Annotated in this window: 49 protein-coding genes; 23 read left to right on the top strand and 26 right to left on the bottom strand. The window is 71.5% G+C overall.

Translation table 11 applies throughout. From position 1 onward, the window contains the following. The 3 genes from V6V89_RS28095 to V6V89_RS28085 all read right to left on the bottom strand — a co-directional run. The coding region (locus V6V89_RS28095) for an AfsR/SARP family transcriptional regulator (protein ID WP_334622461.1) at window positions 1-731 on the bottom strand (731 nt) is incomplete at its 3' end. 19 nt (window positions 732-750) lie between these two features. Then, window positions 751-1,560 (bottom strand): class I SAM-dependent methyltransferase, encoded by an 810-nt coding sequence (locus V6V89_RS28090; RefSeq protein ID WP_334622460.1) that lies wholly within the window; start codon window positions 1,558-1,560, stop codon window positions 751-753. Between the two features lie 24 nt (window positions 1,561-1,584). Continuing rightward, on the bottom strand, window positions 1,585-3,720 hold the full coding sequence (locus tag V6V89_RS28085; RefSeq protein WP_334622459.1) for a molybdopterin oxidoreductase family protein: 2,136 nt from the start codon (window positions 3,718-3,720) through the stop codon (window positions 1,585-1,587). 73 nt (window positions 3,721-3,793) lie between these two features. Here V6V89_RS28085 and V6V89_RS28080 point away from each other — a divergent pair, with 73 nt between their 5' ends. Further along, window positions 3,794-4,468 carry a hypothetical protein gene (locus tag V6V89_RS28080; RefSeq protein WP_334622458.1) on the top strand — a complete coding sequence of 225 codons (675 nt, stop codon included), beginning with the start codon at window positions 3,794-3,796 and terminating at the stop codon, window positions 4,466-4,468. Here the strand turns inward: V6V89_RS28080 and V6V89_RS28075 are convergent. After that, window positions 4,435-4,854 (bottom strand): helix-turn-helix domain-containing protein, encoded by a 420-nt coding sequence (locus V6V89_RS28075; protein ID WP_442935230.1) that lies wholly within the window; start codon window positions 4,852-4,854, stop codon window positions 4,435-4,437. The two genes, V6V89_RS28080 and V6V89_RS28075, sit on opposite strands and share 34 nt — an antisense overlap. A 131-nt stretch (window positions 4,855-4,985) precedes the next feature. Here V6V89_RS28075 and V6V89_RS28070 point away from each other — a divergent pair, with 131 nt between their 5' ends. Both V6V89_RS28070 and V6V89_RS28065 read left to right on the top strand, forming a co-directional pair. Beyond that, the gene (locus tag V6V89_RS28070; RefSeq protein ID WP_334622457.1) at window positions 4,986-5,891 is read left to right on the top strand and encodes a threonine/serine dehydratase; all 906 of its coding nucleotides are present in this window, start codon (window positions 4,986-4,988) and stop codon (window positions 5,889-5,891) included. A gap of 100 nt (window positions 5,892-5,991) precedes the next feature. Then, the gene (locus V6V89_RS28065) at window positions 5,992-7,335 is read left to right on the top strand and encodes a glutamate-cysteine ligase family protein (protein WP_334622456.1); all 1,344 of its coding nucleotides are present in this window, start codon (window positions 5,992-5,994) and stop codon (window positions 7,333-7,335) included. On the opposite strand, the gene V6V89_RS28060 is transcribed toward V6V89_RS28065, so the two are convergent. Then, entirely contained in the window at window positions 7,328-8,896 is a 1,569-nt protein-coding gene (locus tag V6V89_RS28060) for a hypothetical protein (protein WP_334622454.1), read from the bottom strand. The two genes, V6V89_RS28065 and V6V89_RS28060, sit on opposite strands and share 8 nt — an antisense overlap. A gap of 22 nt (window positions 8,897-8,918) precedes the next feature. Beyond that, window positions 8,919-9,971 (bottom strand): ROK family transcriptional regulator, encoded by a 1,053-nt coding sequence (locus V6V89_RS28055; RefSeq protein ID WP_334622453.1) that lies wholly within the window; start codon window positions 9,969-9,971, stop codon window positions 8,919-8,921. A 104-nt stretch (window positions 9,972-10,075) separates the two neighbouring features. Between V6V89_RS28055 and V6V89_RS28050 the strand changes: the two genes are divergently transcribed. From V6V89_RS28050 to V6V89_RS28040, 3 genes are read left to right on the top strand one after another with little or no spacing between them, the layout of a single operon-like run. After that, the gene (locus V6V89_RS28050; protein ID WP_334622452.1) at window positions 10,076-11,329 is read left to right on the top strand and encodes a Gfo/Idh/MocA family protein; all 1,254 of its coding nucleotides are present in this window, start codon (window positions 10,076-10,078) and stop codon (window positions 11,327-11,329) included. Continuing rightward, a complete protein-coding gene (locus V6V89_RS28045) occupies window positions 11,326-12,897 on the top strand; it encodes an alkaline phosphatase D family protein (RefSeq protein ID WP_334622451.1) in 1,572 nt (523 codons plus the stop codon). Before V6V89_RS28050 ends, V6V89_RS28045 begins: the two co-directional genes overlap by 4 nt. A gap of 2 nt (window positions 12,898-12,899) precedes the next feature. After that, window positions 12,900-13,715: a polysaccharide lyase family protein gene (locus tag V6V89_RS28040; protein WP_334622450.1), complete on the top strand. Its 816-nt coding sequence runs from the start codon at window positions 12,900-12,902 to the stop codon at window positions 13,713-13,715. Window positions 13,716-13,723: 8 nt separating this feature from the next. Here V6V89_RS28040 and V6V89_RS28035 read toward each other — a convergent pair whose 3' ends face one another. Beyond that, a complete protein-coding gene (locus V6V89_RS28035; RefSeq protein WP_334622449.1) occupies window positions 13,724-14,368 on the bottom strand; it encodes a glycerophosphodiester phosphodiesterase in 645 nt (214 codons plus the stop codon). A gap of 85 nt (window positions 14,369-14,453) precedes the next feature. Here V6V89_RS28035 and V6V89_RS28030 point away from each other — a divergent pair, with 85 nt between their 5' ends. Beyond that, the gene (locus V6V89_RS28030) at window positions 14,454-14,984 is read left to right on the top strand and encodes a general stress protein (protein WP_334622448.1); all 531 of its coding nucleotides are present in this window, start codon (window positions 14,454-14,456) and stop codon (window positions 14,982-14,984) included. On the opposite strand, the gene V6V89_RS28025 is transcribed toward V6V89_RS28030, so the two are convergent. After that, entirely contained in the window at window positions 14,974-15,564 is a 591-nt protein-coding gene (locus V6V89_RS28025) for a DUF1684 domain-containing protein (RefSeq protein ID WP_334622447.1), read from the bottom strand. The two genes, V6V89_RS28030 and V6V89_RS28025, sit on opposite strands and share 11 nt — an antisense overlap. 219 nt (window positions 15,565-15,783) lie before the next feature. Here V6V89_RS28025 and V6V89_RS28020 point away from each other — a divergent pair, with 219 nt between their 5' ends. From V6V89_RS28020 to V6V89_RS28005, 4 genes are all read left to right on the top strand, one after another. Continuing rightward, window positions 15,784-16,644 (top strand): NAD(+)/NADH kinase, encoded by an 861-nt coding sequence (locus tag V6V89_RS28020; RefSeq protein WP_334622446.1) that lies wholly within the window; start codon window positions 15,784-15,786, stop codon window positions 16,642-16,644. Window positions 16,645-16,673: 29 nt separating this feature from the next. Beyond that, complete coding sequence (locus V6V89_RS28015; RefSeq protein WP_334622444.1) at window positions 16,674-17,141, top strand: MarR family winged helix-turn-helix transcriptional regulator; 468 nt, start codon at window positions 16,674-16,676, stop codon at window positions 17,139-17,141. 1 nt (window position 17,142) lies between these two features. Further along, a complete protein-coding gene (locus V6V89_RS28010; RefSeq protein ID WP_334622442.1) occupies window positions 17,143-18,096 on the top strand; it encodes a pirin family protein in 954 nt (317 codons plus the stop codon). A 191-nt stretch (window positions 18,097-18,287) separates the two neighbouring features. Then, window positions 18,288-19,871 (top strand): phospholipase D family protein, encoded by a 1,584-nt coding sequence (locus tag V6V89_RS28005; RefSeq protein WP_334622441.1) that lies wholly within the window; start codon window positions 18,288-18,290, stop codon window positions 19,869-19,871. Between the two features lie 99 nt (window positions 19,872-19,970). Here V6V89_RS28005 and V6V89_RS28000 read toward each other — a convergent pair whose 3' ends face one another. Together V6V89_RS28000 and sthA are read right to left on the bottom strand one after the other, a co-directional pair. Beyond that, on the bottom strand, window positions 19,971-21,062 hold the full coding sequence (locus V6V89_RS28000; RefSeq protein ID WP_334622440.1) for a protein-L-isoaspartate O-methyltransferase family protein: 1,092 nt from the start codon (window positions 21,060-21,062) through the stop codon (window positions 19,971-19,973). A gap of 684 nt (window positions 21,063-21,746) precedes the next feature. Then, the gene (gene sthA, locus V6V89_RS27995) at window positions 21,747-23,153 is read right to left on the bottom strand and encodes a Si-specific NAD(P)(+) transhydrogenase (RefSeq protein ID WP_334622439.1); all 1,407 of its coding nucleotides are present in this window, start codon (window positions 23,151-23,153) and stop codon (window positions 21,747-21,749) included. 6 nt (window positions 23,154-23,159) lie between these two features. Between sthA and V6V89_RS27990 the strand changes: the two genes are divergently transcribed. Then, window positions 23,160-24,221: an MBL fold metallo-hydrolase gene (locus V6V89_RS27990; protein WP_442935231.1), complete on the top strand. Its 1,062-nt coding sequence runs from the start codon at window positions 23,160-23,162 to the stop codon at window positions 24,219-24,221. Window position 24,222: 1 nt separating this feature from the next. On the opposite strand, the gene manD is transcribed toward V6V89_RS27990, so the two are convergent. The 7 genes from manD to V6V89_RS27955 form a co-directional block, all read right to left on the bottom strand. Next, window positions 24,223-25,431, bottom strand: coding sequence for a D-mannonate dehydratase ManD (manD, locus tag V6V89_RS27985; RefSeq protein ID WP_334622438.1), 1,209 nt, complete (start codon window positions 25,429-25,431; stop codon window positions 24,223-24,225). A 550-nt stretch (window positions 25,432-25,981) separates the two neighbouring features. Beyond that, complete coding sequence (gene alc, locus V6V89_RS27980) at window positions 25,982-27,040, bottom strand: allantoicase (RefSeq protein WP_334622437.1); 1,059 nt, start codon at window positions 27,038-27,040, stop codon at window positions 25,982-25,984. A 55-nt stretch (window positions 27,041-27,095) separates the two neighbouring features. Continuing rightward, window positions 27,096-28,370: an allantoinase AllB gene (gene allB, locus V6V89_RS27975; RefSeq protein ID WP_334622436.1), complete on the bottom strand. Its 1,275-nt coding sequence runs from the start codon at window positions 28,368-28,370 to the stop codon at window positions 27,096-27,098. Beyond that, window positions 28,367-29,530: a DUF6986 family protein gene (locus tag V6V89_RS27970; RefSeq protein WP_334622435.1), complete on the bottom strand. Its 1,164-nt coding sequence runs from the start codon at window positions 29,528-29,530 to the stop codon at window positions 28,367-28,369. Before V6V89_RS27970 ends, allB begins: the two co-directional genes overlap by 4 nt. Window positions 29,531-29,534: 4 nt before the next feature. Further along, window positions 29,535-31,061 carry a malate synthase A gene (gene aceB, locus V6V89_RS27965; RefSeq protein ID WP_334622434.1) on the bottom strand — a complete coding sequence of 509 codons (1,527 nt, stop codon included), beginning with the start codon at window positions 31,059-31,061 and terminating at the stop codon, window positions 29,535-29,537. A 15-nt stretch (window positions 31,062-31,076) separates the two neighbouring features. Beyond that, entirely contained in the window at window positions 31,077-32,612 is a 1,536-nt protein-coding gene (locus V6V89_RS27960) for a ferredoxin (RefSeq protein WP_334622433.1), read from the bottom strand. Then, complete coding sequence (locus tag V6V89_RS27955) at window positions 32,609-34,639, bottom strand: hypothetical protein (protein WP_334622432.1); 2,031 nt, start codon at window positions 34,637-34,639, stop codon at window positions 32,609-32,611. The genes V6V89_RS27960 and V6V89_RS27955 overlap by 4 nt, the downstream gene beginning before the upstream one ends. 414 nt (window positions 34,640-35,053) lie before the next feature. Between V6V89_RS27955 and V6V89_RS27950 the strand changes: the two genes are divergently transcribed. Further along, window positions 35,054-36,145: an LLM class flavin-dependent oxidoreductase gene (locus tag V6V89_RS27950; protein ID WP_334622431.1), complete on the top strand. Its 1,092-nt coding sequence runs from the start codon at window positions 35,054-35,056 to the stop codon at window positions 36,143-36,145. Beyond that, window positions 36,142-36,765: an FMN reductase gene (locus V6V89_RS27945; RefSeq protein WP_334622430.1), complete on the top strand. Its 624-nt coding sequence runs from the start codon at window positions 36,142-36,144 to the stop codon at window positions 36,763-36,765. Before V6V89_RS27950 ends, V6V89_RS27945 begins: the two co-directional genes overlap by 4 nt. Window positions 36,766-36,862: 97 nt before the next feature. Here V6V89_RS27945 and pucD read toward each other — a convergent pair whose 3' ends face one another. The 7 genes from pucD to uraD are packed head-to-tail and all read right to left on the bottom strand — an operon-like array spanning window position 36,863 to window position 43,369. Continuing rightward, window positions 36,863-39,073 (bottom strand): xanthine dehydrogenase subunit D, encoded by a 2,211-nt coding sequence (pucD, locus tag V6V89_RS27940; protein ID WP_334622429.1) that lies wholly within the window; start codon window positions 39,071-39,073, stop codon window positions 36,863-36,865. Then, window positions 39,070-40,407, bottom strand: coding sequence for an 8-oxoguanine deaminase (locus tag V6V89_RS27935; RefSeq protein WP_334622428.1), 1,338 nt, complete (start codon window positions 40,405-40,407; stop codon window positions 39,070-39,072). Before V6V89_RS27935 ends, pucD begins: the two co-directional genes overlap by 4 nt. After that, window positions 40,404-40,859: a (2Fe-2S)-binding protein gene (locus V6V89_RS27930; protein WP_334622427.1), complete on the bottom strand. Its 456-nt coding sequence runs from the start codon at window positions 40,857-40,859 to the stop codon at window positions 40,404-40,406. The genes V6V89_RS27935 and V6V89_RS27930 overlap by 4 nt, the downstream gene beginning before the upstream one ends. Beyond that, the gene (locus V6V89_RS27925; RefSeq protein WP_334622426.1) at window positions 40,856-41,701 is read right to left on the bottom strand and encodes an FAD binding domain-containing protein; all 846 of its coding nucleotides are present in this window, start codon (window positions 41,699-41,701) and stop codon (window positions 40,856-40,858) included. Before V6V89_RS27925 ends, V6V89_RS27930 begins: the two co-directional genes overlap by 4 nt. Next, window positions 41,701-42,555, bottom strand: a complete 855-nt coding sequence (pucL, locus tag V6V89_RS27920) for a factor-independent urate hydroxylase (RefSeq protein ID WP_334622425.1) — start codon at window positions 42,553-42,555, stop codon at window positions 41,701-41,703. Before pucL ends, V6V89_RS27925 begins: the two co-directional genes overlap by 1 nt. A gap of 2 nt (window positions 42,556-42,557) precedes the next feature. Then, window positions 42,558-42,884, bottom strand: coding sequence for a hydroxyisourate hydrolase (uraH, locus tag V6V89_RS27915; protein ID WP_334622424.1), 327 nt, complete (start codon window positions 42,882-42,884; stop codon window positions 42,558-42,560). Beyond that, window positions 42,881-43,369, bottom strand: coding sequence for a 2-oxo-4-hydroxy-4-carboxy-5-ureidoimidazoline decarboxylase (uraD, locus tag V6V89_RS27910; RefSeq protein WP_334622423.1), 489 nt, complete (start codon window positions 43,367-43,369; stop codon window positions 42,881-42,883). Before uraD ends, uraH begins: the two co-directional genes overlap by 4 nt. Before the next feature lie 115 nt (window positions 43,370-43,484). Here uraD and V6V89_RS27905 point away from each other — a divergent pair, with 115 nt between their 5' ends. The 3 genes from V6V89_RS27905 (at window position 43,485) to V6V89_RS27895 (ending at window position 47,084) form a co-directional block, all read left to right on the top strand. Beyond that, entirely contained in the window at window positions 43,485-45,011 is a 1,527-nt protein-coding gene (locus V6V89_RS27905) for a PucR family transcriptional regulator (protein ID WP_334622422.1), read from the top strand. Between the two features lie 395 nt (window positions 45,012-45,406). Next, window positions 45,407-45,982, top strand: a complete 576-nt coding sequence (locus tag V6V89_RS27900) for a nucleotidyltransferase family protein (protein WP_442935229.1) — start codon at window positions 45,407-45,409, stop codon at window positions 45,980-45,982. Then, window positions 45,975-47,084 (top strand): XdhC family protein, encoded by a 1,110-nt coding sequence (locus tag V6V89_RS27895; RefSeq protein ID WP_334622419.1) that lies wholly within the window; start codon window positions 45,975-45,977, stop codon window positions 47,082-47,084. The genes V6V89_RS27900 and V6V89_RS27895 overlap by 8 nt, the downstream gene beginning before the upstream one ends. A 7-nt stretch (window positions 47,085-47,091) precedes the next feature. On the opposite strand, the gene V6V89_RS27890 is transcribed toward V6V89_RS27895, so the two are convergent. Further along, window positions 47,092-47,472 (bottom strand): VOC family protein, encoded by a 381-nt coding sequence (locus V6V89_RS27890; RefSeq protein WP_334622418.1) that lies wholly within the window; start codon window positions 47,470-47,472, stop codon window positions 47,092-47,094. A gap of 122 nt (window positions 47,473-47,594) precedes the next feature. After that, on the bottom strand, window positions 47,595-47,888 hold the full coding sequence (locus tag V6V89_RS27885) for a hypothetical protein (protein ID WP_334622417.1): 294 nt from the start codon (window positions 47,886-47,888) through the stop codon (window positions 47,595-47,597). Window positions 47,889-48,027: 139 nt separating this feature from the next. Between V6V89_RS27885 and V6V89_RS27880 the strand changes: the two genes are divergently transcribed. The 6 genes from V6V89_RS27880 (at window position 48,028) to V6V89_RS27855 (ending at window position 56,505) form a co-directional block, all read left to right on the top strand. Continuing rightward, complete coding sequence (locus V6V89_RS27880) at window positions 48,028-48,909, top strand: fructosamine kinase family protein (protein WP_334622416.1); 882 nt, start codon at window positions 48,028-48,030, stop codon at window positions 48,907-48,909. Continuing rightward, entirely contained in the window at window positions 48,906-49,850 is a 945-nt protein-coding gene (locus V6V89_RS27875; protein ID WP_334622415.1) for a DNA polymerase domain-containing protein, read from the top strand. The genes V6V89_RS27880 and V6V89_RS27875 overlap by 4 nt, the downstream gene beginning before the upstream one ends. A 108-nt stretch (window positions 49,851-49,958) precedes the next feature. Beyond that, window positions 49,959-52,064 (top strand): glycogen debranching protein GlgX, encoded by a 2,106-nt coding sequence (glgX, locus tag V6V89_RS27870; RefSeq protein WP_334622414.1) that lies wholly within the window; start codon window positions 49,959-49,961, stop codon window positions 52,062-52,064. 1 nt (window position 52,065) lies between these two features. Then, a complete protein-coding gene (gene treY / locus V6V89_RS27865) occupies window positions 52,066-54,324 on the top strand; it encodes a malto-oligosyltrehalose synthase (RefSeq protein WP_334622413.1) in 2,259 nt (752 codons plus the stop codon). A 58-nt stretch (window positions 54,325-54,382) separates the two neighbouring features. Continuing rightward, window positions 54,383-55,804 carry a DUF3459 domain-containing protein gene (locus V6V89_RS27860; RefSeq protein WP_334622412.1) on the top strand — a complete coding sequence of 474 codons (1,422 nt, stop codon included), beginning with the start codon at window positions 54,383-54,385 and terminating at the stop codon, window positions 55,802-55,804. Between the two features lie 95 nt (window positions 55,805-55,899). Beyond that, a complete protein-coding gene (locus V6V89_RS27855; RefSeq protein ID WP_334622411.1) occupies window positions 55,900-56,505 on the top strand; it encodes an O-methyltransferase in 606 nt (201 codons plus the stop codon). Window positions 56,506-56,866 lie beyond the last annotated feature (361 nt).

The following is a 56,866-nucleotide window of genomic DNA, read 5'->3' as shown; positions in this document are numbered from 1 at the left end:
ATGGCCGCGCGGCCGGCTTCGAGCTGGCTGACCGCCGCGGCCCGCCCGCGCAGCGGCGCCCCCGCCGCCGAGCCGACACCGACGCGGGCCGCGTCGCGGACCGCCGGCGACGGCTTCGCGCCCAACTCCCGGCGGAACAGGTCTTCGCAGATCGCCACCTGCTGGAGCGCCGCCGCCTCGTCGCCGGCCGCCGCGAGGCAGCGCACGAGCAGCTCGTGGTTGCCCTCGTCGAGCGGCTGGCGGGCCACCGCGGCGGCGGCGTACCTGACGGCGTCCGCGGCCCGGCCGCCCGCGAGGAGCGCGACGGCCGCCTCCCGCAGCCGCGCCTCCACGGCCGCCGCGACCCGGTGGCGCGCCACAAGTAGCCACGACTCGAACTCCAGGCAGGCCGGCAGATGCACCCCCTCGAGCAGCTCACCCTCCGCGCCCGGCAGCGACTCGCCGCCCAGCACGTCGACCTCGGCGGCGCCGAGCGCCGCCACCACCGGGTCGCCGCTCAGCGCGCCCGGGACGCCGAGCGCCCGGCGCAGCTCGGCCAGCGTCCAGCGGAGCGCACCGAGCGGGTCGTCGGCGTCCGCGAACAGCAGCTCCGCGAGCTGCCGGCGGCTCGGCGGGCGGTCCGACAGCAGCGTGTACGCCAGCAGCGCCCACGCCTTCCGGCCGCGCGGCGGGCGGATGGGCCGGCCATCGCGCTCGATGGCCGGCTTTCCCAGCAGGCGGATCGTGAGCATTCGCGCCCACCCCTCAGGTTCAGGCGCGCCGGACGCCGACCGCCTCAAGGTACTCCGACGGCGCGACAACGGTGCCGTCGTCCGCCCTGTTGTACTGCCTGGCCACCCCGGCGAGATCGTCGGCGAACCGATCGAGATCGGCCTCGCTCAGCGACCCCGAGAGCCGCGTGATCGGCCCGTAGAACCGCCGGAACCACTCCGAGTAGTGCTCGGGCGAGCGGTACCGGAACACGTAGTCGCGGCGGTTCAGGCCGGTCCACTCGACCCGATCACCGAACAGCTCCCTCAGGTGTTCCGGTGTGCCCCACAGCGTCGGCGGCCGCACCCCTGCCGGTGGCGGCGCCCAGCCGCTCACGGTCTTGAACATCTGGCCGACCATGCCGCCGGGCGTCCAGCAGGCCAGCCCGATCCGCCCGCCCGGCACCGTGACCCGGACCAGCTCGTCGGCCGCCCGCTGGTGGTCGGGCGCGAACATCACGCCGACCGTGCTCACCACCGCGTCGAACGACTCGTCGTCGAACGGCAGCTTCTCGGCGTCCCCCTCCTCGAACGTCACCGGCAGGTGCTCGGCGGCGGCCCGCTCCCGCCCCTGCGCGAGCAGGTTGGCTGCGTAGTCGACGCCGGTCGCCTCGGCGAAGCGCCGGGCCGCCGCGATGGCCGCGTTGCCCTGGCCGCACGCGACGTCGAGCACCCGCTCCCCCGCGTGGATGTCGACCGCCTCTACCAGCAGCTCAGCGATGATCTGCAAGGTATTGCCGACCCGCGGGTAGTCGCCTGTCTCCCAGCCGGCACGCTGGTTCTTCTTGATCGCCTCGAAGTCGACGCTCATATGCCCCCTCCTAATGGAACGGGCTCAGCCAACCTCTCCACCGTGTGACGGGGCGTGTGACGGCGCGGCCGCCACCGTCACCGGCACGCCGTTGAAGGCCGCGTTGCCGGACAGCCCGTCGAGGTAGGCATCGTCGGTGAGGTCGTTGACGCTCACTCCGGGCGTACGGCGGGCCACCGTCAGGCGTACGTCCGGGTGCCGGTGGCCCCAGCCGTGCGGCAGGCTCACCACGCCGGGCATGACGTCGTCGGTGGCCGCCACCTCGACCTCCACCTCGCCGACCCGCGACGTCACGCGCACCCGCTGCCCGTCGGTCAGCCCGCGCGCTGCCAGATCGGCGGGGTGCATGAGCAGGTGGTGGCGCGCGCGGCCCTTCACCAGCCGGGGGTAGTTGTGCATCCAGGAGTTGTTGCTGCGCAGGTGCCGGCGGCCGATCAGGCGCAGCTCGCCGGGTGCGGGCGGAGCCAGCAACTCCTCGGCGGCCTCGCGCAGCCCGGCGACCAGCTCCGGCGGTGCCGCGTGCACCCGCTTGTCGGCGGTGCGCAGACCATCGGGCAGGCTCGGCCGCAGGGGGCCGAGGTCCACACCGGACGGCCGGTGCCGCAGGGTGCGCAGCCGCACCTTGTACGGGCCGAGCCGCAACCCGAGGGCGACGAGCTGGTGGGGGCGCATCCGCATCTGGAGGCGGCGCATGAACGTCATCTTCCCGCCGGTGCGCTTGCGGTACCGCCGGGCCAGCTCGGTGAAGATCTCCCAGTCGTCCCGTGCGCCCCGCGGCTTCGGCAGTACCGGCGGCGAGTACCGCGCCGTATTGCGCACCGCGAACGTGTGGAAGATCAGGTCGTAGTGGTCGTGTTCGAGCGCGGTAGTGGGCGGCAGGATCACGTCGGCGTGCCGGGTGGTCTCGTTGATGTAGAAGTCGACCGACACCATGAAGTCGAGCTGGTCCAGCGCCCGGTCGAGCTGGGCACCGTTCGGTGTGGACAGTGTCGGGTTGCCGGCCACCGTGACGAGCGCCCGGATCTGGCCGTCGCCCGGTGTGAGGATCTCCTCGGCGAGGGCCGCCACCGGCAGCTCGCCGGCGAACTCGGGCAGCCCCCGCACCCGGCTGCGGAACTTGTCGTAGTGGCCCCGCCCGACGAGCTTTCGGCCGATCAGGTCGACGGCGGGCTTCGTGAACAGCGTGCCGCCGGGCCGGTCGAGGTTGCCGGTGGCCACGTTGAGGAGCTGGATCGCCCACTGGCAAAGGGCGCCGAAGCGCTGTACCGACACGCCGATGCGGCCGTAGCAGGCCGCGCCGTCGGCGGCGGCGAACTCGGCGGCGATCCGCTCGATCGCGTCAGCGGGCACGCCGGTGACCTCCGCGGCCCGCTCTGGCGTGAACTCCGCGACCGCCTCGCGCACCTCGTCGAGCCCATCGACGTACTGCGCCGCGGCGTCCTCCTTCAGCGCCAGGCGCACCAGCGCGAGCAGCAGTGCCGCGTCGGTGCCCGGCCGGATGAAGTGGTGCTCGTCGGCCAGCGTCGCGGTCTCGGTGCGGCGCGGGTCGAAGACGACGACCTTGCCGCCCCGGGCTTTCAGGTCGGCCAGCCGTCGCCGCACGTCCGGCACGGTCATGAGGCTGCCGTTGGAGGCCAGCGGGTTGGCGCCGAAGACCAGGAAGTAGTTCGTGCGGTCGATGTCGGGGATCGGCAGCAGCAGCTGGTGCCCGTACATCCAGTACGCCACGAGCTGGTGTGGCAGCTGGTCGACCGAGGTGGCCGAGTACCGGTTGCGGGTGCGTAACAAGCCCAGGAAGTGCCGCCCGTGGGTCAGGATGCCGTAGTTGTGCACGCTGGGGTTGCCCAGGTACACGGCGACCGCGTTGGAGCCGTGTCGCTCGCGCACCTCGACGAGCTTGTCGACCACCAGGTCGTACGCCTCGTTCCAGGTGATCTCCCGCCACCCGTCGGCGGTGCGGCGTACCGGGTTGCGCAGCCGGTCGGGATCGCCCTGGAGGTCGGTTAGCGCGACCGCCTTGGGGCAGATGTGCCCGCGCGACAGCGGATCCTCGGGGTCACCCGTGATCGACGTGATGTGCCCGTCACGAATCTCGAAACGCAGCCCGCAAATGGCTTCACACAGGTTGCAGGCGCCGTGCACGGTCCGGACCGCTCCCATCGCCCGATACTCCCTTACCGATCGGTAGAACGGAAGAGATGCCAGAGGGTCGCCGAAGGGGCACACTGAGGTTATGTGGACCGCCGAGATCCGTCTCCCCGACGTGGTGCCGGTCCTGTCTCGGGGCAAGCACCGCAACCCACGCAAGGGCGCCTGCTTCATGGAGCTGGCGTCGTTCCTGGCCGGCGAAGCGTGGAGCGACCACCCGGCCTGCACGCATCCGCTGCTGGCCGGCCTCGCCCGCCTGGTCAACGACTACACCACCGACGCCGGCCGCCAGCGGCTGGCGACCCTCGTCCCGTCCGTGATCGGCCTGACCGGTGACGACCTGCACGTCGATGCCCGCATCGCACAGCGGGCGGCCACCACGGCGCTGCCCGTGGTGGGTGCCGAACGGCAGAACGTGCTCGCCGTGTCGGTGCTGGCCTGCGACCGCATCCTCGCCGAGCTTGACGGCCGTTCCCCCGGCCACCTGGAGCAGACCACGACGGAGGCGCTGGCCCGGGCGCCGCACGCGGCCCGCTGGGCCCGCCGCTTCGCCGAGGGCATTGCGATCTCCCCGGAGTCCTTCCGCCGCCGAAGCGCCCCGATGACCGTCGAGTACGCGGTAGAGGGCGTCGCGAAGGCCTGCGTGGAAGACCCCGACAAGATGCTCCACACACTGTTGAGCGAGGCCATAGAAGACACCCGAGCCCTGCTGACCACGACCTCCGCTTACGAAAGTGGGGCGCGGAAGGTGCGGCGGTAGGCGGCTGGTGAGACGCCCAGCGCCGCTTGGAACTGGGCGCGTAGCGCTGCCGCCGTGCCGAAGCCAGCGCGTCGAGCCACCTGGTCGACGCCGAGGTCGGTCGTCTCCAGGAGGGTGCGGGCGCGTTCGGTGCGGTGGCCCAGCAGCCAGCGCGTGGTGGCCGGCCGGTCGTCGAGGAGCCCCGCCGCGGCCACTGCGAACGCGCCGGTACAGATGGACACGATCCGGGCACAGCGGTCGTGAGCGGCACGGAGCGCCTCTGACACGGCCGGGTCGATCGTGCCGTCGGTCATCGGAGGGCCACCGTGTATGCCGGGCACGATCACGGTTTGAGCCTCTGCGAGGATCTCCAGCCCGTGGTCGGGCAGGATCTGGAACCCGGCCACGCTGCGCACCGGCCCGCCGGTGGGCGTACAGGTGCGGAGCCGCTGGCCACGATCTCCGCCGCCGTCTCCGTCAACCTGCTCCTTTTCGGCCTCACCGCGCCATTCGCGGCGCTCGCGATAGTGTCGCAGTCGTGATCACACGTGACGACGCCGTGGTGGCGGCCACTCGCATCGCTGGCCGGGTCCGCCGCACCCCCGTGGTCGAGGCGGAGCCCGGCGCGCTCTGGCTGAAGCTGGAATTCCTGCAGCACAGCGGCTCGTTCAAGGCTCGCGGCGCGTTCAATCGCATCCTCGCCAGCGACGTTCCGGCAGCGGGCGTGATCACTGCCTCCGGTGGCAACGCGGGCGGCGCCGTCGCCTACGCCGCGCGGACGCTCGGCGTGCCGGCCGAGGTGTTCGTGCCGGTCACCACGCCCTCCGTCAAGGTCGAGGCGCTGCACCGGCGCGGCGCCGTCGTCGTCCAGCATGGCAGCGAGTACGCCGAGGCGTACGAGGCGGCCGCCAAGCGCGCCGCCGACACCGGTGCCCTCTTCTGCCACCCGTACGACCAGGCCGAGGTGTGCGCCGGCCAGGCAACACTCGGGCTGGAGCTGCTGGAGCAGGTGCCCGATGTGGACACGGTGCTGATCGCGGTCGGCGGCGGCGGTCTGATGGCCGGCGTCGCCGCTGCACTGGAGGGGCGCGCCCGAGTGATCGCCGTCGAGCCCGAGACCTGCCCGACGCTGCACTCCGCGCTGGCGGCGGGCGGCCCGGTCGACGTGGAAGTCTCCGGGGTGGCCGCCGACTCGCTCGGCGCCCGCCGCGTGGGCGCGATCGCGTACGAGGTGGCCGTCCGCACCGGCGTACGCGGTGTGCTGGTCGGCGACGACGACATCGTGGCGGCCCGGCGCGCCCTGTGGGACCGATACCGCGTCCTCGTCGAACACGGCACCGCCGCCGCCTACGCCGCCCTCCTGACCAGCGCGTACACGCCCGCCGAGGGCGAGCGCGTCGCGCTCGTCCTATGCGGCGCCAACACCGACCCATCCCGCTTCTGACGCCGCCGCCCTCGAACTGGCGCCGCCCAGCATGATCGCGCCGCATGCGGCGTGCCGGAACCCTTGCGGCAGGCCACCAGAGTGTGGTCATGTCGTTGCTATGCGTGACGAGCCTGAGCTGACCCGCGCTGACCTCGCCACCCTCTTCACCCCCGCCAGAGAGGAGCGCATCGGCCTGGAGCTGGAGTGCGGCCTGGTCGACCCACGCACGGGGCAGAACGTCGGGTACCACCACGCGCGCGGTTTCCTGGACGCCCTCCGGCACGAGCTGGACGGCACGCCAATCGAGGAGGGCGCCGCACTGGTCGGTGTCGAGCTGCCCGGTGGCGCGCAGGTGTCGCTGGAGCTGGGTGGCGCGATCGAGTACTCGTCGGCGCCGTTCCGCTCGCTTACGGACCTGGTTGGCGCGGCTCGTCGCGACATGCTCGCGGTCACGTTCGCCGCTCGCGGGCTGGGATTGTCGATCCTGCCGGGCGCGCTGCTGCCGTTCCCGCCTCCGGACGGCATCCCCTGGGCGCCGAAGCCCCGCATCGGCATCATGCGTGACTACTTTCACCGGCTCGGCCCGCCCGCGTCGTACGCCGAGCGGGTCATGGGACTGACCCTGTCGACGCAGACCACGGTGGACTTCCTGTCGCCAGTCGACTTCTGTGAGAAGCTGCGGCTGCTGGCGAAGGTCGCACCGATCGCGGCCGCGTTGTTCGTCAACTCACCCCTCGACGACGGCCAGCCGGCGGGCGTGCTCTCGCACCGGATGCGCATGTGGGATCGGGTGGATCCGGCCCGCTGCGGGGTGCTCGGTTTCACGACGGCGCCAGATGTGTCCACTGAGGACGTACTGCGCTGGGCGCTCGACCTGCCGATGATCTACCGCCGCACGAACGGCGGGTACACGGCGGCTCCCGACCGGACGTTCGCCGAGCTGATGCGCGACGGTTTCGGCGATGGCACGCGGCCGGCGCTCGGCGACTGGCGGGCGCACCTGAGTCAGGTCTGGCCGCAGGTGCGGGCCCGCAACACCTTGGAGATGCGCGCGTTCGACGGGTTGGGCTGGCCCGCGTTCGCGGCGGGACCGGCGCTGGTGGTCGGGCTGGCGTACCACGCGCCGTCCCGCCGTGCCGCGCTGGCGCTGCTCAGCGACCTCACCGCTGCCGACCTGGCCCGCGCCACCGGCGACGTGGCCGCCAAGGGGCTCGACGCGCTCGCCGGCCGCCACCCGGTGGGCTCGCTGGTGGAGGCGCTGCTCGGCTTGGCGCGCCAGGGCCTGTGGGCGCGGGTCGACGCCGGCATCGACAGCGCGGAGGGGCCGGACCTGCTCGACCCGCTGGATGAGGTGATACGCACCGGCGTCACGTTCGCCGAGCGGTACCTGAGCGACTGGGCCGGCCCGTTCCGCGAGCGCCCGGACGCCCTGGTGGCCGCCCACCGCATCCCCGTCAGCTGAGGGCGGTCCGGAGGGCCGTGAGGTCGTCGGCGGCGCGCCGGCCGGTGCTGGCCATCGACTCGCGCAGACCACCAAGCTCCGCCACGGCCTCGTCGGTGCGGCGCCGCACCCGCTCCAGCGCCGCGGTGCGGGTGTCGCGCCGGTGCGCACGGTTCTGCGCCTCGCGCCACCAGCGCCTGCCGCCGACCGCCACGACGACCAGTCCGGCCAGGACGCTCAGGACGGCCAGCGCGTTCGGCCACGCGACCACCGGGAGGCACAGCAAGCCGCCCACCACGAGCGTCGCGATGGTGGCCTTCGCCGGGACCGGCTCGTCCGGATAGCGGGCCTCGACGTTTCGCAGGGCGCCGGCCAGATCGTCCTGGTCCGCGCCGTCGACGCGTATCCGGACGGAGACGTGCTCGACCGACGCGGTGGCCTGTGCCGGCGGGTCGGCCGCCGCGGCGGCCGCCAGTCGTTCGCCGGCCAGCAGCAGCCACCGGGCGCCGGCCGTGCGGGCGATCCGGGCCAGCGGCGAACCGTCGGCGCGGAACGCGTCTTCCTCCAGCAGTTCCAGTGGCGGCGCGAGCGGCACGTTCCAGGCTTCCGGCACGGGCCGGTCTTCGATGACGGCGCGCAGCTCGGCGGCCCGGCGCAGCAGCGGGGCCTCCTCCGCGCTGCCCTCGTCGACGAGCCCGCGCAGTACGTCGGTGAGTTCCTGCGACTTCTCCTGCCGCGCCCCCTCCCCGTGCGAAGCGCCGGCCGCACACAGCTCGCGTAGGCGTTCGAGACGGATGCCCGACGCGAGCGATCCTGCCATATCGGGCAGGCGCTCCAGTGTGGACGGTGACCTGGGCGCGACGGCGGGGATGCCGTCCACGCGGCGCCGCCAGGCCTCGGCCACCAGATGCGACCGCTCCGGCGGCAACCCGTCGACGAGCTCGGTGAGCCGTCCCGCAAGCACGTCCCGGCCAGCCGAGCCGAACGTGCCGGCCGCCGCCTCCATCCACAGTGTCCGTTGGGCGCGGCTGACCCGTGCTCCGGCCGGCAGCGACCCCAGGGCACGCGGCAGCCACTCGACACCGAGGTCGGCACGGCCAGCCACCGTCGTCGCGACGGCGAGCAGCAGCGCGGTACGCCCGGCGTCACGCTCCTCGGCCAGCGCCAGGTGCTCGCCGGCACTTTCCCCGCGCAGCAGAGCCACCAGCGCCTTGGTGGCCGGTGCCAACCAGTACCCGGGCACGTCGTCGAACGCCGCGGCGCCGGCCTCGGCGCCCTCGCTGGACGCGGCGATGACCGTGCGGGCGCGATGCCGCACCAGGGCCGGCGGGTCGAACAGTGCCAGGACCATCCGCAGGTCGCTCAGCTCCACGAACGCGTCGAACGCGCGTGTCAGCCGGGTGAGCCGCTCCTCCACCGAGCCGCGCAGGCTGCTCAGCTCGGACCGCAACCGGCTGCTCTCCTGGTACTGCCGGGAGATCGTCGAGTTGAGCGAGGCCACCTCGTCGTCGAGGTTCCGCAGCGCCTGCTGCTGCCGGTAGTCCATCCAGCTGTCGGAGGTGATCCAGTCCGCGAAGGTCACCGGCCCACCGTAGAAACCCAGGTCAATCGACCCGCATCAGGTCGGTTTCGATGCGGTCGAGGGCGAGCCGGACGGCGCCGAGCGCCACCGACTCGTCACCCAGTTCGGAGGCGGCGATCCGGGTCGGGCTGAGGCACAGCGGCGGCACGTGCCGGGCGAGCGCGCCCGCCAGGTCGCCGCCCGCCAGCGTGAGCGGCCCGCCGACCACCACCATCTCCGGGTCGAAGGCGAGCACCATCGCCGCCACGCCGGGCGCCATGCGGGCCGCCAGCGCGTTGACGCCAGTGCGTTCCCGCACCGCCGCCGTGTCGCGCAGGCCGAGCACGGGCAGCACGCCGACCTCGCCCGCCGCGCCCCACCTGCCTCGGTGGAGCCGGCCACCGATCAGTACTCCCGCGCCGGTGTGCGGGCCGGCGAGCACGTAGACGACGTCGTCGACGTCGCAGGCGGCACCACGCCAGCGCTCGGCCACCGCGGCCAGGTTGGCGTCGTTCTCCACGACGACGGGGCAGGCGAACGATCGACCCATCTCGCGGCCCAGTTCGAAGCCCTGCCATTCGGGCACCACCCTGCAGTACGCGATGGTCCCCTCGGCGTCGATGACGCCGGGCGTGCCGGCGGCGACCGCCCATAGCTGTTTGCGACCGATGCCGGCCGCGCCGATGCAGGCACGCACCGCCGCGCGCACGGCGGCGAGCCGGTCGCGTGCGGGGGCGTCGTCCGCCAGTGCCGCGCGGTGCGCGCTGACCACATGCCCGTCCAGGTCGGTCAGGAACAGCAGCGTGCGGTCCGTCGCTATCTCCACGCCCAACGCGTACCCGGCTTCGGCGCGGAAGCGGTATCGCCTGGCCGGCCGCCCGAGGCGCTTGCCCTGCTGGGGCGCCACCTCTTCCGCGAGACCGCGCGCGGCGAGTTCGACGAGCGCGCCTTCGGTGGTGGGCCGGGACAGGCCGACGGCGCCGGCGAGCTCGGTCAGGGTGGGCTCCCCGGCGCCGCGCAGCGCGCGCAGGGTTGCGGCCGCGTTGATGCGGCGTAACACCGAGGGGTCACCCCCATGAAGTGGACGTTCGCTCACCGGCACCTCTTGACACAGCTCGTCGCAGGGAGAACTCTAATGCAAGCCTATTTCGAAAGAACCTTGCGTAACTCTGTAGGACCACACGACACGGGAGGCTTCGCGTGGTGACGCTCGCCGTCGCCGGCGCGGGACTGCGCGGCGCCGCGTACGCCCGCCGGGCCAGCGCCACCGGCAGTGCGCGCGTCGTCGCGGTGGCCGAGGCCGATCCGTTGCGGCGGGCCAGGTTCGCCGCAGAGCACGGGATACCGCCGGAGCGCGCCTTCGCCGACTGGCGCGAGCTGGCCGCGGCAGGGCGGCTCGCGGACGGCATCGTCATCGCGACCCTCGACACCGAACACGCCGAGCCAGCCATACGCTTCGCCGACCTCGGCTATCACATCCTGCTGGAAAAGCCAATGGCGACCACCGAGGCCGACTGCGTGCGCATCGTCGAGGCGGTCGAGCGCGGTGGGGCCATGCTCGCCGTCTGTCATGTCCTCCGTTATACGCCCTACACCCGTGCGATCCGCGACATTATCCGCATTGGACGGATCGGCGATCCCATCAGCGTGCAGCATCTCGAACCGGTTGGCTGGTGGCACCAGGCGCACTCCTTCGTACGCGGCAACTGGCGCCGCGAGGCCGAATCCGGCCCCATGCTGCTCACCAAGTCCTGCCACGACATCGACTGGATCATGTACGTGCTCGGCGAGGTGCCCGCCCGGGTCAGCTCGTTCGGGCGGCGCTCGCACTTCCGGCCCGACAACCAGCCGGCCGGCGCCAGCGACCGGTGCGTCACATGCACCGTCGAGCCGGACTGCCCGTACTCGGCGACCCGCCTCTACCTCTCGTGCGTCGGTGACCCCGAGCGCGAGCGGTGGCCGCTGGGCGCCGTCACCGACGACACCACCACCGAAGGCGTGCTCGCCGCGCTCCGCGACGGCCCGTACGGCCGCTGCGTGTATGCCTGCGACAACGACGTGGTCGACCACCAGGTGGTCAACATGGAGTTCCCGTCCGGGGCAACCGCGTGCTTCACGATGACCGCATTCACCCCGCTGGCTCAGCGACAGACCCGCGTCTTCGGCAGCCGCGGCTGCGTCGAAGGTGACGGACACCGGCTGACGGTGCACGACTTCGTCACCGGCAAGGTCGACGTGATCGACGTCGCCGGACCGGACGCCGCACCGACCGGGCACAAGGACGCCGACGACGCGCTCGCGGACGCGTTCGTCGCCGCGCTGGCCACGGGCGACCCGACCCTGCTCAGCTCCGACGCGCGGCAGAGCCTTGCCGGCCACCGGGTGGTCTGGGCCGCCGAGGAGGCCCGCCGCAGCGGCACCGTCGTCGACATCCCCTATGGAGGCATCCCGTGATCCCCTTGGAACGCCGGTCGTTCCTGGCCCTCACCGGGGTCAGCACCGCGGCCGTCGTGCTCGGCACCGGCCATCCGGCCGCCGCCGGCTACGACGGCAAGGTGCCACCGGCACCGTTCACGCTCGGCGTCGCGTCCGGCAGCCCGCTGCCCGACGGCGTCGTGCTGTGGACCCGCCTGGCACCCGAGCCGCTCGCCGCCGACGGCCACGGCGGTATGCCGCGCCGTCCGTACACAGTGCGCTACGAGGTCGCCGACGACACCGCGTTTCGCCGGATCGTGGCGCGCGGTCACGCGCTCGCCTCGCCCGAGCTGGCGCACACCGTGCACGTGGAGGTGCGCGGGCTGAGGCCGAACCGCGAATACTTCTACCGGTTCCGCGCGGGCGGCGAGATCAGCCCCGTCGGGCGCACCCGCACCGCGCCCGCGCCCCGCGACAACCCCACCGAGCTGCGCTTCGCCACCGCCTCCTGCCAGGCGTGGTACCACGGCCACTTCACCGCGTACGAGCACATGGCGGCCGAAGACCTCGACGTGCTGTTCTTCCTCGGGGACTACATCTACGAGTACGCGATCAACGCGAACAACCTGTGGCGGCTGGGCGTGCCGATGCCGGCCCCCGAGCACAACACCGAGACCGTGACGCTGGAGCAGTACCGGCTGCGGTACGCGCTGTTCAAGACCGACCCCCACCTCCAGGCGATCCACGCGCACGTGCCGTGGCTGGTCACCACCGACGACCACGAGGTGCAGAACAACTACGCCGACGAGTGGTCCGAGACCGGCATCACGCCCGCCGACTTCCTGCGCCGGCGTGCGGTCGCGTACCGGGCGTTCTACGAACACCTGCCGCTGCGGGCGGTGTCCCTTCCGGACGGTCCGAGCATGGCCCTGTACCAGCGGCTGGGCTGGGGCCGGCTGGCCGAGTTCACCATGCTCGACAACCGGCAGTACCGCGACACCTACCCGGCCGGCGCGGTCATCGACAATTCCCCCGAACGCCACAACCCCGAACGCACGATCCTCGGCAGCCGGCAGGAGCGCTGGCTGTACGAGGGGATCGCCCGCACCCGCGCCACCTGGAACCTGCTCTCCACGGGTGTGGTGATGGCGCAGATCGACCGCGACACCGGCCCCGGCGAGCTGTACAGCAACGACATGTGGGACGGGTTCCCAGCCAACCGTGACCGGCTCTTCGCCGCTCTGCGGCGCTCGTCGGCGACCCCGGTGGTGCTGAGCGGCGACATCCACCGCCACGTGGCCGCCGAACTCAAGACGGACTGGCGCGATCCCGGCTCGGCGACGCTGGGTGTCGAGCTGGTGGGCGGTTCGATCGGGTCCGACGGGGACGGTGCCGAGACCGACAGCTTCGGGCCACTGTGGCTCAGCAACCCGCACGTCAAGCTGTACAACGCCCGGCGCGGTTACCTGACCGGGCGACTCACCCCGACTGAGCTGACCAGCGAGTTCAAGACCGTCCCGTACGTCACCCGGCCCGGCGCACCCATCGCCACGGCGGCGCGGTTCGTCACCGAAGCCGGCCGGCCCGCCCTGAACCGAGAGGTGTGACCATGCCCGACGTCGTGCGCCGCCTGCGCGCCACCGGAGAGCTCGGCCGCATCCGGCTCTCCTGGGAGGGCGAGGCGTACCACCCGCTCGTCGACCACTACGCCATCTACGCGTCTGTCGACGGCGCTGACGAGGCGCTGATCGCCAAGACCGTCTACGCCACCTTCGTCCACGGTGGGCTCGGTGGGCGGGCTCGCACCGTCCGGTACCGGGTCGTGACGGTCGACGCCGCCGGACGCCGCAGCCGCCCGTCCGATTTTGTGAAAGGCACCAGCGTCGAGTCGGTGGCGGTGAGCGGCCGTCCGATCGCGACGGTGGGGACCTTCGACCACAAGAGCCTGGAGCTGGCGCTCGCGCCGAACGGGTACGCGCAGTTCCCGACGCGGTTCCCCAACGACGTCGACTTCACGTACGGCGTAGACGCCCCAGGGACCGACTGGGCGTACCTGCACCCGGGCCCGGCCGACACCTGGGCCGGGCGCAAGGCCCACCGGTTCACGCTGCACTTCGGGCTGGACGCCCTCCCGGCCGCCGACCCTTGGCTGGCGATCTGGCTGATCGACAGCCACGCGACCAACCCGGGCACGGTGACGATCGGGCTCAACGGGACACCGGTGCGCGACGTGGCGCTGGAAAGGGGCGCCACCCGTGGTTCGCTGGAGGGTGACGCGACGCTCCCCGGTACCGTCCTCAAGCCTTCGTATGTCGAGCTCGCGCTCCCGAGGACGGCCCTGGTGGCCGGCGAAAACAGCGTGACCATCGACAAGCCGGCAGGCTCCTGGCACGCCTACGACGCGGTAGGCATCTTGATCCGCTAGTAAAGCGGTCAGCGGGACCGGAGGACCTCGCCCAGTAGGGCGAGGTCCTTGCTTATCACCGCAGTCACGCCCAAGGCGCGGGCGTGTGACAGGGCCGCCTGTGTGTCGACGGGCCAGACCATGACCTGGTCGACGTATCTGCGCAGCTCGGCGACCACCGGCGGGGTCAGCAAGCCGAGACGGATCGACACGCCGTACTCGGGCTGCCGGCGCAGCCGCCGAAGGAGCCGCCCGAGCGCGGGCCGGTTGCTGGCCGACAGCACCCGGCGCACCGGCGGTTCGAACGAGTCCAGCATCCGCCAGTGCTTCGTGCACACCGTGACCGCCGCCTCCGGCATCCGACCGCGCAGCAGCGCGGCGGCCTGCGGGGCGACCGCCGCGGCCGGCCCCTTCAGGTCGAGCATCAGGCGGGGATCCCCGGCGGCCGCGTCGAGCACGTCGGACAGCTCGGGCAGCACGATGGTGCGCCGGCGCACCAGCTCCCACTTGTCCCACAGCAGGTGTGGCCCGAGCGCCTTGCGGTGCCTGATCTCCAGCGCGCCCCGGAAGAGGTGCACGTCGGCCTCGACGAGGTCGACGCCCGCGTCCAGGGCGGCGCGCAGTCCGGCGACGTCGTTTCCCGCACGGTGGGCGATAGCGAGCAAGGGCGGCATGGCGCCACGGTAACCCGGGCCGATCTCACCGTTTGCCCGGACAGCCGGCGGGGAATTCGGCAAGGTTGGATCGGAGGAGGCAAAAGTGACTACTGGACAGATACCGCCATCACCTAGCGGATTTCCCGCCACGCCCGATCGCGCCGGGCCCGAGGACGCCATCCGGCCAACCGTCTCCGTCGCGACGTACGCCGACTACGCCTCCGCGCAGCGCGCGGTCGACTACCTGTCCGACAACGAGTTCCCGGTCGAGCGCACCGCGATCGTGGGCACCGACCTGCGCCTGGTCGAAAACGTACTGGGCCGGCTGACGACCTGGCGTGCGGCGCTCGCCGGCGCGGCCAGCGGCGCCTGGTTCGGCCTGTTCATCGGGCTGCTCTTCGGGCTCTTCAGCACGTCGAGCTGGGTGGGCGTGATCCTCGCCGGCCTGCTGATCGGCGCGTTCTGGGGTGCTGTGTTCGGCGGGGTGGCGCACGCGCTGACCGGGGGCCGGCGCGACTTCACCTCGGCCAGCTCGTTGCAGGCGTCCCAGTACGCGATCATGGTCGACGCCGAGCACTCCGACCAGGCCCGCCAGCTCCTGACCAGGATGACCTGGCAGGCGGCTAATCCGTGAGATAGCGCAGCTCGCCGGCCCGGATCGGGCCGGCGAGCCGGTTCTCCTCCGGTGCGAGCGGGCACAGCCACTGCTCGGAGTACGCGCAGCTCGGGTTGTACGCGTAGTTGAAGTCGAGCCGCACGCGCGCCCCAGGCAGCACGCTGAGCCCGCGCCCGAACGTGCCCTTGACGGTGTCGGTCAGGTATCGCCCGCCGCCGTATGTTTCGTCACGATATGTTCCATCACGGAACGGCAGGAACAGGCCGCCGCCATACGCCTCGATCCACCACAGGGTCAGCGGTCCCCAGAGGGTCTCGGCGATTGCCACGCGGCGGTACCGCACGACGCCGTCCGGCCCGCCGGTGTCGATCTCCATCGTGCCGCGCGCCGGCCGGATCGGTACGTCGACGACGGCCGACTCGGAGGCCGGGAAGTACCGGAGACCGCCGAAGGCGTCACGCGAGTGGAGAGGGATCGGTGACTGCGGGTGACCGGCAAACAGCAGATCGCGCGCGGCTCGGAAGCCGGCGAGGTCGAGGTCCGAGAGGTACATCCGGGTTACCTGTTCGCGCCAGTCGACAAGGTCCAGATCATCCACGGGTTCGAACAGTAACCCAAACCGGAATCCAGGTCGTCCGCCGTCCAGGGCGGCCACGGCTCCTACCAGTTGTCGAGCGGTAGCCCTCAAATTGGCGAACCGCCCATTTGATCGGAAGGGACTCGCATAACGTACTCCCGCGCGATGAGGCACTATTTCGCCCCCGCTCCCCCGAGAGCGTCGCTGATACCGTTTGTCCGTGATTTCTCGGACACGGCGATGATCCACACGGTTGGCCTCGTGCTGCATCCGGAGCGGGACAGCCGCGCCGCCATGTCGACCATCGCGACCTGGGTCCGCGGCCGGCAGGCGAAGCTGCTCGGCCTTCCGGAGGAGGTGGCGCGCACCGACGGCGCCGTCCCCGTACCGGCCGACGAACTGGCGCACCAGTCCGACCTCATCGTCAGCCTCGGCGGCGACGGCACCATGCTGCGCTCCATGCGGCTGGCCCGCGGCGCCCGCGCACCCGTGCTCGGTGTCAACCTGGGCCGGCTCGGCTTTCTGGCGGAGATCGACGTGCCGCAGCTGCCCAGCGCGCTGTCCGCGATCGACGACAAGAAGTTCGCGGTCGAGGCGCGCTCGGCGGTGCGCTCCACCTTCAAGGGCCAGGAGACCGTCGGCTTCAACGAGGTCGCGCTCGTCCGCCGGCCCGGCGGGCCGATGGCGGCTATCGCGTTGTACGTCGAGGGGTGCCCCTTCATCCACTACGTCGCCGACGCGCTGATCGTGGCCACGCCGACCGGGTCGACCGCGTACAGCTTCTCGGCGGGTGGCCCGATCGTGTCGCCGCGCACCCAGGGGCTGGTGGTGACGCCAGTGGCGCCGCACTCGGCGTACAACCGGTCGCTGGTGCTCTCGGAGGGCGAGAAGGTGGCGCTCAAGGTGCTGCCGGCGAGCGGCGCCATCGGCATCGAGGCGGACGGCGCGGTCGTGGGCGAGTTGGGCCCGGGCGACGTGCTGGAGGTCACCGCGGTGCCGGCGGCCGCCAACGTGGTACGCCTCGGCCACACCACCTTTTACCAGCGGGCTCAGCGCAAGCTGCGGCTCACCGGCGCCACCGAGGTCGACCAGAGCTGGTAGCTCATTAAAATTTGAAGTACTCTCGGGGCATGGCCGAGCCGTTCACCGAGACCCAGCTGGCTGGCTGGCGCGCCTACATCGAATCCAGCCAGCTGCTGATGACCCGGCTCGAAGAGGACCTGCGCAACGACAGCGGCCTGACGTTCGCCGACTACCACGTGCTCGTGCTGCTATCCGAGGCGCCCGGTCGCCGGCTGCGCATGGGCGAGCTGGCGAGCCGCCTGGTGTTCTCGCCCAGCCGTCTGACGTACCAGATCGGCTCGATGGAAAAGCGCGGGCTCGTGGCCCGCGAAGCGTGCCCCGCCGATCGCCGGGGTAGCGAGGCCGTCCTGACGGCCGAGGGCCTGCGCGTGCTGCGCGCGGCCGCGCCGCACCACCTCACGTCGGTGCGCGCCCACTTCATGGACGACCTCGACGATACCGACGTCGCCCACCTCGCCAAGATCTTCAGCCGGTTGGGTGAACGGTTGAGGTCCGCACCAGGAAAAGAGAACTGACATGCCAGCCGTCACCGTGGACGACGTCCTCGTCCTTCCACGCCTGCCGAAACTAGACCCCGCGGCCACGGCCTACCGGCCGGTCCGCCACATGATCACCGCGCCCAGCGGCTTCGAAGGCGAGGGCTTCCCCGTCCGCCGGGCCTTCGCCGGTGTACCGCTGAGCGAGCTGGACCCCTTCATCCACCTCGACCAGATGGGCGAGGTCGACTACGCCCCCGGCGAGCCGAAGGGCACCCCTTGGCACCCGCACCGGGGCTTCGAGACCGTCACGTACATCATCGACGGCGTCTTCGACCACCAGGACTCCAACGGCGGCGGTGGCACGATCACCAACGGCGACACCCAGTGGATGACCGCCGGCGCCGGCATCCTGCACATCGAGAAGCCGCCGGAGCACCTGGTCGTGAGCGGCGGTCTCTTCCACGGTCTCCAGCTCTGGGTCAACCTGCCCCGCGCCAAGAAGATGAGCCCGCCCCGCTACCAGGACATCCGCGGCAAGCAGTCCGGCCTGCTGACCACACCCGACGGCGGCGCGCTGATCCGCGTCATCGCGGGCGAGCTGGCCGGCGTGACCGGCCCCGGCTCCACGCACACCCCGATCACGATCGCGCACGTCACGCTCCAGCCCGGTGCCGCGCTCGACCTGCCCTGGCGGCCGGACTACAACGCGCTGGTGTACGTGCTCGCGGGCAAGGGGACGGTCGGTGCCGACGGCCGCCCGGTCGAGACCGGGCAGCTCGCGGTACACGGCGGTGGTGACGCCATGCGGGTCACCGCCGGGCCGCGGGAGGCGCTCGACCTGTACATCATGGGCGGCAAGCCGATCCGGGAGCCGGTGGCGCACTACGGCCCGTTCGTGATGAACACCCGCCAGGAGCTCATGCAGGCATTCGACGACTACCAGGCTGGCCGCCTCGGCGTGATCCCGGCCGAGCGGGTGCCGCACACCTAGGAGACCAGGAACACGCCGGCCACGCCGAGCAGCACCATCACCAGGAGGACCATCAGCAGGCCCCGCTCGGACTCGACGGGCTGTTGGGTCTTGGTGTGGAGGGTCTCGCTGCTCATCGTGGTCGCCCCCTTGCTGGTCGTGATTGAGCTTTTGACGGTACGGCGACGCGGCGCCTGGGTAATCCTGGCTTCGTGCCACCCGAAGACTGGTTCCTCACTCCCCCGGAGCGCGGCAACCCACATACGGCAGTACCCGGCTGGGTCGGATCAAACACCGCCGAGCCGCTTATTCACGGCAGTTCGTACTTCGACCAGCTCGTGACGGAGGTGGAAGCGCTCGAATCCGGTGACCACCTCTACTTCACCGACTGGCGCGGCGACCCCGACCAGCTCATGCGCCCCAACGGCCCTACGATCGCCGAGCTCTTCTGCCAGGCCGCCAAGCGCGGCGTGGTCGTGAAGGGGCTGATGTGGCGCTCACACCTGGACGTGCTCCAGTACAGCGAGGAGGAGAACCGGCACCTCGGCGAGGCCATCGAGGCGGCCGGCGGCGAGGTGCTGCTCGACCAGCGGGTGCGGCGGGGCGGCTCGCACCACCAGAAGCTCGTCGTGCTGCGCCACCCCGGCCGGGTCGAGCGCGACGTCGCGTACGTCGGCGGCATCGACCTGTGCCACAGCCGCCGCGACGACTCCGACCACCACGGCGACCCGCAGGCCGTGCGGATGTCCACCCGGTACGGCGACCGGCCGCCCTGGCACGACGTGCAACTGCGGCTCCAAGGCCCGGTGGTGGGCGCGCTCGACCAGGTGTTCCGGGAACGCTGGAACGATCCCACCTCGCTGGACACCCATCTCCCTCTCGCGCACCTGCGCGACAAGCTCAGCCACGCCGACCTGTCAGCCGGACAGCTGCCACCCCAACCGCCCGACCCGCCGCCGGCCGGACCGCACGCGGTCCAGATCATGCGCACGTACGCCGCCATGCGGCCGCCGTACGACTTCGCGCCGAAGGGCGAGCGCACCGTGGCCCGCGGGTACACCAAGGCCATACGCCGCGCCCGGCGACTGATCTACCTGGAGGACCAGTACCTGTGGTCCGGCGAGGTGGCCCGCCTCTTCGCCGACGCGCTCACCCGCCATCCCGACCTGCACCTGATCGTGGTCGTGCCGCGATACCCCGATGTGGACGGCCGGCTGGCGTGGCCGCCCAACCAGGTCGGCCGCGCCAAGGCACTGGAGGTGTGCCGGGCGGCCGGCGGCGACCGGGTGCACGCGTTCGACGTCGAGAACCACGCCGGCACGCCCGTGTACGTGCACGCGAAGGTGTGCGTCGTCGACGACGTGTGGGCGAGCGTGGGCAGCGACAACTTCAACCGTCGATCGTGGACGCACGACAGCGAGCTCTCGTGCGCGGTACTCGACGACACCCGCGACGAGCGCGCACCGGCCGACCCGGCCGGCCTCGGTGACGGCGCCCGGCTCTTCGCCCGCGACCTGCGGCTGCGGCTGCTGCGCGAGCACCTCGACCGGGAGCCGTCCGACGACGCCGACCTGGTCGACCCGGCCGCGGCCGTGCGCGCGGTGACCGAGACGGCGCGGGCGCTGCGCGCGTGGTACGAGGGCGGCAAGCGTGGCCCGCGCCCACCCGGCCGGCTGATGCCGCACGAGCCCGAGGAGCTGCCGCGGCTCACCCGGCTGTGGGCGGTGCCGGCGTACCGGCTGCTCTACGACCCGGACGGCCGGCCGTGGCGGGAACGCCGTCAGGAAACCTGGTGATGGTCCTGTTTCATGATGGTCGGTCGAGCCGAGGCGAGGCCCAGGCGGCGTCCTGCGGCGCCGGTCGTCCTCTGGGGTCGCCCCAGGCCGGCCATGCCCTTATGAAGCAGGCCCGAGCAGCCGCCACGCTCGCGGTACCCAAATAGGACGGTCCGGATCGCCGGTCAGCGCGAGGTCTGCCCGCCACGCGGCGACCGCCGGCTCGCCGGCGGCCTGCCAGCGGTCGAGCAGGGCGGCCATGCGGGCCGCGAACTCCTCCGCGTGCGCGCCGCTGCCGCCGACCGCGCCGTCCGAACCGACGGCGGCGCCCGCGGCGCCGGTCTCGTCCAGCACCGCGCACGCCGTGCTGTCGCTCCGCTGCGCCAGCGTGGCGCGGGAATCCCAGACGCCGCAGGCGAAACAGAGGTCGTGGTACCGGAAGACGTCGAGCGGCGGCTCGAACCGCGGCGGCAGCACGAGTACCGGATCCGGCAGCGGCCCGGCCGGTCGCGGGTGCATCCACGGGTACGCCGCACCGAGCGGCCCGGCCGCCGCCATGAACCCGGCCGCGCACACTCCGCGCGCTTCTCCGTCTGGTGTCACCCGTAACACCGGATGGTGGCCGGTGTGCGCGACGGGCGCGAGCACTAAGCCACCCGGGGCCAACTGGCCGAGCCACTGTGGAGAGACGCCGTTGATCCCGACTGTGACGACGACCCGCTCGTACCGCCCCGGCACGCCCTCGTACCCATCGCCCTCGTGCAGCTCCACATTAGACGCACCCGCACGGGCAAGGCCGGCGCGCGCCCGGACCAGCACGTCGGGCTGCACGTCGATGCTGGTGACGCGGGCACCGACCGCCGCCATCAGAGCGGCGTTGTATCCGGTGCCCGCACCCACCTCCAGCACGGACATGCCAGGCGCCAGGTCGAGTGCCTCGATCATCGCGGCCATCAGCGAGGGCTGGCTGGAGGAACTGACCGGTGTGCCGTCGACGACCTTGGTCACGAGAACATCGTTGGTGTACACCGCGTCGAGGAAGCCGTCGCCATCCGCCGTGACCCAACCACCGTCCCGGCCGTGGAACCCGCTCGCCACGAACGCCTCGCGCGGCACCGCCGCGAACGCCGCGGCCACCTCGGGCCGGGTGATCGCGCCTTCCCGCTGGAGGGCGTCGACATAGCGCAGGCGCAACTCCTCGGCAACCGCCATCAGTCCACGGTATGCCATTCCGGGTTGCCCAAAGTGGTCACCCACTGGCGAACCTTCTCCACATCGGCCAGCGCTGCTTCAGGTCGCAGTCCGCCACCCGGGACGCCGCCCGCCCGACCTTGACGTTCGGCCCCGCCGGCTGCCGCCGGCTGCCCCTTTCCCGTCGATCAAGGGCAAATGCACGTGATTGGATCTCCTTTTCGCGTGCGTTTGCCCTTGATCCATGCAGATCTCCTTGATCGATATGGCTGCCGGGTCGGCCATGGCCGCCAGCGGCCGGCACACTCCCCGGCGGGCCCAATAGCCCGCAGATCTTGATGACTCATGACGATCTCTCCCGCTGGCACCCCGCAAGCAATAACGGGGGAAACGCGCCTTCAACCGACGCAGGATGCCGCGGTATCCGGGATAGCCCCAGCGCAGGTCCGCGGGCCGGACGTAGGGCCGCGCATCCGCAAAGGCGGCGTATTCCCAAAAGGGTCGCCCGGCCTGCGGCCCTGGCCGCGGGTCGATCACGGAGACCTGCATGGATCAAGGGCAAACGCACGCGGAAAAGAGATCAGACCACGTGCATTTGTCCTTGATCGACGCGAAACCGCGACGCGAAACCGCGACGCGAAACCGCGACGCGAAACCGCGACGCGAAACCGCGACGCGCGCCGGCGCCGCAAGCCGGCGCGAGAGCTAGTCGCGCAAGCGGTCTATGTGGCGCATCTTGTTCATGGCGTCCAGCGCCGCCACCTTGTACGACTCAGCGAGCGTCGGGTAGTTGAACACGGTGTCGACCAGGTAGTCGATGGTGCCGTTGCACCCCATCACCGCCTGCCCAATGTGGATGATCTCGGTCGCCCCGGTGCCGAACACGTGCACCCCGAGCAGCGTCCGGTCGTCCGGCGACACGAGCAGCTTCAGCATCCCGTACGAGTCGCCGATGATCTGGCCGCGCGCCAGCTCGCGATACCGCGCGATGCCCGTCTCGAACGGCACGCCGGCCCCGGTCAGCTCCTCCTCAGTGCGCCCGACGAAGCTGATCTCCGGGATCGTGTAGATGCCGATCGGCTGGAGCTGATGCATCGCTCGCACCGGCTCGTCGCAGGCATGGTGGGCGGCCAGCCTGCCCTGCTCCATCGAGGTCGACGCCAGCGCCGGGAACCCGATCACGTCGCCCACGGCGTAGATGTGCGGCACCGGGGTGCGGAAGTGCTCGTCGACCTTGATCCGCCCGCGAGCGTCGGCCGAGAGGCCCGCCGCTTCCAGGGCGAGTCGGTCGGCCATGCCCTGCCGCCCAGCCGAGTACATGACGACGTCGGCGGCGATCCGCTTGCCGCTCTCCAGCACCGCGATCGCGCCGCGCGGGTGCCGCTCGACGGATGCCACCGCCTCGCTGAAACGGAACGTCACCGCCAGGTCGCGCAGGTGGTACTTGAGCGCCTCGATGATCTCCAGGTCGCAGAACTCGAGCATCCGCTCGCGCCGCTCGACCACCGTGACCTTGGTGCCGAGCGCCGCGAACATCGACGCGTATTCGATGCCGATCACCCCGGCGCCCACCACGACGAGCGACTGCGGGATTTTCTCCAGGTTGATGATGCCGTCCGAGTCGATGATCGTACGTTCGTCGAACTCGACCGCGGCGGGCCGCGCCGGCCGCGTCCCCGCGGCGATGATGATCTTTTCGGCGGTGACCTTGGTGTCTCGACCAGCGGCGTCCTCCACCACCCGCACCGTGTGCTCATCGACGAACACCCCCGTGCCGGTGAGCAGCCGGATCCGGTTGCGGGCGAGCTGGCTGCGGATCACGTCGACCTCGCGGCCGATGACGTGCTGCGTGCGGGCCGCCAGGTCGGCGACCGTGATGTCGTCTTTGAGGCGGTAACTCTGGCCGTACATCTCTCGCTGACTCATGCCGGTGAGGTAGAGCACGGCCTCCCGAAGGGTCTTGGACGGGATGGTGCCGGTGTTGATGCACACCCCACCCACCATGTGCCGGCGCTCGATCACGCCGACCCGCCGGCCGAGCTTGGCAGCGGCGATCGCGGCCTTCTGTCCACCGGGGCCGGAGCCGAGGACGAGCACGTCGAATTCGTACACCGAATCATTGTCTCAAGATCGGGCTACGGTTGCGTGGTGAGTCTTCTGCCGGCGTCCCTGGGTGCGCATCCCGACGGCGAGCGCGCGACCCGGGTGAGCCAGTCCGCCCAGTACCGCGATGGCGCGTTCCACAACAGCATGCCCGGAAGCTCGCGGCCATCGGGCGGGCAGGTCTACCGCGAGTGGCGCTCCGGCAAGCAGCGGCGCAAGCCGCAGCTGCCGGTGCCGCTGGTCGGCGAGAGCACCGCGACGCCGGTCGACGGCCTGCACATCACCTGGTACGGGCACGCGTCCGCGCTGATCGAGGTCGACGGCCGCCGCGTGCTGCTCGACCCCATCTGGAGCGAACGCTGCTCGCCGTTCTCCTTCGCCGGACCGCGGCGGCTGCACCCGCCGCCGGTCCCGCTGGCGGCGCTGCCGCCGATCGACGCCGTGATCATTTCCCATGATCACTACGACCATCTCGACCTCCGCACGATCCGCACCCTCGCGCGGTCGCAGCAAGCTCCTTTTCTGGTACCGCTGGGAGTAGGCGCCCATCTCGACCGCTGGCGCGTGCCCAGCGACCGCATCGTGGAGCTCGACTGGAACGAGAGCGCCGAGGTGGCGGGGCTGAGGTTCACCGCCACGCCGGCCCGGCACTTCTCTGGACGCGCCTTCGCCCGCGACCGCACCCTGTGGTCGTCCTGGGTGATCGCCGGCGCGACCCAGCGGGTCTACTACAGCGGCGACACCGGATACTTCGACGGTTTCGGTGCGATCGGCGCCGAGCACGGGCCGTTCGACGCGACGCTGATGGCGGTCGGTGCGTACAGCCCCGCCTGGCCCGACATCCACCTCAATCCCGAGCAGGCCGTGCAGGCCCACCTCGACCTACGCGGCGGCCTGCTGATCCCCGTGCACTGGGCGACGTTCAACCTGGCGTTCCACGGCTGGAGCGAGCCCGCCGACCTCGTGTGGCGCGAGGCCAAGGCGGTCGACGCGCGGCTCGCGGTGCCGCGGCCGGGCGAGCGGGTACAGGTGGCCGAGCCGCCGCCGGTCGACGGCTGGTGGCAGCCGCTCGCCTGACTCACCAGCTGTGCAGGGTGCCGTCTTCCAGGCGGTTGACCGGAAGGGCGGCCGGGCGGTACGGGTACTTGGCCGCCAGCTCCTCGTCGATGTCGACGCCCAGTCCCGGCGCCTCGCTCGGATGCAGGTACCCGCTTTCGAACCGGTACCCGTGCGGGAAGACCTCGTCGGTCTCCTCGGTGTGCGGCATGTACTCCTGCAGCCCGAAGTTGGGGATGTTCACGTCGACGTGCAGCGCCGCCGCCATGCAGACCGGCGACAGGTCGGTGGCGCCGTGTGAGCCGCTGCGCACGTGATACAGGGCCGCGAGGTCGAAGATGCGGCGCAGCGCGCTGATCCCGCCCGCGTGCACGACCGTGGTGCGGATGTAGTCGACGAGCTGCTCGGTGATGAGCTGCTGGCAGTCCCACACGCTGTTGAAGACCTCGCCCACGGCCAGCGGGGTCGTCGTGTGCCGCCGGATCAGCCGGAATCCCTCCTGCAGCTCGGCCGGCACCGGGTCTTCGAGCCAGGTCAGCCCGTACGGCTCCAAAGTCTTGCCCAGCCTGGCCGCCTCGATCGGGGTAAGCCTGTGGTGGGCGTCGTGCAACAGCTTGAGCGTCGGGCCGAACTCGTCGCGGACCCGCTCGAACACCGCCGGCACGTGGTGCAGGTAGCGCTCGGTCGACCAGACCGCCTCGGCGGGCACCGCCGCCGACGCGGGCTCGTAGACGCCCGGCCCGGTGTGCACACCGTACACACCGGACAGTCCCGGTATCCCCGCCTGTAGGCGCACCGCCTTGTATCCGTCGGCGACGTACTTCGCCACCTCGGCGAGCACCCCGTCGACCGTGTCGGCGCTCGCGTGCCCGTACACCGTCACGCCTTCGCGCGACCGCCCGCCCAGCAGCTGGTACACCGGCAGCCCGGCCACCTTGCCCTTGATGTCCCACAGCGCGGTGTCGACGGCGGCGATGGCCGTCATCGTCACCGGCCCGCGCCGCCAGTACGCCCCCTTGTAGAGGTACTGCCAGGTGTCTTCGATGCGGTGCGGGTCGCGCCCGATGAGCAGCGGCACGACGTGCTCGGTGAGATAGGCGGCGACGGCCAGCTCGCGACCGTTGAGCGTGGCGTCCCCGACGCCGGTCACCCCCTCGTCCGTGACGATCTTCAGGGTGACGAAGTTGCGCCCCGGGCTGGTGACGATCACCCGGGCATCACTGATCTTCATTCCGCTTCCCTGGACCGTCATTTCCGAAAGGATTCCGGAAGAACCTACCCACTTCCCCCACACAGAGTCAACCTCTTGAATACCCCGCGACACCTCGTCTCCCCCCTTCTCCCGGCCCTCCTTCCGTCGATCAAGGGCAAAAGCGCGTGGTTGGATCTCATTTCGGCGTGCGTTTGCCCTTGATCGACGCAGATGGCCTTGATCGGCGGGGCGGCATCGCCAGGGGTACGGCCGCGCGGCGGCCTGCGCCGCCACGCTGGTTGCCGTGGACACATCGGGCAATCTGGGTCGCGCAGCGTCGCTGGAGCGACGGCCGGCGCCGAGATCCGCACGCCACCGACCGTGGCACCCAAGGGAACACGCCCCCGAGTGAGCGAGTCCGACCGCCGCCAAGGTCCCGCGATCCGCTGAGATACCGGGACCCGACCGGTGGCGAGAGTCGTCCACGCCGCGCCGCCGCAGCCTTTGACAGAACGCCGCCACGGCTACCTCGACGGCCTCGATCAAGGAGATCTGCATGGATCAAGGGCAAATGCACGTGGTTTGGAGATCAAAGCACGTGCATTTGCCCTTGATCGGCGGAAGGAGGGGTGGGGGGAGGAGGGGTGGCTCTGGACCAGGTTGTTGACAATGCGGTGCGGGCGTCTTCGGTCAGGGCGCCCCAGAGGCGGAGTCTTGCCATGCCGCCGTCGGGGTAGATGTCCATGCGGACGTGGGTCACCTCGGGACCATCGGCCAAGGGGAAGCGGTGCCGGGTGTCGGGCTGGAGGCGGGTGCGAGGCAGCAGCTCGGTCCACGCCGCCGCGTGTTCCACGTCGGCCGTCCGGGCGTCGAGGCCGCGCAGGCCGGCGGCGCCGGGAGCGTTGCCCTTGAAGTGGCTGGTGTCCAGCTCGGCCAGCCGCACCCGCCCTGGCGCCGCCAGCTTGACCACGACCCAGTCGTTGGCGTCGTCGCGGCGGCGGGCCGTCTCCCAGCCCTCACCCATCACCCGCGCCAGCCCCGGCGCGATGAGCTGGTGCGGCGGGCCGTAGAACAGGTTGCTGCACGCCACCACCTGGCCGCCGTGCTCCATCGCCGCCAGGTCGATCACCGCCGGCAGCAGGCGGGGATCGGGCACGACCTCACCGTGTACGCGCAGCCGGGCCACGCCGCCGTCAGGGTAGATGGACAGCCGCACGTGCGTGACCCGATGCTCCACATCAGACACGACGAACTCGTTGCGGCTGTCGCCCGCCAGCGGTGAGCGCGGCACGAGCGGGAACCAGTCCGACAGCTCGGATGGGCTGGGGTGGCCGTCGACGCAGCAGCCCTCCACGGAGGCGTACGGCGGGTAGTTGCCGGTGAAGAACGACGTATCGACCACGATGCCACGTACGATGCCGGGCGCGCCGAGGCGCACGATCGCGTGGTCGTGGCCGGGTTCGCGGCGCCGGCGGGTCTCCCAGCCGTCGTACACCTGCCCCTTGGGCCCGAACGTACGCGCCGAAAACGACGGTGGCTCGTCCAGTACGAGGTGGTCGGCTGCCGCGAAGAGCTCGTCGTTGGCGGCGACGACACCACCACCGAGCCGGCGGGACGCGAGGTCGGGCAGGTGATCCCAGCGGGTCATGCGCCACCGCCCATGGCCGTCATCAGGTGGAGGGAGCGCGGCGACCGTAGCTGAGTCATGACTCGTCCCGTAGGAGTAGGTGCCCGGAAGGGCGCGAGAAGTCGACGGGTATGCCGCGCAGCCATGTCGTCCGCACCACGCCCTGCAGCGTGCGACCGTGGTAGGGCGTGACCGGGTTACGGTGATGCAGCGCGTCAGCGTCCACTGTGAACGAAGCAAGCGGGTCGAAGGCGACCAGGTCGGCGTCGTACCCGGGCGCGATCCGGCCTTTGCGCCGCAGGCCCGCGATCTCGGCGGGGCGCTGTGCCATCCACCGCGCCACGTCGGCGAGGCCAAAGCCGCGCGCCGCGGCGCCTGTCCACATCAGAGAGAGCCCGAGTTGCAGTGACGAAATGCCACCCCACGCCGCCGCGAAGTCGCCGCTGTCCGAGCGCTTCAGGTCGGGTGTACACGGTGAGTGGTCGGATACGACGCAGTCGATCGCGCCCGACGCGAGCGCCTGCCACAGCGCCTCGCGGTTGGCTGCGTCGCGGATCGGCGGGCAGCACTTGTACTCGGTGGCACCGTCCGGCACCTCCTCGGCCGCGAGGGTGAGGTAGTGCGGGCAGGTCTCGAAGCTCACGCCGGTGGTGAGCGCGTCGGCCGCCGACAGGTGCAGGATGTGCACCCGCCCGCCGGTCTCCCGAGCCACCGAGGCGGCCAGCGACACGGCACCAACCTCGGCCGCCGGCGGGCGGGTGGCCATGAAGTCCACGTACCGGCGGGAGGCCGGCGCCGGCCCGACAGCCGAGGGATCTTCCGCGTGCACGACGAAGAGCGCGTCCACCGCGCGCATCGCCGCGCGCAGGCCGTGCGCGTCGAGCGGCGGAAACTCGGGTACGCCGGAGTCGACGAGGAAGGCCTTGAACCCGAACACCCCGGCGTCGTACAGCACGGGCAGGTCGGCCGCGTTGCCCGGCACCGCGCCGCCCCAGAAGCCGACGTCCACATGGCACTGTCCGCTGGCCGCCTTGCGCTTGATGTCCAGGGCCGTCACGTCGACCGTGGGCGGCAGGGAGTTCAGCGGCATGTCGAGGATCGTGGTGATCCCGCCCGCGGCTGCCGCCCGGGTGGCGGTGGCGAACCCTTCCCACTCGGTGCGACCGGGCTCGTTGACGTGCACGTGCGTGTCGACGAGGCCGGGCAGCAACACGAGATCACCGAGGTCGTCGCCGCCGTATTCGTAAGGCTCCACAGCGGCGATCCGGCCATCGTGGACGCAGACCGCGGCGGGCCGTTCTCCGTCCGGGGTGACCACCCGCCGGGAGCGCAGCACCAGGTCGTAGCTCATAGCGTCTCCAGGATCGCGCGGTCGTACTCGTCCGGGTCGAGTGCACCGCAGTCCAGCCCGCGCCTCAGGAACCCGGCCAGCGCCCGCGCCGTGGCTGGCTCGTCGAGCACACCCGAGGCGCGCCGTTCCCGGTACGCGGTCAGCCTGTTCCACGCGGCGGGAGCGCCCTCCCGGAAGAACGCGTACGTCGCGGCGAACCGGGTCGGCAGCTGCGCCGGGTGCAGGTCCCAGCCCTGGTAGAAGCCGCGTTCCAGGGAGCGCCGCACCAGCCCTGCGTGCAGCTGCCAGGCCGCGTGCACGGCACTGGTGTCGCCGACTGGCAGCACGTTCGTCGACCCGTCAGACAGCCGTACCCCCGTGCCGGCGGCGGCCACCTGCATGACCGCTTTGGCGTGGTCGGCCGCCGGGTGGGCCATGCTCTGATACGCGGCGGCCACCCCGACGGAAGCGCTGTAGTCGTAGGTGCCGTAGTGCAGCCCGGTCAGGCGCCCGGAGGCGGCGGCGACGAACCGGGCGACGGTGGCGGTGCCGTCGGCGCCGAGTACGGCCTGCGGTGTCTCGATCTGCGCCTCGAAGTGCAGCGCGCCGGCGGAGAGCCCGTGAGTGGACTCCAGTCGTCCACACAGGGCATTCATCGCCGCCACCTGCTCGGCGACCGACACCTTCGGTAGCGTCACCACGAAACCCGGCGGCAGCCCGCCGTACGCGTCGAGGAACACGTCGAGCGTGCGGATCGCCCGGTGCCGGGTAGCGTCTTCGAGGCTCTTGACGCGCAGCCCGACGAACGGCGGTGCCGGCTCCGCACGCAGTGCCGACGCGGCGGCCCGGGCAGCCGCGTCCTCCGCCGAGTCGGAGCGCACGCCGTACCCGTCTTCGAAGTCGATCCGCAGGTCTTCGATCGGTTCCCGGTCGAGTTTGGACTCCACGCGTTCGCGCAGCGACTCGTCGAACGGCAGCGGCGGGTGCGCCTCAAGCGCGTCTCGGGCGGCGGCTCCCCACTCACCCGCCACCCCGGCCCGGAACGCGTCCGCTGGCACGTACACGGTGTGCACCGGCTGCCGCCCGCCCCGATCGCCGGGGTACCGGGACGCCAGCGCCGCGTCGACCGGCGCCAGCCGCCGGTCGAGCTCCGCGTACACGTCGGCCGGTAGGCGAGCCACCTGATCAGTCAATCAGTTCGTACGCCGGGACGGTGAGGAAGTCTTCGAAGTCGTCCGCCAGCGCCACCCGCTCGAACAGCTCCCGGGCGTGCTTGAACCGGGCCGGGTCACCGAGCCGGGCAAGCTCCTCGTCGCCGATGCGGCGAACGAGCTCGGCCGTGATCGGGGTGCCGTCGTCGAGGCGTACCCCTTGATGGATCCATTGCCAGATCTGCGACCGCGAGATCTCTGCGGTGGCCGCGTCTTCCATCAGGTTGTTGATGGCGACCGCGCCGTTGCCGTGCAGCCAGGCCTCCAGGTATTGCAGTGCCACCGAGACGTTGCCGCGCAGGCCGGCCTCGGTGACCGCGCCGGGCGTGGCCGCCACGTTCAGCAGCGCGTCGGCGGTCACCACGACGTCGGGCCGCTGCCGGTCGAGCTGGTTGGGGCGGTCGCCGAGTACCGCGTCGAAGACCTCGCGGCACACCGGCACCAGATCGGGGTGCGCCACCCACGAGCCGTCGAATCCGTCGCCGGCCTCGCGCTCCTTGTCCTCGCGCACCTTGGTGAGCGCGACCTCGTTCACGGAGGGGTCGCGGCGGCTGGGGATGAAGGCGGCCATGCCGCCCATCGCGAACGCGCCGCGCCGGTGGCAGGTGGCGACGAGCAGCTCCGTGTACGCCCGCATGAACGGCGCCGTCATCGTCACGGACGCCCGGTCGGGCAGCACGAACGAGGGGCCGGCGTCGCGGAAGTTCTTGATGATGCTGAACAGGTAGTCCCACCGGCCGGCGTTGAGGCCGGACGCGTGCGGGCGCAGCTCCCACAGGATCTCGTCCATCTCGAACGCGGCCGGGATCGTCTCGATGAGCACCGTGGCCCGGATGCTGCCCTGGGGCACGCCGAGCGCTTCCTGCGCGTGTGTGAAGACGTCGTTCCACAGCCGGGCTTCGAGGTGACTCTCCATCTTGGGCAGATAGAGGTACGGGCCGCTGCCGCGCTCCAGCAGCTCTCGCGCGTTGTGGAAGAAGTACAGTCCGAAGTCGACGAGCGCGCCGACGGCCGGCTGGTCGTCGACCGGCAGGTGCCGCTCGTCGAGGTGCCAGCCGCGCGGCCGCATCACGATCGTGGGATACGGCCCGCCACCCAGCTCGTACCGTTTCTCCGGCGTCTCGTGCGAGATGGTGCGGCGCACGGCGTCGTACAGGTTCTGCTGACCACCGACCACGTTGGACCAGTGCGGCGTGTTGGCGTCTTCGAGGTCGGCCAGCCACACCTTCGCGCCGGAGTTGAGCGCGTTGATGGCCATCTTGCGCTCGGTCGGACCGGTGATCTCGACCCGGCGGTCGGTCAGGTCAGCCGGTGCGGGCGGCACCTGCCACTCGGTGAGCCGGATCTCGGCGGTCTCGGGCGGGAAGTCGAGCCGTCCCGTGGCGGCGATCTCCTGCCGGCGCGCGGGCCGGCGGGCCAGCAGCTCGTTGCGGCGCGGCGCGAACCGGCGGTGCAGGTCGGCGACGAACTCTCGGGCTTCAGCAGAGAGAATTTCGGTCACCTCTGCAATTTAGTCCTACCTGAGGCGTTTTTCCCTGGATGGCGGCTTGGGCTTTGTCTTGCGCCTGGGCTTGGACTCGACGCCGGTCAGGCGCAGCGCGAGGCCCGGGCACATGTCGACCGCACGGCGCGCGTCCTTCTCCAGCCACTCGGGCACCGGGGTGTCCGCGATGGCCGGGTATCCGTTTCCGTCGAGCCGCACCAGCTCAGGCAGCAGGTGCGCGCAGAGGCCGTGCCCGTCGCAGCGGGTCCAGTCGACGACCAGGTTGCCGACGCCGCCCGCGTTCTCCTGATGATCGGGTGAGCTGGACAGGGGCAGGATGTTCTTGATCGGGCGCCCGCACCCGTCGTGGAACGCGTGCGCCGCGATGTCCTCCGCGAAGACGTCCAGGGCAGAGAGCGCGAACCGCGACGTACCGTCAGGGTGGCTGCACGCGCCGCGGCCCTTGACCACGCTGACGGCGGCACGGACGGCGACCTGGCCGCCGCCGCCCTCGAAGAGCTTCTGCACGGTCCGCGCGAGGTCCGGCAGGCCGAGGCGGCATGGACCACATTGACCGGCCGACTCCGCGGCCATGTAGTGCATGACCCGGGCTACCTCGCCGAGGGGGCAGGTGTCCTCCGGCAGGGGGACCACGATGCCCGCGCCGAGCGTGCCGCCGACCTCCGTGAGGCTCGCCTTGGAGATCTCCGCGCGGCTCGCGGCCTCCGCGGTGATCCATTTGCCGTGGTACCCGCCCAGCAGCAGACCCTGGCCGGCGGTGGTCCCGCACATGCGCAGGACCTCCTTCAGGGGTACGCCCGTCGGCGCCTCCACGACCATCGGCTTGCCCTTGGCTGTGATCGTCAGCAGGACCGTGCCCGGCTCCTTCTCGGTGCCGACCGAGCAGTACTCGTACGGGCCGAGGCCGGCCGCGAGGGCGAGCTGGGCGTACGTCTCCGCGTTGGACAGCAGCGTAGGCAGCCCGTTGACGCCGGAGTCGCTGGCGCGGACCTTGCGCCCGGGCGGGATGTGCGCCTCGCCGTTGATGCCCCGGACCAGCGCGCCACCCTCACCGGAGATGAACCGGTGCGGCACCGACACGATCCGGGTCGGCGCCGGCATCCGCCGTTCGGCGAGGGCCATGCGCAGCGACTTGCTCCCGACGTGGTCCTTCTCCACGCCGATGACGATCTCGTCGGCCTCGAGGGCCCACGCCGCGAGCGATGCGCCGTCGAGGATCAGGTGCGGCGCGCGCGCCAGCAGTACCTTGTCCTTCCACGCGGCGGGCTCACCCTCGGTGGCGTTGACCACGACGACGATGGGCTTGTCCTGCCGTTGAGCGGAGTCGATGACCGCCTGCATCTTCCGGGCGAAAGGGAAGCCCGCACCGCCCCGACCGGTCAGCTTGATCTGCTCGGCCAGCGACATGAGTTCGGCGGCCGACATAGGGCGTAGGTCGCCGTGGACCTCTTGGTGCTCAAAGAGGTCGAGACGGCCGAACTCCTCAAAGCCAGCGGTCACGCGGGCCGGCCCAGCACGGCCGACAGCAGGAACCTTGGCGCCGGTCACCTGCCGTATCCTCCCCGCGGCTGTGTCCAGTACTCGCCGGTGCCGACGTCGAGGTCTTCGCCGCCAGCCGCCCGCCGGCCGCGGCGCGGCCGGTCAGCGGAGTCGATCATGTCAGTCGCCGGGGCCGGTGGGTAGGGGCCCAGGCGACCGGTACGCCGTTCGCGCGGCTGCTCCATCTCGTACTCGTCCGACTGGCTGTGACGCGCGGACCGCGAGCGGCGGCGCGGCGACTCGGACTCGTCGTCGCGCACCAGCCGCAGCCCGCGGCGCGGGCGCTCCTCGACCGGCTCGGGCCGCTCCCAGCGCTCGCCGGAGACGGGCCGGTCGGGCGAGTCCCAGCGGGCACCCGAGACCGGGGTGTCCCAACGCTCGCCGGAGACAGGAGCGTCCCAGCGGTCGCCGGACACGGGACGATCCGGTGAGTCCCAGCGGGCGCCCGACACCGGACGCTCGGCGTCCCAACGGCTGCCGGAGACCGGTTCTACCGGTTCGTCCCGGCGGCTGGACCGCTCGCGGCGGCCACCACGTCCAGACTCTTCCCGGCGGCGCCCAGAGTCCTCGCGCGCGGCCGCCGAGCCGTACCGCTCGTCGGCGGGCGAGGTCCAGCGCTCCGGCTCCGGGTCGCCACGGCGGCTCGCGGAGCGGCGCGAGGCGTACTCGTCCTCTCGGGGCCGGCTGTAGCGGTCCCGTTCGGCGTCCCGCTCCGCGGGCTGCTCACGAAGGCGCTCGTACCAGTCGACGCCGTCCTCGGCCTGATCCCGGCGGCGACCCCGCTTCGCGTCCGGCTCCGCTGTCCGGCTCCGCCGCTCGGCGGACTCGGCGCCACGGCCACCGCGGCCCTCGGCTGACCGACCTTCCGCGGGCCGGCCCTCCGCCGATCGCCTGTCACGCCCTTCCGCGGACCGCCCGCGGCGCTCGCCGCGCGCCTCCATGTCGGTTGACCAGCGCAACTCGTCCTCGGCGGTCCGGTCCTTCGCGGCGCGCCCGCCGCGTCCCCCGGACCGTGCCGCCGCCGGCTCCTCGTCCCAACGCGCCGCGCTCCGGCCCCGCCTGGTCTCCTCCTCCGGCGGAACCGCGTACCCCTGGCGCTGGCGACCCGAGCCCGACCGCTCGCGCGGTGCGCCGGCCATCGTGTCGCGCTTGACGATCCTGGTCTCCCGGGTGGACGCGCCCACCGGCTCGAGCTCCGGCTCGGCGGCGCGCGCCGCCCGCGGCGGCATCATCGAGTCGGTGATGCGGGGCATGACGGCGGTCTCCACGTTGACGCCCACGGCGGCCACGCCGGCCTTCGGTCCGGTCGTCGTGCCGGTGGTCCGGCGGCCGAGCATCACGTACAGGCGCACCAGCAGCGCGATGGCGACACCGACCACGCAGGCGCCGTAGCTGAGGACCACCCACGTGGCGGCCGGCCGGCCGGCGTTCAGGCCGTGGCCGAGCGCGATCGGCCAGGCGAGGTACGCGCCGCTGTGCAAAGCGCGCCACATCCACGGCCGGCCGCTGCCGGCGAACTTCGCCCGGATGATGCCGGTCCAGAACACCGAGATCATCAGGTAGCTCGCGATCGTGCCGAGCCCGACGTACATCGGGTTCGCCAGATTGCCGAAGGGGACGAACGGGTCGAGGACCGTCGCCGTACCCTCCATGATCTTCATCGACACGTGCAGCCCGAGCGAGATGATCGCGATGATCGCGGTCGCGCGGTGTAGGCCCTGGAAGAGGACCCGGTGACCGATCTTCAGAAAGATCCGGTCCGTTGCCACGAGGCCGGCCATCACCGTCACCGACAGCGCTACCAGGGTGAATACGCCCGCGAAAAAGTTCAGGAACGCGTAGACGTATACCGAGGCCAACGCGCCGCCCGCGGTTGAGCTGGCGGCCCAGAGGCCCAAGAGGAGGAACGCACCACCGCCGAGCAGCGGAAGCTTGGGCAGCTTCCGACGCTCGCGCGTCGTACTACTGGTCGTTTCCACCATCACCGCCACATCACCCCGCTCCTCAAGGCGCTCGTCGTTCTTCTTTCTCAGCAAGAGTTACCGACCTTCCGCATCCGCGTCGTCCGCGGTCGCACCTAGTGACCTGCCTTCACCGGTTCGGATCGGACTCAATGCATTCTTCGCTCACCTCACCCATTGCCCATATCGCCCATATCGCGGCTCGCGCATACGTCTCCGTCCCACGTGTACGTACCGGGGGCCGAACTTGGTTGAACCAGGTTTGAGGAAGTTGCGTGCCTTAAGGGACGCATAAGACGGCGCTAACCACGGTCTGCGGTCCGAAACCACCCCGACACCCGCCCTCACCCTCCGCACCCGCCTCCGCACCCACGCGCCCTCGGCCTGCCAGACAGGGACGGCCGCCCGTGTAGGCGGGAATGCCGACCGGGCGCGTATCGTTCAAAACTGAAGGAAACGCCGGGAGCTACAGCGGAAGAGTTGATCGAGATGCAGTTCGGAGTGTTCAGTGTGGGCGACGTTACGCCGGACCCCACGAACGGGCGCACGCCGACCGAGCACGAGCGGATCAAGGCGATGCTCACGATCGCGCTCAAGACGGAGGAGGTGGGCCTCGACGTCTTCGCGACCGGGGAGCACCACAACCCACCGTTCGTCCCGTCGTCCCCGACCACGTTCCTCGGGTACGTGGCGGCGCGCACCGAGCGGCTCATCCTGTCGACCGCGACCACGCTCATCACCACCAACGACCCGGTGAAGATCGCCGAGGACTACGCGTACCTCCAGCACATCGCGGACGGCCGCGTCGACCTCATGATGGGCCGCGGCAACACCGGCCCGGTGTACCCGTGGTTCGGCAAGGACATCCGGGACGGCATCGCGCTGGCGATCGAGAACTACGCCCTGCTGCACAAGCTGTGGCGCGAGGACGTCGTCGACTGGGAGGGCAAGTTCCGCACGCCGTTGCAGTCGTTCACCGCGACGCCGCGCCCGCTCGATGGCATCCCGCCGTTCGTGTGGCACGGCTCGATCCGCAGCCCCCAGATCGCCGAGCAGGCCGCGTACTACGGCGACGGCTTCTTCCACAACAACATCTTTTGGCCGGTCGAGCACACAAAGCGCATGATCGAGCTGTACCGGCGGCGGTACGAGCACTACGGGCACGGCGCCGCCGACCAGGCGATCGTGGGCCTCGGCGGCCAGGTGTTCATGCGGAAGAACTCCCAGGCCGCGGTGCGCGAGTTCCGGCCGTACTTCGACAACGCCCCGGTGTACGGCCACGGGCCCTCGCTGGAAGACTTCTCCCGTGAGACGCCGCTCACGGTCGGCAGCCCGCAGCAGGTCATCGACCGTACGCTGACATTCCGGGACCACTTCGGCGACTACCAGCGCCAGCTCTTCCTGCTCGACCACGCGGGTCTGCCGCTGAAGACGGTCCTGGAGCAGCTCGACATGCTCGGCGAGGAGGTCGTACCGGTGCTGCGCCGCGAGTTCGACGCCCTGCGCCCGGCGCACGTGCCGGACGCGCCCACCCACGAGTCCCTGAAGGCCGCTCGCGACGCTGCCGGAGCGTCGGCATGACCGATCTAGCTGGCCCGGATCATGCGCCGCGTACCCTCGCGGTCGTCTCGGCGGGCCTCAGCCAGCCCTCGTCCAGCCGGCTCCTTGCCGACCAGCTCGCGGCGGCCGTCCGCCGCGAGCTGCCGGGCATCGACGTGGTGACGATCGAGCTGCGCGACCTCGCCCACGACATCACCAACCACCTGCTGACCGGCTTCGCGCCGGCTCGGCTGCGTGCGGCGCTCGACACCGTGGCGCGGGCCGACGGGCTGGTCGCGGTCACGCCGATCTTCAACGCGTCGTACAGCGGGCTGTTCAAGTCGTTCTTCGACGTGGTCGACGAGGGCAGCCTCGCCGACAAGCCGGTGATGATCGCGGCGACCGGGGGCACGGCGCGCCATTCGCTCGCGCTGGAGCACGCCTCGCGGCCCATGTTCGCGTACCTGCGCGCGGTGGTCGTTCCCACGGCGGTGTTCGCCGCGCCGGAAGACTGGGGCGGCGCCACGGCCCAGGGCGCGCTCGCCAACCGCATCGCTCGGGCGGCCGGGGAACTGGCGCGTGAGGTCTCCCGCCGCGAGCCGGTAGCGGTGATCGACCCCTTCGACGAGCCCACCCCGTTCGAGGAGCTCCTCGCGTCCTAGCGGCGGCGGGCGCGGGAGCCGATCTCGCGGGCGAGCACTGACGCGCCCGTTGCCAGGATCACCACGGAGCAGCCGGCCGAGCGCGGCACGCATCGCGCTACCCGACGATGTGCTCTGGCCGCACCGGTACCCGGGTCAGGGCCTTGCCGGTGGCGTTGCGGATGGCGGCGACCACCGCCGGGGTGGACGAGATCGTCGGCGGCTCCCCGACGCCGCGCAGCCCGTACGGCGCGTGCGGGTCGGCCATCTCCAGGACGTCGACCTTCATCGGCGGCATGTCGAGGATCGTAGGGATCAGATAGTCGGTGAACGACGGGTTCCGCACGACGCCGTCGACCATCTGGATCTCCTCCATGAGCGCGAGGCCGAGCCCTTGCGCGGTGCCGCCGTGGATCTGGCCCTCGACCGCCAGCGGGTTGACCGCCTTGCCCACGTCCTGCGCGGTCACGATCTCCACCACCCGCACCAGACCCAGCTCCAGGTCGACGTCGACGGTGGCGCGGTGCGCGGCGAACGCATACTGCACGTGGGCATTTCCTTGCCCGGTCACCGGGTCGAGCGGATATGTGGGCCGGTGCCGCCACTCGACGGTCTCCTCGACCGGCTCGTCGCCGATCGCGTCGACCAGGTCGGCGACGACCGCGCCGCTGTCCGACACCACCTTGCCGCCGTCGATGCGGGCACCACCCACCCGGGCCAGCAGCGCCGCACGCACCGCCTGGCACGCGGCCCGCACGGCGCCGCCGGTCATGTACGTCTGCCGGGACGCCGAGGACGAGCCGGCGCTGCCGACCGAGGTGTCGGCCGTGGCCACGGTCACCCGCTCGACGCCGAGCTCGGTGCGGGCGATCTGCGCCTGCACGGTCACCAGGCCCTGGCCGACCTCGGCGGCGGCGGTGTGTACGAGTACCGCCGGCTCGCCACCGATCACCTCCAGCCGGACCCGCGCGGTGGCGTAGTCGTCGAAGCCTTCGGAGAAGGCGACGTTCTTGATGCCGATGCCGTAACCGACGCCGCGGACCACGCCCTCGCCGTGCGTGGTGTTCGAGACGCCACCAGGCGCTTCACGAGGGTCACCACTAGAGGGAGGCGGCGGCGGAAACGAGCGCACCCGCGTCAGTATCTCGGCCACCGGCGCCGGGCCCTCCACGATCTGCCCGGTGGGCATCCGCGACCCGGTGGTCATCGCGTTACGCAGCCGGACCTCAACCGGATGCAGACCCAACTCAAGAGCGAGTCTGTCCATTTGCGACTCGTACGCGAAGCACGCCTGCACCGCGCCGAACCCGCGCATCGCGCCGCACGGCGGGTTGTTGGTGTAGTACACCGAGGCGTCCATCACGACGTTCGGCACCTCGTACGGGCCGATGCCGAGGGTTGCGGCGTTGGCGGCGACGGCGGTGGAGCTGGAGGCGTAGGCGCCGCCGTCGAGCACGATCTTCGCCTTGACATACACCAGCTTGCCGTCGCGGGCGGCCCCGTGCTCGTACCACAGCTTGGCCGGATGCCGGTGCACGTGGCCGAAGAACGACTCCTCCCGGCCGTACACCATCTTCACCGGCCGTCGAGTGTGGAGCGCCAGCAGGCTCGCGTGCACCTGCATCGAAAGGTCCTCGCGGGCGCCGAACGCGCCGCCGACGCCGGCGAGGCTGAGCCGCACCTTGTCCACGGGCAGGGCCAGGCACTCGGCGACCTGCTTCTGGTCGACGTGCAGCCATTGGGTGGCGACGTACAGGTCGACGCCGCCGTCCTCCGCGGGCACCGCCAGCCCTGACTCGGGACCCAGGAACGCCTGGTCCTGCATACCCACCTGGTACTCGCCGGTGACCACCACGTCAGCGGCGACGGACGGGTCGCCCACGCGGATCGGCACGTGCCGCAGCAGTTCGCCGGCTGCCGCGTCGGTGACGGCCGGCAGCACCTCGTAGTCGACGGCGATCCGGGCAGCGGCGCGGCGCGCGGTCTCCGGGTGGTCGGCCGCGACGACCGCGACCGGCTCGCCCTGGTACCGCACCTCGCCCATCGCCAGCACCGGCTGGTCGATGATCTCCAACCCGTACCGCTTGGCGCCCGGCACATCCTCGTGGGTGAGCACCGCGTAGACGCCGGGCAAGGCGACCGCCGCGGTGATGTCGATGCCACGGATGCGGGCGTGCGGGTGCGGGCTGCGTAGCGTCGCTCCCCACAGCATGTCGTCGGCCCACAGGTCGGAGGAGAACGCGAACTCGCCCCGCACCTTCAGCTCGCCGTCGGGGCGATTCGGGCTCGTGCCCACCCCACCGATCACCTGAACATCCACAGTGGTCATCGCGGAAGCAGCCTCTCGTGCGCCCGGACGGTACGCCGGGCCAGGTCGCGCTCGTCGGCGGTGCGCAGCCGCCCCGCCTCGACCACCGGACGGCCGCCGACCAGCAGCAGCTCCACAGTGGCCAGCGGGCCGAACACCAGCGCTGCCACCGGGTCGTCGATGCCGGCGTGACCCAGCCCGTCGATCCGCCACAGCGCGACATCGGCGAGCTTTCCGGGCTCCAGCGAGCCCATCTCGTCGGACCGGCCGAGGCAGCGTGCGCCGCCGATGGTGCCGAGCGACAGCGACTGCCGGGCGGTCAGCGCCGCCGGCCCACCGCGCAGCCGTGCGGCGTACAGCGCCTGGCGCAGCTCCACACCGAGTTGGCTGGTTTCCTGCGACGCCGCGCCGTCGACACCGAGGCCGACGGGCGCGCCGGCAGCCAGCAGATCGGGCACCGGCGCCACGCCCGCGCCCAGCCGCGCGTTCGAGCTGGGACAGTGCGCCACGCCCGTGCCGGTGGCGCCGAACCGGGCCACCGCGCCCGCGTCGAGGTGCACGGCGTGCGCGAGCCACACGTCGTCACCCAGCCAGCCGAGGCGTTCGGCGTACTCGGCCGGGGTGCAGCCGTGCTTCTCCCGGCAGTACTCCTCTTCCTCGACGGTCTCGGCGAGGTGGGTGTGCAGCCGCACGCCGCGACGGCGGGCGAGCGTCGCGGCCTCGCTCATCAGCTTGCCGGTGGCGGAGAACGGCGAGCACGGCGCCACGGCCACCCGCAGCATCGCGTCCGGCGCCGGGTCGTGGTATCGGTCGATCGCCGCCTCGGTGCCGGCGAGCGCCGCCTCGGTGTCCTCGACGACCTCGTCGGGCGGCAGGCCACCGGCGGACGCGCCGAGGTCCATTGAGCCGCGGCACAGGTGAAACCGCAGCCCGATCTCGGCGGCCGCATGGGCCTGGGCGGCCACCAGATCGCCGACCCCGTTGGGGAAGACGTAGTGGTGGTCGGAGCTGGTGGTGCAGCCGGAGAGAGCGAGCCAGCCGAGGCCGGCGGCCGTCGTGTCGGCCACGACCTGCTCGTCGAGGCGCGCCCAGATGGGGTACAGGTCCGTCAGCCAGCCGAACAGGTTCTCCTGCTGGGCGAGCCCGCGCGTGGCCCACTGGTACAGGTGATGGTGGGTGTTGACCAGGCCGGGTGTGGCGAGGCAGCCGGTGCCGTCGACCCGCTCCCCCGGCCCGGGGTAGCTGCCGGAGCCCACCGCGACGATCCGTCCGTCTTCGACAGCGACGTGCCCATCGGCGTACTCGGTGCCGGACGCGTCCACCGTGGCCACGGCACAGCCTTCAATGATCATCATGGCTGAACCCGCTCACAGGCCAATCGCACGGCGTCGAGGATCTTCTCGTACCCCGTGCATCTGCACAGGTTGCCCGCCAGCGCCTCGCGGATCTCCGGGTCGGTCGGCGCTGAGTCTCGGGCCAGCAGGTCGTGCACCGCGACCACCAGGCCGGGCGTGCAGAATCCACACTGGACGGCTCCGGCCGCCAGGAACGCCCGCTGCACCGGCCCGTCGGCGAGCCCTTCGACGGTCACCACGTCGTGCCCCTCGGCCTGCCCCGCCGCGACCAGGCACGCGCACACCGGCATGTCGTCCAGGTACACCGTGCAGGAGCCGCACTCGCCCTGCTCGCAGGCGTTCTTGGCGCCAGGCAGCCCGAGCCGCTCGCGCAGCACGTAGAGCAGGCTCTCGCCCGCCCACACGTCGTCGGCCTGCCGACTTTCCCCGTTGACCGTGCAGTTCAGCCTCACGCCAACCCCTTCCAGGCCCACACGAGCGTGCGGCGCGCGAGCACCGACAGCGCGTGCTTCCGGTACGCGGCCGTGCCGCGCACGTCGTCGATCGGTGACGCCGCCGCGCTCACCAGCTCACCGAAGCGTTCCGCCACCGATAGGGACACCGGGTCGCGCCCGTCCCAGTCCAGCGAAGCCGCCAGGAACTCCTCCGCGTCCGGCGCCCGCACCGGTGTCGGCGCCGCCGACCCGATCCCCGTTCCCACCGTTCGGCCCGCTGGGTCCAGCGACAGCGCGAACGAACACACCGCGATCACCATCGCGTTGCGGGTGCCCACCTTCGCGAACTGCTCCGCACCACCGGGCCGCACCAGGAACGCGGCGATCAGCTCGTCGGGCGCCAGCGCGCTGCGCTTCGGGCCCAGGAAGAACCCGTCGACCGGCACTTGGCGCACACCGCGTACCGAGGCCAGCTCCACCAGCGCGCCGGAAGCGAGCAGCGGCGGGTGCGCGTCACCGGCGGGCGAGGCCGAACCGAGGTTGCCGCCGACCGTGCCACGGTTGCGGATCTGCGGTGAGCCGACGGTGCGGGACGCCATCGCCAGTCCCGGCAGCGCGGTGCCCAGTTCCTCGATGATCCGCCGGTACGACACCCCGGCGCCGACGCGCAGCAGGTCACCGTCGGTGCCCCATTCGGCGAGCGGGGCGACCCGGGTCAGGTCGAGCAGCGCGGGCGGGCGGCGGCGGTCGAAGTTCAGCTCCACCATCACGTCGGTGCCACCGGCGATCGGCACCGCGTCGGGGTGCGCCGCTTTGGCCGCCAGCGCCTCGTCCCATGTGGAGGGTTGCAGGAAGTCCATCAGAACGCCCCGTCGACCGGCGAAACCGAGGAGCGCAGCACCGTGCCTTCGATCAGCCCGTACGGCCGGTCCGCCGCCACGAACACCTCGTTGGGGTTGTCGAGCCCGAACGGCGACAGGTCGACGAGGAGGTGGTGCTTGTTGGGCAGTGCTAGCCGCACCTCGACGATCTCCGGCCGCTCTTCCAGCACCCGGCGCCCCATCGCGTACAGGGTCTGCTGGAGCGACAGGCTGTACGTCTCGACGAACGCGGCGACGAGCGCGTCCCGCACGCCGCCGTAGGAAGCCGCCCAGTCCCCTTCGGAGGAAGCGTGCCGCCACCGCGCCGACACCGCCGTCGCGAGCACCCGGTCCTTCGTCTCCGGCAGCGTCGTGTACTCGTCCTTCGCGTACCCCCAGAACTCCGAGTCGGTGGAGTTCAGCAGTACCAGGTCGGCGATGCCGGACACCACCCACTCGTCGGCTCCGTCCACTGTGACCAAGCACGTGCGGTTCTCGCCGCCGTCGCGCTGAAACGAGTGCGGGCCGAGCCGTCGCCACGCGTACTGCTCGATGGACACGCGAGCGCGGCCGATCGACGGCTGCGACGCCACGAAGTGCCGCGCCAGCCGCAGCCCGAACTCCTCCGGCTCCCCGATGCCGTGCCGCTTCGCGAACGCGTACACGGTGTTCTTCTGCGTGTCGGTCGGCAGCACCGCCGCGTTGTCGCCGGTGAGGTGGGTGCCCGCCAGGTCTCCCGCCAGCGCGACGCTGACGTTGAGGTCGCGCAGTTCGTGCCGCGCGCCGTCACGCACCACCCGCACGACCCGCGTCTCCGCCTTGCCGTACTGGTTAGGCCCCAGCACGATACTCATTCTCAACTCCCCCGGTAGGTGGTGTAGCCGTACGGGCTGAGCAGCAGCGGAACGTGGTGGTGCCGCGCGGTGTCGGCGACCCGGAAGACCACGGCCACCTCCGGGAAGAAGGCGTCGGGTCCGAGGTGGCCGGCCGTGTCGAAAACCAGCCGGTACACGTCCGCCCGCCACTGCCCCTCCGGTACCCAATCGCGTAGCCGGCCGTCGGCGTCGGTCGCGCCCGCGGCGACCGGTGACCACCCGTCGCCGTCGCGGCGTTCCAGCCTCACCGGCACCCCCCGGGCCGGCGTGCCGGTGCTGTTGTCGAGCACGTGGGTCGACAGGCTCACGACACGAGCCGTTCCAGCCGCAGCAACGCGATCTTGCGCAGTTCGTTTCGCACCACGCCCCGCTCGGTCTCCTCGTCGTTGGCCAGGCGCGCCCGCGCGGCCGCGAGCATCTCCGCGTCGGTCTTACCCGTCGCGAAGATCAGGAAGACGTGGTCGAAGCGCTCCTCGTACGCCCTGTTCGCCTCCGCGAGCGCCTCCTTGGCAGACTCGGCCACGCCGGCCTGCTCGCGCCGCGACCAGGTCGACTCGCGGTCGTCGCCGGCTGGTCGCTCGCCGATCCGCGGGTGCGCGGACAGCGCCCGCGCGACGTCATCCCAGGTCAGGTGGCGCGCCGCGCGATCACCCGCCGCGCGTAGTGCCAGCACGTCCCGGTACGGCCGACCAGCGGCGACCTCCCGGGCCCACGCTGGAGCCGCGCAGCAGGCGAGCAACTCGTGTTCGGCGTCGGCCGGCGACAGGGCATTGAACTGCGAGAGTTCCGCCATTGGACGAGTACAACAGTTGGCCGTTACGTCCTTGAAGCGGCGGTAACGCCGAAACCGATACACGGTCGCCGTATGGTTTTCGTAGGTTCCTCCAAACCGGCCCGAAGGACCCGCGATGCTGCTGCGTGAGCTGCTCGACCAGCCCCGGCTGAAGCTCGCCTTGCTCACCGGCGCCGAAGGCCCCGACCGGGCGATAAACCGGATATACGTGACAGATCTCCTCGATCCCCGCCGCTACCTGGCCGGCGGTGAGGTGGTGCTGACCGGCCTCATGTGGCGCCGCGAGCCCGGCGACTCGGAGGCGTTCGTCGCGGCGTGCGCGGCCGGCGGGGTCACCGCGATCGGCGCCGGCGACGCCGTCTACGGCTCGGTGCCGCCCGACCTGGTCGCCGCTTGCCGCCGCCACGGCGTGCCGCTGTTCGAGGTACCCGTCGAGGTCTCGTTCCGCGAGATCGTCGACCAGGTCAACCAGTCGCTCTGGGCGCACCGCGCGAGTGGCCTCGCCTCCGTACTCGGGCGCCAGCGCGGCCTCATGGCGGCGATGGCCGCCGGTGCCCGCCTGGCCGACCTGCTCCCGCCGATGGCCGCCGACCTGGGCGTGGCGTGCTGGATCCTGTCCCCGACCGGGCGGTTGATCGCCGGCACCGCGCCACTGGGTGACCGGGCCGCGGCGCTCGCACGGGCGTTCCTGTCCGCCAGCCGGCTCCCGGCCGTGGTAACCGTCGACGGGCGGCGGTACCACCTGGTCGCCGTGCCCGGCCGGCCCGAACACCGCCTGGCGTCGTGGTTCCTCGCGTGTCCCGCCGAAGGCGACACCCACGGCCCCCCGGAGGCCGTCGACGAGCTCGCCAGCCTCGCGGTGCTGGAACGCACCCAGCTCGACGAGGTCGTCCGCGTCGAACACCGCCTCGCCGACAGCGTCGGCCGCCTGCTCGCGACCGGTGCCGAGCCGGCCGACCTGCGGGCCGCGCTGCTGTCATGCGGGCTGCCGCCCGAGGCGACGCTCGTGGCGGTGGTCGCCGCCCTGACCGGCCTGCGCGCACCGCCCGAGCTGGGCCTCGCCGTGCTCCAGGAAGCGCTGCGCACCGTGACAGACCACGCGGTGGTGACCCCACTACCAGGGTCAGAGATCCTCGCCGTCCTCGCGGCGCCGCCGGGCACCGACGTCGCCGCCGCGCTGCGCACGGCGACCGACGCACTCGCGCCCGGGCTCGGCGCCGGCCGGCTGTCGATCGGCGTCAGCGGCCCCGCCGCCGGCCCGTCGACGCTGGCGGGCGCCGTCGAAGAGGCCCGCCACGCGTACCGGTCAGCCGCCGGCCGCACGGCGGTGGTCGCGTCCAGCGACCTGGCGTCGCACCAGCTCCTGCTGGCCCGGGTGCCGATGGAAGCGCGAGCCGCGTTCCGGGAGCGCCTGCTCGGGCCGCTGGTCGAGTACGACCGCGCGCACGACGCCGACCTGGTGCACACGCTGGGCGACTTCCTGGACTGCGGCGGCTCGTGGACGCGCTGCGCCGAGCGACTGCACGTGCACGTCAACACGCTGCGCTACCGGATCGGCCGCATCGAAGCCCTGACCGGCCGCGACCTGACCAACTTCGACACCCGAGTCGACTTCTTCCTAGCCCTCCACCTGACCCCATAACGGGAGGGCCACCCGCCCCACCCGCCGCGCCGTCCCCTCACGCCCGGCCCGCGCTCCGCGCCCCGCCCGCGCCCCACGCCCGCGCCCCACGCCCGCGCCCCTCCGCGTCGATCAAGGGCAAATGCACGTGGTTCGATCTCAAATCCGCGTGCGTTTGCCCTTGATCGATACGAAAGTCCTTGATCGCCGCGAAACGCAGGCCGCGTCCGCGAAGCTCGGGCCGCAGCTCACCCGAGGGCCGGCGGGTGACGCCCGCGCAGGTAGGCGAGGTGGGTGCCCTGCGACCACGGCTCACCGGGGCCGGGCCGGGCCAGCGCGTGTGGCGCAGGCGCGCCGCCAGGTCGGCGAGGACCGCTCGTCGACGTGGATCTGGAAGGGTTCCACCGGCATAGAGTATGACCGTGACCGCCGCGGGACTGCTGCTCGCCGCTGGCGCCGGCCGGCGGTACGGGATGCCGAAGGCCCTGGTCCGCCGCGATGGTCGGCTGCTTGTGGAGCACGCGGCCGCCACCCTCCGCGATGGCGGCTGCGCGCCCGTGGTCGTGGTGCTCGGCGCCGCCGCCGACCGCGTCCAGGCCGAGGTCCGTATGGAGCGGGCCGTCGTCAACCAGGACTGGCCGACGGGCATGGGCTCGTCGCTTCGCGCCGGCCTCGCCGCTCTCGACGAGACCGGCGCGGAGTCCGCCGTCGTGCTACTGGTCGACCAGCCCGGCATCACGGCCGCCGCCGTGCGCAGGCTCGTCGCGCTCTCGGCGCCCGACGCCCTCGCCATGGCCGGGTACGCCGGCCGGCGCGGCCACCCCGTGCTGCTCGGGCGTGACCACTGGGTGGGTGTCGCGACGCTGGCCACCGGAGACGTGGGCGCCCGGCCTTACCTTTCCAAGCACGCCGTGCGGATCGTGCCGTGCGAGGACGTAGCCGACGATCGTGACGTGGACACGCCCGAGGAGCACACTGGGTCTCATGCGTGAGGTCATCGACGACCTGCTCCGGTGGTGGCGCGGTGGCGAGCCGGTGGGCGTGGCCACTGTCGTCGCGACGTGGAGCAGCGCGCCGCGCCCGCCAGGCGCGACCATGCTGGTCGGGCCGGACGGCACAGCCGTCGGCAGCGTGTCGGGTGGATGCGTCGAGGGCGCGGTCTACGACCTTTGCCAGGAGGCCATCGCCGGCGGGCAGCCGCGCCTTCAGCGGTACGGGGTGAGCGACGACGACGCCTTCTCGGTGGGCCTGACGTGCGGGGGCACGATCGAGCTGTACGTCGAACGGGTCGACCGGGAGACGTTTCCGCAGCTGGCAGACGTGGCCGAGTCGATCGACAAAGCCGTGCCGGTGGCTGTGCTCACCAGCGTCGAAGGCCCCGACGACCGGCTCGGCCGGCACCTGGTGATCTGGCCCGATCGACGGGACGGCACGCTGGGCTCGGCGCGGCTCGACGACGCCGCCACCGACGACGGGCGCGGGCTGCTCGCCGGCGGGCGCACCGGAGTGCTGCATTACGGCCCCGACGGGCAGCGCCGCGGCGGTGGGCTGAGCGTGCTGGTCCGCTCGTACGCGCCCCGCCCCCGGATGATCGTCTTCGGCGCGATCGACTTCGCGGCGGCGGTCGCCCGGATCGGCGCCTTCCTCGGATATCGCGTGACCGTCTGCGACGCCCGCCCGGTCTTCGCCACCCAGCGGCGCTTCCCCGAGGCCGACGAGGTCGTGGTGGCGTGGCCGCACAAGTACCTGGCCGCCGAGGCGGAAGCGGGCCGGCTCGACGAGCGCAGCGTCGTCTGCGTGCTCACGCATGACCCCAAGTTCGACGTACCGGTGCTGCGGATCGCCCTGGACCTGCCGCTCGCCTACGTCGGCGCCATGGGCTCACGCCGTACGCACGACGACCGTCTCGCGCGGCTGCGTGAGGCCGGCGTCGACGACGCCGCACTGGGGCGGCTGTCGTCGCCGATCGGGCTCGACCTCGGCGCACGGACGCCGGAGGAGACCGCGGTGAGCATCGCCGCCGAGATCATCGCGAGCCGGTGGGGTGGTCACGGCCGCCGCCTCTCCGAGACCGCGGGGCGCATCCACGGGTAGCCGCCGGCTAGCTCTCCTGGAGCACCGCGATGATGTTGCCCGCCGGGTCAGCGAACCAGGCGATTCCCGGGCCCATCTCGTCGCGCACGATGCCCTTTTCGTCCTGCTTGAAGCCGTCGTACCGCTCGAAGCGGATGCCCCGCGCCGTAAGGTCGTCGACCGCCTGGTCGATGTCGTCGACCGGGAAGTTCAGCACCGTGAAGCTGGCCGGCGCGTGATTGTCTTTGGGGTAGACCATGATTCGGCTGTCGCCGTTTGCCGGGTGCAGGAACAGCACCCCGAATTCGCTGTCGCTCACCCGCAGCCCGAGTGTGCCGCCGTAGAACTCCTTGGCCTTGGCCAGGTCGTCGACGGAGAAGCTGCTGAACGCCTTCGTGTTTCCAAGCATGGCCGTCTCCTACTGAGCTTGTTGGGTCGCTCGGTCGTGCGGCGCTACAAGGCAACGCCTTCCCTCGTCACTTCGCTCCTCAGTCCAGGCGTCGCCGCGCCAACTCCCTCGCTCCCAGGGCTTTATGCCACCAACGCACAGCTTCGCTGATCGGGGGTGACCACCGCCTGCCGAACGCCGTAAATCTCATCCACGACACCCCTGGCCCACCGCATACGCGGCGCGGCGATCTCCGGGTGGTCGCCGTACGCGGTGGCCACATCGGCGGCGCAGCCACGGGTGCCGCCGTGGGCGCGCACCGCGGCGCGGATGGCGTCGGCGACGGCGGCCGCGGTGGGCCGGCTGCTGGTCGACAGGTGGCTGGTGAAGAGCGCTTCCGCGCGGGCGGCGGTGAGCGGGTCAACCTTCGCGATCATCGGAATCTCCTCCTGCGGTTTCTTCTTCCTCTGTCGAACGGTTAGACGGCCCGGCGGGTGTGGACTCATCGGTGCCAGGCGTGAAAATCACTCTTCTCATGGGGCCGAACGTAACAACGGGGTACGACACAATCGCGGGATGACGGAGACCGATCTCCTCGCCACTCGACTCGCCGCGGCCGGCTTCGCTGACATCGTGTCGCTGGAGCCCGCGTACGGGGGCGTGGTCGCCCACGCCGGGCTGGCCACCCGCGAGGACGGCACGCGACTGTTCGCCAAGACCATCGCCGATCCCGGCGCCGACCTGTTCGCCGTCGAGGCCGAGGGGCTCCGTGCCCTCGCGGCCGTGCCAGGCGTCCACACCCCCGCGGTACGCCTGGTGGCAGCCGACCTGCTCGTGCTCGAACCGCTCCGAGCGCGGCTCGACAGCACAGAATTCTGGGCGACACTGGGGCATATGGTGGCGACGCTGCACACCACGACGGGGTCCGAGCGGTTCGGCTGGCACCGCGACGGATGGCTCGGGCGGCTGCGGCAGCACAACGCGTGGAGCGACGACGGGCACGCGTTCTTCGCCGAGCACCGCATCCTGCGGTGGCTGACCGAGCCGCTGGTATCGGCCGCGTTCGACGCCGACGACCGCCGCGCTCTGGAGCACCTGTGTGAGCGCCTGCCGGACCTGGTACCCGATCAACCCGCCGCCCTCACGCACGGTGACCTCTGGACGGGCAATGTGCTCGCGGACGCCGCTGGTCAGCCCGTGCTGATCGATCCCGCCGTGTCGTACACGTGGCCGGAGGTCGATCTCAGCATGATGTGGTCGTGCGACCGGCCGGCGGAGTCCGACGCGTTCTTCGCCGCGTACGAGGAAGTCGCGCGGCCGCACGACGGCTGGCGCGACCGGATGCCGCTGCTGCACCTGCGCGAACTGCTCAGCCAGATCGCGCACGGCGACGGCGACTGGGGCGCTCTCGAAATGATCCGCAAGACCATCGCGCCGTTCCGGAGGGTGGGGCAATGAGCAGCGACGAGGTGACGCTCACCAATCTCGACCAGCCGCTTTTCGACGGTTCTGAGTCCACCAAACGGGATCTCGTCGAGTACCTCGACGCGATGCACGACCGGATCATCCCCGAGCTTCGCGACCGGCCACTGTCGGTGATCCGGGTACTGCGCGGGCAGAAGCCGTTCATGCAGAAGAACCTGCCCAAGTACACGCCGGAGTGGGTACGGACCGTGACGATGTGGGCGGAGTCCTCCCACCGCGACGTCTCGTATGCCCTGTGCGACGACCGGCGGACGCTGCTGTGGTTCGCGAACCAGCGCGCGATCGAGTACCACCCGACGCTGATGCGGTCCGAACGGTTGGACCGGCCGACGCACCTGGTGCTCGACCTTGATCCGCCGGAGGGCGACGGTGTGCCCGCATTCCGGCAGGCGGTGCGGGCGGCGCTGCTGGTCCGCCAGGCGCTCACCGACGCGGGCCTGGCAGGCGCGGTCAAGACCAGCGGCGCCAAGGGCGTGCACGTGTTCGTACCGGTGGCGGACGCGGCCTTCGACGACGCCGCGGCGGCCACCCGAGCGATCGCGGCCCGCGCCGAGCGGCTCGACCCGGCGCTCGCGACCACGGCGTTCATCCGGGAGGACCGCGGCGGCAAGGTCTTCATCGACTCGACCCGAGCGGGCGGCGCCACGGTGGTGGCGGCGTACAGCCCTCGGCTGCGCCCCGGCGTGCCCGTGTCGTTCCCGGTGGCCTGGGGCGACGTCGAGTCGGTCGTGCCGGCCGACTTCACCATCCACACCGCGCCCGGGCTGTTGGGCGCCGCCAACCCGTGGATGGAGCGGCTGCCGTCGCCGCAGCGCCTGCCCGACGACCTCGTGGCGGAAGGCCACACGATCCCGATCGCCCGCGTGCAGGCCATGCACGAGGGCAAACGCCGAGCCCGAGCCCGCCGCACCTAACCGCGCCACGCGTCTGGCCCGGATGGTGCCAGGCGGGTACGACACGTGCGTATCGAATGATGTGTCTATGCCCTAGATTGGGTGATCAACCGACGTACCCTGACGACCATGCTGGTCTGGCCGGGGCGGCGCTATCCGTTGGGCGCGACGTATGACGGGGTAGGCACGAACTTCGCAATCTACTCAGAGATGGCAGAAGGAGTCGATCTGTGCCTTTTCACCTCAGATGGCACGGAACAGCGCATCGAGCTCGCCGAGGTCGACGCGTTCGTCTGGCACGCCTTCCTCACCGGCGTCGAGCCCGGTCAGCGGTACGGCTTCCGCGTACACGGGCCCTATGATCCCGGCCGCGGGCTGCGGTGCAACCCCAACAAGCTGCTCCTCGATCCCTACGCCAAAGCGGTCGACGGTGACGTGTCGTGGCACCGGTCGTTGTACGGGTACGACATGGACCACCCAGAACGGATGTCGGTCACCGACTCCGGACCGCACATGCCCAAGGCGGTCGTCGTCAACCCGTACTTCGACTGGGGCAACGACCGCGCACCCCGCACCCCGTACCACGACACGCTCATCTACGAGGCGCACGTCAAGGGGCTGACCTGGCGGCACCCGGACATCCCCGAGGAGCTGCGCGGCACGTACGCGGGCATCGCGCACCCTGTGATGATCGACCACCTCAGCCGGCTCGGGGTAACGGCGATCGAGCTGATGCCGGTGCACCAGTTCGTCCACGACCACCGCCTCGCCGAGCGCGGCATGCGCAACTACTGGGGCTACAACACCATCGGGTACTTCGCGCCCTACCACGGGTACTCGGCCATGGGCCACCTCGGGCAGCAGGTGCAGGAGTTCCGCGGCATGGTGCGCGCCCTGCACGCCGCCGGCATCGAGGTGATCCTCGACGTGGTCTACAACCACACCGCCGAGGGCAATCACCTCGGGCCGACCCTGGCATTCAAGGGCATCGACAACGCCGCGTACTACCGGCTGGCCGACAACGCGCCGCAGCAGTACCTGGACTACACCGGCTGCGGCAACAGCCTCAACATGCGCGGCCCGCAGACGCTCCAGCTCATCATGGACTCGCTGCGGTACTGGGTCGAGGAGATGCACGTCGACGGGTTCCGCTTCGACCTGGCGGCCGCCCTGGCCCGCGAGTTCTACGAGGTCGACCGGCTCTCGACGTTCTTCGAGGTGGTGCAGCAGGACCCGGTGGTCAGCCGGGTAAAGCTGATCGCCGAGCCGTGGGACATCGGTCCCGGCGGATACCAGGTGGGCAACTTCCCTCCACTCTGGACGGAGTGGAACGGCAAGTTCCGCGACACCAGCCGCGACTTCTGGCGCTCGCAGCCGGTGCTCGCCGAGTTCGCCAGCCGGATCAGCGGCTCGGCCGACCTGTACCAGGACGACGGGCGCCGGCCGTTCCACAGTATCAACTTCGTCACCTGCCACGACGGGTTCACGCTCGCGGACCTGGTGTCCTACAACGACAAGCACAACGAAGCCAACGGCGAGGACAACCGGGACGGCGAAAGCTACAACCGGTCGTGGAACTGCGGCGTCGAGGGGCCCACGGAAGACCCGAACATCCTCGCGCTGCGCGCACGGCAACGGCGCAACTTCCTCGCCACGCTCCTGCTCTCGCAGGGCGTGCCGATGCTGAGCCACGGTGACGAGATCGGCCGCACCCAGCACGGCAACAACAACGGGTACTGCCAGGACAACGAGCTGTCCTGGGTGGACTGGGACAATGTCGACGAACAGATGCTGGAGTTCGTCCGGCGGCTGACCGCGTTCCGAGCCCGGCACAAGGTGTTCCGGCGCCGGCGCTTCTTCACCGGCCGCCTCGTTAAGTCGCGCAGCGCCGCGACGCCCGTCGCCGACATGGAGTGGTTCACCCCGGACGGCCGGCAGATGAACGGCACCGACTGGGACAGCAACATCGGCGCCCTCGCGGTCTTCGTCAACGGCGAAGGCATCAAGGAACGCGGCCGGTACGGCGAACGCCAGTGCGACAGCTCGTTCCTGCTGTGCTTCAACGGCCACCACCAGCCGGTCGACTTCGTGCTGCCGCCGCAGGAGTACGCGGAGAAGTGGCAGACCGTCGTCGACACCGCCGACGCCGGGCCGTCCACCCCGACGATGGTCGGCGCAGGCGCGCGCATCCGCGTGCCCGAGCGCTCGTTGCTGGTCCTCGACCGGGCGGTGTGAGGTGACTCCCGGCAGCACCTATCGCGTCCAGGTGCGGCCGGACTTCGACCTGTACGCCACCGCTGAGCTCGCCGACTACCTGGTCGCGCTCGGCGTCACCCACCTGTACACCGCGCCGCTGCTCACCGCGGCGCCCGGCTCCACGCACGGATACGACGTGGTCGACCACTCGCGGGTAAACCCGGAGTTGGGCGGCGAGCCGGGCCGGGAGCGGCTGGTCGCGGCGCTTCACGCGCATGGGCTCGGCCTGGTCGTCGACATCGTGCCCAACCACATGAGCGTGGCCGTCCCGGCCGCGAACGCGGCCTGGTGGGACGTGCTTCGTCGCGGCCGCGAGTCGCGGTTCGCGGGCTGGTTCGACATCGACTGGTCGCGCGGTCCGCTCCGGCTTCCGGTACTGGCCGACGACCCGAACGCGCTGGACGACCTCAAGGTTTCCTGGGAAGGCGAAGCAGACGGTGAGCTTCTCTACCACGAACTGCGCTTCCCGATCGCCGACGGCACCGGTGACGGCGATCCCAAGGACGTGCACAGGCGCCAGCACTACCGGCTGATCTCGTGGCGACGAGGCGACACCGATGTCAACTATCGGCGGTTCTTCGCGGTGTCCACACTGGCCGGTCTGCGCGTCGAGGACCCGGCGGTGTTCGCGGCCACCCATCGAGAGGTGCTGCGCTGGGCACCGGACGGCATCCGCGTCGACCACCCGGACGGGCTGCGCGACCCCGCCGGATACCTGGCCCGGCTGCGGAAGGCCGCACCGGACGCGTGGCTGCTCGTCGAGAAGATCCTGGAACCGGGCGAGCAGCTGCACCGCGAGTGGCCGGTCGACGGCACCACCGGGTACGACGCACTCGGCGAGGTATGTGGCCTCTTCGTCGACCCGGCCGGCGAGGAGCCCCTGCACCGGCTCGCCGGCGAGCCCTCGTGGCCCGGGATCAGGTATCAGGGGAAGAAGCGCGCCGCCACGACACTGCTGGCGGCCGAGCTGGGCCGCATCGCCCGGCTCGCGCCCGAGGTGCCGCACGCCGCCGAGGCGCTCGCCGAGCTGGCCGCCGCCTTCGAGGTGTACCGCTCGTACCTGCCCGCCGGGGCCCGCCATCTCGCCGCCGCACGCACCGAGGCCGCGCGGAGAAGGCCGGAACTCGCCGAGGCGCTCGACGCGCTCCGCACGCGCCTCTGCGACCCGGCCGACGAGCTGGCCCAGCGGTTCCAGCAGTACACCGGCGCGGTCATGGCCAAGGGCGTGGAGGACACCGCGTACTACCGCCACACCCGGTTCGTGGCCCTGAACGAGGTGGGCGGCGACCCGGCCCGCTTCGGCGTCACGCCGGAGGCGTTTCACCGGGCGGCCGCCGTGCGGCAACGGGACTGGCCGCGGGGCATGACCACACTGTCCACACACGACACCAAACGCTCCGAGGACGTGCGCGCGCGGCTGGCAGTACTCTCAGAAATGCCGACGGAATGGGCGGCGACGCTGCGCCGGTGGACGCGGGCCGCGCCCCTCGCCGACGCGAGCCTCGCGCTGCTGCTCTGGCAGACGGTGGCGGGCGCGTGGCCGATCGAGCGCGAGCGCCTGCACGCGTACCTCGAAAAGGCCGCCCGGGAGGCCGCGACGAGCTGGGCCGACCCGGACCTCGCCGCGGAGGCCGCGCTGCACGCGGCGGCCGACCAGGCATACGACGATCCGGACCTGCGCGCCGACATCGACGCGTTCGTCGCGACGATCACACCGTACGGCTGGTCGAACTCGCTCGGGCAGAAGCTCGTGCAGCTGGCCATGCCGGGCGTGCCCGACACCTACCAGGGCACCGAGCTATGGGACAACTCCCTGGTCGACCCCGACAACCGCCGGCCGGTCGACTTCGCCCTCCGGCGTGAGCTGTTGCGCCGGATCGACGCCGGGTGGATGCCGCCCGTCGACGCCACGGGCGCCGCCAAGCTCCTCGTCACCAGCCGGGTGCTGCGCGCCCGCCGAGATCGTCCGTTCGACCGCTACGAACCGGTGGTGGTCGAGGGGCCGGCCGCCGAGCACGCGTTCACCTTCGATCGGGGCGGCGTTGTCGCGATCGCCACCAGATTGCCGGTGAAGTTGGCACTTCAGGGTGGCTGGGGCGGCACTAAGCTGGCGTTGGCGCCGGGGCGGTGGGGCGATGTGCTTACCGGACGCACATGGCAGTCCCGGCGGGTGCCATTGTCCGACGTGCTGTCCGCCTATCCAGTAGCGCTCCTGGTGGTGAACCGTGACCAGGTTTAGTGTATGGGCTCCCGACGCGTCGAAGATGCGCGTTCGGGTGGCCGGAACTGACCATCCAATGACTCTGCAGGACGGCGGCTGGTGGCGCGTCGAGGTCGACTGCCCCGCGCACGGCGCCGACTACTCGTACCTTCTCGGCGACTCCGACCAGCCGCTGCCCGACCCGCGTTCGCGCTGGCAGCCGCACGGGGTGCACGGGCCGAGCCGCACCTACGACCACGCGGCGTTCCGCTGGACCGACGGTGCCTTTGCGGGCCGTGAGCTGACCGGCGGCGTGGTGTACGCACTGCACGTGGGAGCGTTCACCTCCGAGGGCACGTTCGACGCGGCGATCGACAAGCTCGACCACCTGACCGCGCTGGGCATCGACGCGGTCGAGCTGCGACCCGTCAACGTCGAGCACGGCCCGCTGCACTACACCGCGTGCTGGTACACGCCGCACCCCACGTATGGCGGCCCCGACGGCCTCAAGCGCTTCGTCGACGCGTGCCACGCGCGCGGCATCGCCGTGGTGCTCGACCTGCACTACGACCACGTCGAGGCCAGCTCGCCCCGCCTCGGCCCGTACCTCGCCGATGTCGTCAACACCTGGGGCCACACGCTCGCGCTCGACGGGCCGCACGCTGACGGCATCCGCAGCTTCATCGTCGACAACGTGATGATGTGGCTGCGCGACTACCACGCCGACGGCGTCCGGCTGGACGCCGCGCACACGCTCATCGACCGCCAGGCGATGCGGCTACTGGAGGAGCTGACCACCCAGGTCGAGACCCTCTCGGCCCGGCTCGGGCGGCCGCTGTCGCTGATCGCCGGCTCAGACCGGGTCGGCGCCCGGCTGATCACCCCGCGCTCGGCGCCCGGCGACCTCGCCGCGCTCTGGGAGCCCGACGACGCGCTCGACCGCAACTACCGGGCCGAGTTCGGCACGCTGGAGCAGCTGTTCACGATCCTGCGTCAGCGGTTCGCCGACGTGGGCGGCACCGACCGGCCGCTGGCCGCTCTGTCCCCCGGCATGCTGCGGCTCGGCGCCACCCTGCTGATGACCGCGCCCTCCACTCCGGTCATGCAGATGGGCGAGGAGTGGGCGGCCCGGCCGCCCGGCGAAACCGGCGCGCACTGGCCGGCACACGAGGCGAGAGCCCTTTCCAGCCTCGACTGGTCAGAGCTGGAGAAGCGCGAGCACAGCGACATGTTCGACCTGTACCGCCGGTTGATCGCGATGCGGCGCGCGCACCCCGACCTGTCCCAGCCGACGCTGCGCCGCTCCGACGTCTGGCACGGCGCCAGCTTCCTGGCGATCCGGCGCGGCTGCTGCGTCGTGGTCACCAACCTGCGCCGCACCCCGCAACGCGTCAACCTGCACGGCACGGCGCGCTCCGTCCTGGTGGCGACCGAGCCGGGCCTGGCGCTGGTCCACGACTCAGCCGACCTGCCCGGCGAGTCGGCGGCCGTGGTGGGCTGCGCCCGCTTCGACCGCTGAGCACTCCCCTCTCCCCGCCGCCTTTCCGATTTCCGTCGATCAAGGGCAAAGGCACGTGGTTCGATCTCTTTTCCACATGCGTTTGCCCTTGATCGATGGAGGTTTCCTTGATCGACGTATCGCCGTTCGACGTACCGCCGCTCGTGCGCGCCGCGCGCGACGCCGCCGCCGCGCTGGGCTTCACGATGGCCTGCGACGACCAAACCGGCGCGCTGCTGCGCACGCTGGCGGCCAGCAAGCCCGGCGGCCACCTGCTGGAGATCGGCACCGGCACCGGCGTCGGCGCCGCCTGGCTACTCGCCGGCATGACCCCCGACGCGAGGCTGACGACCGTCGAGGTCGACCCGACGACCGCCGCGGCAGCGCGCGACGTCCTCAGCGGAGACGTCCGCGCGCAGGTCACCCTCGCCGACGCGCGATCTTGGCTGATCGGGTACTCAGGACCGCCCTTCGACCTCGTGTTCGCCGACTGGATGACCGGCAAGTTCGAAGACCGCGACCTGCTCTTGCGCCACCTCGCGCCCGGCGCCCTGTACGTCGTGGACGATCTGCTCCCGCACCCGGCCTGGCCGGCGGAGCACCACGAGCGCGTGGCGGCCTTCCGCACGGAGCTTGCACGCGACTCCCGCCTCGCACCCACGCTGATCGACTGGTCGACGGGCGTCGCGGTCGCGGCAGTCGCGGCGACCAGCGGCCCCTAGGGCCGCCCGTAACCACGATCGCCGCATGCGGCCCCCACCCGCACAGAGCCCCGCCCGCGCAGAGCCCGCGGTCACGAGCCGCGCGGTCACGAGCCGCGCGGTCACGAGCCGCGCGGTCACGAGCCGCGCGGTCACGAGCCGCGCGGTCACGAGCCGCGCGGTCACGAGCCGCGCGGTCACGAGCCGCGCGGGCACGAGCCGCGCGGGCACGAGCCGCGCGGTCACGAGGCGCACGGGCAGCCAGCGCATGGCAGTCATCGACGGGCGACCGCGTCGCGCCGATCAAGGAGATCCGCATCGATCAAGGGCAAACGCACGCGGAAAAGAGATCGAACCACGTGCGTTTGCCCTTGATCGGCGG

Origin of the sequence: Micromonospora sp. CPCC 206061, assembly GCF_036906915.1 — a bacterium.
GTDB lineage: Bacteria > Actinomycetota > Actinomycetes > Mycobacteriales > Micromonosporaceae > Phytohabitans.
This window is presented reverse-complemented; position numbering and strand designations above follow the sequence as displayed.

Coding starts and splice junctions, on each gene's coding strand:
- glgX (WP_334622414.1), top strand. CDS start 49,959: ATGCTGGTCTGGCCGGGGCGGCGCTATCCGTTGGGCGCGACGTATGAC.
- V6V89_RS28010 (WP_334622442.1), top strand. CDS start 17,143: ATGCCAGCCGTCACCGTGGACGACGTCCTCGTCCTTCCACGCCTGCCG.
- V6V89_RS27945 (WP_334622430.1), top strand. CDS start 36,142: ATGACCGATCTAGCTGGCCCGGATCATGCGCCGCGTACCCTCGCGGTC.
- V6V89_RS27900 (WP_442935229.1), top strand. CDS start 45,407: ATGACCGTGACCGCCGCGGGACTGCTGCTCGCCGCTGGCGCCGGCCGG.
- V6V89_RS28035 (WP_334622449.1), bottom strand. CDS start 14,368: ATGCCGCCCTTGCTCGCTATCGCCCACCGTGCGGGAAACGACGTCGCC.
- V6V89_RS27905 (WP_334622422.1), top strand. CDS start 43,485: ATGCTGCTGCGTGAGCTGCTCGACCAGCCCCGGCTGAAGCTCGCCTTG.
- V6V89_RS27895 (WP_334622419.1), top strand. CDS start 45,975: ATGCGTGAGGTCATCGACGACCTGCTCCGGTGGTGGCGCGGTGGCGAG.
- uraD (WP_334622423.1), bottom strand. CDS start 43,369: ATGGCGGAACTCTCGCAGTTCAATGCCCTGTCGCCGGCCGACGCCGAA.
- V6V89_RS28065 (WP_334622456.1), top strand. CDS start 5,992: ATGCGTGACGAGCCTGAGCTGACCCGCGCTGACCTCGCCACCCTCTTC.
- pucL (WP_334622425.1), bottom strand. CDS start 42,555: ATGAGTATCGTGCTGGGGCCTAACCAGTACGGCAAGGCGGAGACGCGG.
- V6V89_RS28090 (WP_334622460.1), bottom strand. CDS start 1,560: ATGAGCGTCGACTTCGAGGCGATCAAGAAGAACCAGCGTGCCGGCTGG.
- manD (WP_334622438.1), bottom strand. CDS start 25,431: ATGAAGATCAGTGATGCCCGGGTGATCGTCACCAGCCCGGGGCGCAAC.
- V6V89_RS28085 (WP_334622459.1), bottom strand. CDS start 3,720: ATGGGAGCGGTCCGGACCGTGCACGGCGCCTGCAACCTGTGTGAAGCC.
- V6V89_RS27885 (WP_334622417.1), bottom strand. CDS start 47,888: ATGATCGCGAAGGTTGACCCGCTCACCGCCGCCCGCGCGGAAGCGCTC.
- V6V89_RS28000 (WP_334622440.1), bottom strand. CDS start 21,062: ATGGCGGTTGCCGAGGAGTTGCGCCTGCGCTATGTCGACGCCCTCCAG.
- allB (WP_334622436.1), bottom strand. CDS start 28,370: ATGAGCTACGACCTGGTGCTGCGCTCCCGGCGGGTGGTCACCCCGGAC.
- V6V89_RS27855 (WP_334622411.1), top strand. CDS start 55,900: ATGGAGGTTTCCTTGATCGACGTATCGCCGTTCGACGTACCGCCGCTC.
- V6V89_RS27880 (WP_334622416.1), top strand. CDS start 48,028: ATGACGGAGACCGATCTCCTCGCCACTCGACTCGCCGCGGCCGGCTTC.
- V6V89_RS27875 (WP_334622415.1), top strand. CDS start 48,906: ATGAGCAGCGACGAGGTGACGCTCACCAATCTCGACCAGCCGCTTTTC.
- V6V89_RS28080 (WP_334622458.1), top strand. CDS start 3,794: ATGTGGACCGCCGAGATCCGTCTCCCCGACGTGGTGCCGGTCCTGTCT.
- V6V89_RS28020 (WP_334622446.1), top strand. CDS start 15,784: ATGATCCACACGGTTGGCCTCGTGCTGCATCCGGAGCGGGACAGCCGC.
- V6V89_RS27950 (WP_334622431.1), top strand. CDS start 35,054: ATGCAGTTCGGAGTGTTCAGTGTGGGCGACGTTACGCCGGACCCCACG.
- pucD (WP_334622429.1), bottom strand. CDS start 39,073: ATGACCACTGTGGATGTTCAGGTGATCGGTGGGGTGGGCACGAGCCCG.
- alc (WP_334622437.1), bottom strand. CDS start 27,040: ATGACCCGCTGGGATCACCTGCCCGACCTCGCGTCCCGCCGGCTCGGT.
- V6V89_RS27860 (WP_334622412.1), top strand. CDS start 54,383: ATGACTCTGCAGGACGGCGGCTGGTGGCGCGTCGAGGTCGACTGCCCC.
- V6V89_RS27925 (WP_334622426.1), bottom strand. CDS start 41,701: ATGGACTTCCTGCAACCCTCCACATGGGACGAGGCGCTGGCGGCCAAA.
- V6V89_RS28040 (WP_334622450.1), top strand. CDS start 12,900: ATGCCCGACGTCGTGCGCCGCCTGCGCGCCACCGGAGAGCTCGGCCGC.
- V6V89_RS27890 (WP_334622418.1), bottom strand. CDS start 47,472: ATGCTTGGAAACACGAAGGCGTTCAGCAGCTTCTCCGTCGACGACCTG.
- V6V89_RS27935 (WP_334622428.1), bottom strand. CDS start 40,407: ATGATGATCATTGAAGGCTGTGCCGTGGCCACGGTGGACGCGTCCGGC.
- V6V89_RS28015 (WP_334622444.1), top strand. CDS start 16,674: ATGGCCGAGCCGTTCACCGAGACCCAGCTGGCTGGCTGGCGCGCCTAC.